Origin of the sequence: Citreicoccus inhibens (assembly GCF_019039035.1) — a bacterium.
GTDB lineage: Bacteria > Myxococcota > Myxococcia > Myxococcales > Myxococcaceae > Citreicoccus > Citreicoccus inhibens.
On sequence record NZ_JAHNZT010000013.1, the window covers coordinates 54795 to 111871 of the forward strand.

At 69.9% G+C, this 57077-nt stretch carries 48 protein-coding genes (2 of these 48 cut by a window edge); 30 read left to right on the plus strand and 18 right to left on the minus strand.

Features of this window, described 5'->3' with window-relative positions; genetic code table 11:
• From KRR26_RS17445 to KRR26_RS17460, 4 genes are all read right to left on the minus strand, one after another.
• On the minus strand, positions 1-441 hold the start of the coding sequence (locus KRR26_RS17445) for a DUF58 domain-containing protein (protein ID WP_217080353.1). 528 nt of this gene lie to the left of the window's left edge; the window shows 441 of its 969 coding nt (coding positions 1-441); it begins with the start codon at positions 439-441; its stop codon lies beyond the left edge, outside the window.
• Positions 438-1418 (minus strand): AAA family ATPase, encoded by a 981-nt coding sequence (locus KRR26_RS17450; protein WP_120209963.1) that lies wholly within the window; start codon positions 1416-1418, stop codon positions 438-440. The genes KRR26_RS17445 and KRR26_RS17450 overlap by 4 nt, the downstream gene beginning before the upstream one ends.
• Before the next feature lie 102 nt (positions 1419-1520).
• The gene (locus tag KRR26_RS17455) at positions 1521-1847 is read right to left on the minus strand and encodes an STAS domain-containing protein (protein ID WP_120209962.1); all 327 of its coding nucleotides are present in this window, start codon (positions 1845-1847) and stop codon (positions 1521-1523) included.
• Positions 1848-2006: 159 nt separating this feature from the next.
• The gene (locus tag KRR26_RS17460; RefSeq protein WP_120209961.1) at positions 2007-2744 is read right to left on the minus strand and encodes a transglycosylase SLT domain-containing protein; all 738 of its coding nucleotides are present in this window, start codon (positions 2742-2744) and stop codon (positions 2007-2009) included.
• Between the two features lie 287 nt (positions 2745-3031).
• Here KRR26_RS17460 and KRR26_RS17465 point away from each other — a divergent pair, with 287 nt between their 5' ends.
• The 14 genes from KRR26_RS17465 to cglE all read left to right on the plus strand — a co-directional run bounded on the left by KRR26_RS17465 (position 3032) and on the right by cglE (position 19335).
• Complete coding sequence (locus KRR26_RS17465) at positions 3032-3190, plus strand: lmo0937 family membrane protein (RefSeq protein WP_120209960.1); 159 nt, start codon at positions 3032-3034, stop codon at positions 3188-3190.
• Entirely contained in the window at positions 3187-3750 is a 564-nt protein-coding gene (locus KRR26_RS17470) for a hypothetical protein (protein WP_120210024.1), read from the plus strand. The genes KRR26_RS17465 and KRR26_RS17470 overlap by 4 nt, the downstream gene beginning before the upstream one ends.
• 36 nt (positions 3751-3786) lie before the next feature.
• A complete protein-coding gene (locus KRR26_RS17475) occupies positions 3787-4851 on the plus strand; it encodes a HupE/UreJ family protein (protein ID WP_120209959.1) in 1065 nt (354 codons plus the stop codon).
• A gap of 54 nt (positions 4852-4905) precedes the next feature.
• Positions 4906-5373 carry a hypothetical protein gene (locus tag KRR26_RS17480; RefSeq protein WP_120209958.1) on the plus strand — a complete coding sequence of 156 codons (468 nt, stop codon included), beginning with the start codon at positions 4906-4908 and terminating at the stop codon, positions 5371-5373.
• Between the two features lie 57 nt (positions 5374-5430).
• Positions 5431-6201, plus strand: coding sequence for a hypothetical protein (locus KRR26_RS17485; protein ID WP_120209957.1), 771 nt, complete (start codon positions 5431-5433; stop codon positions 6199-6201).
• 143 nt (positions 6202-6344) lie between these two features.
• Positions 6345-7016, plus strand: coding sequence for a 50S ribosomal protein L3 (gene rplC / locus KRR26_RS17490; protein WP_120209956.1), 672 nt, complete (start codon positions 6345-6347; stop codon positions 7014-7016).
• Positions 7017-7312: 296 nt separating this feature from the next.
• A complete protein-coding gene (locus tag KRR26_RS17495; RefSeq protein WP_217080354.1) occupies positions 7313-8131 on the plus strand; it encodes an outer membrane beta-barrel domain-containing protein in 819 nt (272 codons plus the stop codon).
• Between the two features lie 9 nt (positions 8132-8140).
• The gene (locus tag KRR26_RS17500) at positions 8141-9334 is read left to right on the plus strand and encodes an outer membrane beta-barrel domain-containing protein (RefSeq protein ID WP_120209954.1); all 1194 of its coding nucleotides are present in this window, start codon (positions 8141-8143) and stop codon (positions 9332-9334) included.
• 31 nt (positions 9335-9365) lie between these two features.
• A complete protein-coding gene (locus KRR26_RS17505) occupies positions 9366-10898 on the plus strand; it encodes a tetratricopeptide repeat protein (protein ID WP_120209953.1) in 1533 nt (510 codons plus the stop codon).
• A gap of 113 nt (positions 10899-11011) precedes the next feature.
• A complete protein-coding gene (locus KRR26_RS17510; RefSeq protein ID WP_217080355.1) occupies positions 11012-14668 on the plus strand; it encodes a tetratricopeptide repeat protein in 3657 nt (1218 codons plus the stop codon).
• Positions 14665-16044, plus strand: coding sequence for a tetratricopeptide repeat protein (locus KRR26_RS17515; RefSeq protein WP_217080356.1), 1380 nt, complete (start codon positions 14665-14667; stop codon positions 16042-16044). Before KRR26_RS17510 ends, KRR26_RS17515 begins: the two co-directional genes overlap by 4 nt.
• 162 nt (positions 16045-16206) lie before the next feature.
• Entirely contained in the window at positions 16207-16488 is a 282-nt protein-coding gene (locus tag KRR26_RS17520; RefSeq protein ID WP_120209950.1) for a hypothetical protein, read from the plus strand.
• Positions 16489-16544: 56 nt separating this feature from the next.
• Entirely contained in the window at positions 16545-18590 is a 2046-nt protein-coding gene (locus tag KRR26_RS17525) for a TonB family protein (RefSeq protein ID WP_120209949.1), read from the plus strand.
• A gap of 145 nt (positions 18591-18735) precedes the next feature.
• Positions 18736-19335, plus strand: a complete 600-nt coding sequence (gene cglE, locus KRR26_RS17530; protein WP_120209948.1) for an adventurous gliding motility protein CglE — start codon at positions 18736-18738, stop codon at positions 19333-19335.
• 12 nt (positions 19336-19347) lie between these two features.
• Here the strand turns inward: cglE and KRR26_RS17535 are convergent, their stop codons facing one another.
• Positions 19348-20328 (minus strand): NAD-dependent epimerase/dehydratase family protein, encoded by a 981-nt coding sequence (locus KRR26_RS17535; protein ID WP_120209947.1) that lies wholly within the window; start codon positions 20326-20328, stop codon positions 19348-19350.
• 273 nt (positions 20329-20601) lie between these two features.
• Here KRR26_RS17535 and KRR26_RS17540 point away from each other — a divergent pair, with 273 nt between their 5' ends.
• Positions 20602-21555 carry an AraC family transcriptional regulator gene (locus KRR26_RS17540; RefSeq protein WP_147423071.1) on the plus strand — a complete coding sequence of 318 codons (954 nt, stop codon included), beginning with the start codon at positions 20602-20604 and terminating at the stop codon, positions 21553-21555.
• A gap of 66 nt (positions 21556-21621) precedes the next feature.
• Here the strand turns inward: KRR26_RS17540 and typA are convergent, their stop codons facing one another.
• The 3 genes from typA to KRR26_RS17555 all read right to left on the minus strand — a co-directional run bounded on the left by typA (position 21622) and on the right by KRR26_RS17555 (position 26182).
• A complete protein-coding gene (gene typA, locus KRR26_RS17545) occupies positions 21622-23466 on the minus strand; it encodes a translational GTPase TypA (RefSeq protein WP_120209945.1) in 1845 nt (614 codons plus the stop codon).
• Positions 23467-23696: 230 nt separating this feature from the next.
• Entirely contained in the window at positions 23697-24635 is a 939-nt protein-coding gene (locus tag KRR26_RS17550) for an alpha/beta fold hydrolase (RefSeq protein WP_120209944.1), read from the minus strand.
• Entirely contained in the window at positions 24632-26182 is a 1551-nt protein-coding gene (locus KRR26_RS17555; protein WP_120209943.1) for a sigma 54-interacting transcriptional regulator, read from the minus strand. Before KRR26_RS17555 ends, KRR26_RS17550 begins: the two co-directional genes overlap by 4 nt.
• A gap of 197 nt (positions 26183-26379) precedes the next feature.
• Here KRR26_RS17555 and KRR26_RS17560 point away from each other — a divergent pair, with 197 nt between their 5' ends.
• The 5 genes from KRR26_RS17560 to KRR26_RS17580 all read left to right on the plus strand — a co-directional run bounded on the left by KRR26_RS17560 (position 26380) and on the right by KRR26_RS17580 (position 30757).
• Entirely contained in the window at positions 26380-27255 is an 876-nt protein-coding gene (locus KRR26_RS17560) for a cation diffusion facilitator family transporter (RefSeq protein ID WP_233577439.1), read from the plus strand.
• Positions 27256-27378: 123 nt separating this feature from the next.
• Positions 27379-28410, plus strand: a complete 1032-nt coding sequence (locus tag KRR26_RS17565; protein ID WP_120210022.1) for a hypothetical protein — start codon at positions 27379-27381, stop codon at positions 28408-28410.
• 14 nt (positions 28411-28424) lie between these two features.
• Positions 28425-29000, plus strand: a complete 576-nt coding sequence (rsmD, locus tag KRR26_RS17570; RefSeq protein ID WP_120209942.1) for a 16S rRNA (guanine(966)-N(2))-methyltransferase RsmD — start codon at positions 28425-28427, stop codon at positions 28998-29000.
• 34 nt (positions 29001-29034) lie between these two features.
• Positions 29035-29517, plus strand: a complete 483-nt coding sequence (gene coaD / locus KRR26_RS17575; RefSeq protein WP_120209941.1) for a pantetheine-phosphate adenylyltransferase — start codon at positions 29035-29037, stop codon at positions 29515-29517.
• Positions 29518-29566: 49 nt separating this feature from the next.
• On the plus strand, positions 29567-30757 hold the full coding sequence (locus tag KRR26_RS17580) for a pyridoxal phosphate-dependent aminotransferase (protein ID WP_120209940.1): 1191 nt from the start codon (positions 29567-29569) through the stop codon (positions 30755-30757).
• An 84-nt stretch (positions 30758-30841) separates the two neighbouring features.
• Here the strand turns inward: KRR26_RS17580 and KRR26_RS37455 are convergent, their stop codons facing one another.
• The gene (locus KRR26_RS37455) at positions 30842-31498 is read right to left on the minus strand and encodes an APA family fibronectin-binding glycoprotein (protein ID WP_120209939.1); all 657 of its coding nucleotides are present in this window, start codon (positions 31496-31498) and stop codon (positions 30842-30844) included.
• A 135-nt stretch (positions 31499-31633) separates the two neighbouring features.
• Here KRR26_RS37455 and carB point away from each other — a divergent pair, with 135 nt between their 5' ends.
• A complete protein-coding gene (gene carB, locus KRR26_RS17590) occupies positions 31634-34882 on the plus strand; it encodes a carbamoyl-phosphate synthase large subunit (RefSeq protein ID WP_217080358.1) in 3249 nt (1082 codons plus the stop codon).
• 187 nt (positions 34883-35069) lie between these two features.
• Here carB and infC read toward each other — a convergent pair whose 3' ends face one another.
• The gene (gene infC, locus KRR26_RS17595; RefSeq protein ID WP_217080398.1) at positions 35070-35765 is read right to left on the minus strand and encodes a translation initiation factor IF-3; all 696 of its coding nucleotides are present in this window, start codon (positions 35763-35765) and stop codon (positions 35070-35072) included.
• Between the two features lie 492 nt (positions 35766-36257).
• Between infC and KRR26_RS17600 the strand changes: the two genes are divergently transcribed.
• Positions 36258-38111 carry a DUF4091 domain-containing protein gene (locus tag KRR26_RS17600; RefSeq protein ID WP_120209936.1) on the plus strand — a complete coding sequence of 618 codons (1854 nt, stop codon included), beginning with the start codon at positions 36258-36260 and terminating at the stop codon, positions 38109-38111.
• Between the two features lie 14 nt (positions 38112-38125).
• Here KRR26_RS17600 and KRR26_RS17605 read toward each other — a convergent pair whose 3' ends face one another.
• Entirely contained in the window at positions 38126-39505 is a 1380-nt protein-coding gene (locus tag KRR26_RS17605) for a BamA/TamA family outer membrane protein (protein WP_120209935.1), read from the minus strand.
• A gap of 61 nt (positions 39506-39566) precedes the next feature.
• Entirely contained in the window at positions 39567-40364 is a 798-nt protein-coding gene (locus KRR26_RS17610) for a lysophospholipid acyltransferase family protein (RefSeq protein WP_120210021.1), read from the minus strand.
• A gap of 150 nt (positions 40365-40514) precedes the next feature.
• Here KRR26_RS17610 and KRR26_RS17615 point away from each other — a divergent pair, with 150 nt between their 5' ends.
• Positions 40515-41480: a lipase family protein gene (locus KRR26_RS17615; protein ID WP_217080359.1), complete on the plus strand. Its 966-nt coding sequence runs from the start codon at positions 40515-40517 to the stop codon at positions 41478-41480.
• 123 nt (positions 41481-41603) lie between these two features.
• Complete coding sequence (locus KRR26_RS17620; protein ID WP_120209933.1) at positions 41604-42731, plus strand: fatty acid desaturase family protein; 1128 nt, start codon at positions 41604-41606, stop codon at positions 42729-42731.
• A 7-nt stretch (positions 42732-42738) separates the two neighbouring features.
• Here the strand turns inward: KRR26_RS17620 and KRR26_RS17625 are convergent, their stop codons facing one another.
• Positions 42739-43242: a hypothetical protein gene (locus KRR26_RS17625; RefSeq protein WP_217080360.1), complete on the minus strand. Its 504-nt coding sequence runs from the start codon at positions 43240-43242 to the stop codon at positions 42739-42741.
• 38 nt (positions 43243-43280) lie between these two features.
• On the opposite strand from KRR26_RS17625, the gene def reads away from it, so the two are divergent.
• The 3 genes from def to KRR26_RS17640 all read left to right on the plus strand — a co-directional run bounded on the left by def (position 43281) and on the right by KRR26_RS17640 (position 45505).
• Entirely contained in the window at positions 43281-43892 is a 612-nt protein-coding gene (gene def / locus KRR26_RS17630) for a peptide deformylase (protein WP_120209931.1), read from the plus strand.
• 9 nt (positions 43893-43901) lie between these two features.
• On the plus strand, positions 43902-44969 hold the full coding sequence (locus tag KRR26_RS17635; protein WP_217080361.1) for an NADH:flavin oxidoreductase/NADH oxidase: 1068 nt from the start codon (positions 43902-43904) through the stop codon (positions 44967-44969).
• 149 nt (positions 44970-45118) lie between these two features.
• On the plus strand, positions 45119-45505 hold the full coding sequence (locus KRR26_RS17640; protein ID WP_120209929.1) for a hypothetical protein: 387 nt from the start codon (positions 45119-45121) through the stop codon (positions 45503-45505).
• Between the two features lie 6 nt (positions 45506-45511).
• On the opposite strand, the gene KRR26_RS17645 is transcribed toward KRR26_RS17640, so the two are convergent.
• The 4 genes from KRR26_RS17645 to KRR26_RS17660 all read right to left on the minus strand — a co-directional run bounded on the left by KRR26_RS17645 (position 45512) and on the right by KRR26_RS17660 (position 50433).
• Positions 45512-46123, minus strand: coding sequence for a hypothetical protein (locus KRR26_RS17645; protein ID WP_217080362.1), 612 nt, complete (start codon positions 46121-46123; stop codon positions 45512-45514).
• Between the two features lie 18 nt (positions 46124-46141).
• On the minus strand, positions 46142-47698 hold the full coding sequence (locus KRR26_RS17650; protein WP_217080363.1) for a mucoidy inhibitor MuiA family protein: 1557 nt from the start codon (positions 47696-47698) through the stop codon (positions 46142-46144).
• A complete protein-coding gene (locus tag KRR26_RS17655) occupies positions 47698-49929 on the minus strand; it encodes a DUF4139 domain-containing protein (RefSeq protein ID WP_217080364.1) in 2232 nt (743 codons plus the stop codon). The genes KRR26_RS17650 and KRR26_RS17655 overlap by 1 nt, the downstream gene beginning before the upstream one ends.
• Before the next feature lie 93 nt (positions 49930-50022).
• Positions 50023-50433: an MGMT family protein gene (locus tag KRR26_RS17660; RefSeq protein WP_120209925.1), complete on the minus strand. Its 411-nt coding sequence runs from the start codon at positions 50431-50433 to the stop codon at positions 50023-50025.
• A gap of 200 nt (positions 50434-50633) precedes the next feature.
• Here KRR26_RS17660 and KRR26_RS17665 point away from each other — a divergent pair, with 200 nt between their 5' ends.
• Positions 50634-51830, plus strand: a complete 1197-nt coding sequence (locus KRR26_RS17665; protein WP_217080365.1) for an SMI1/KNR4 family protein — start codon at positions 50634-50636, stop codon at positions 51828-51830.
• Positions 51831-51845: 15 nt separating this feature from the next.
• Here the strand turns inward: KRR26_RS17665 and KRR26_RS17670 are convergent, their stop codons facing one another.
• Positions 51846-52274: a hypothetical protein gene (locus KRR26_RS17670; RefSeq protein ID WP_120209923.1), complete on the minus strand. Its 429-nt coding sequence runs from the start codon at positions 52272-52274 to the stop codon at positions 51846-51848.
• Positions 52275-52480: 206 nt separating this feature from the next.
• Here KRR26_RS17670 and KRR26_RS17675 point away from each other — a divergent pair, with 206 nt between their 5' ends.
• Both KRR26_RS17675 and KRR26_RS17680 read left to right on the plus strand, forming a co-directional pair.
• A complete protein-coding gene (locus KRR26_RS17675) occupies positions 52481-53764 on the plus strand; it encodes a serine/threonine-protein kinase (RefSeq protein WP_217080366.1) in 1284 nt (427 codons plus the stop codon).
• A gap of 318 nt (positions 53765-54082) precedes the next feature.
• Positions 54083-57077 carry the 5' portion of an alpha-2-macroglobulin family protein gene (locus tag KRR26_RS17680; RefSeq protein ID WP_217080367.1) on the plus strand. 2777 nt of this gene lie beyond the right edge of the window, so the window shows 2995 of its 5772 coding nt (coding positions 1-2995); it begins with the start codon at positions 54083-54085; the stop codon falls past the right edge of the window.

Sequence of the window (57077 nt, forward strand, 5' to 3'; positions counted from 1 at the left end):
TCGCATGGGCCCGCGGCGCGACGCGCCCAGGTCCGCCCGCACGATGGCCTCGGTGCCGGGGGGCAGGTGTCCCACGCGCCCTTCGCCGGTGAGCGGGACGTCCGCCTCGGACAGCGTGAGCGCGAACCCATGGCCCTTCTTGCGCGACACCGCCCAGCGGAAGGCGAAGGGCTCGCCCGCGAACGCCGCGTCCGCGCCCACTCGCCGCACGCTCAGGTCTCCAATGCAGCGCTCGGAGAGCACGCCTGACACCACGACCATGCTCAGCAGCATCCCAAGCAGCAGGTAGAGCAGGTTGTTTCCGGTGTTGAGCGCGCCGAGCCCCACGCCGAACGTCACCACGAGGTACGTGCGGCCCGTCCGGGTAACCCGGAGCGTCCGAGGCGGTCTCAGCCACGCGCGCAGGCGGGCCCGGAAGGTGCGAGGGGCGGGCGCGTTCACCGGGGCGCCGGCACCTTGCGAGCAATCTCTTCCAGGAGGTGCGCCGCCTCGTCCCGAGCGGACACGCCCTGGACCGCGCTGCGCAAGAGGACGCGGTGGGCCCAGCACGGCACGAGCAGCGCCCGCACATCGCCGGGCGTGACGAAGTCCCGCGCCTCCCACGTCGCCCGCGCCCGCGCCGCCGCGCCAAGCGCCAGCACCGCGCGCGTGGAGGCACCTCGCTCGATGTCGCCGTGCTCCCGCGTCGCGACCGCCAGCCGCACCACGTACTCCGCCACCGCATCGTCCAGGCGCAGCCCCGCCGCGTGGGCTCTCAGCGCGGAGACCTCCTCGGGGCCGGAGACGGCCTCCACCGCGTCCAGGGGGGCATGGGCGCCCCGGGTGGACAAGAGCCGCGCCTCGACGTCCGGGGCGGGAGGCCCGAGCGACAGCCGCATGAGGAAGCGGTCGAGCTGGGAGTCCGGCAGCGGGTACGTGCCAGAGAAGTCCACCGGGTTCTGGGTGGCCACCACGGTGAAGGGCGCCGGGAGGGGCAGGGTGTTGCCGTCCATCGACACCTGCCCCTGCGCCATGGCCTCCAGCAGCGCGGACTGGGTGCGCGGCGGCGCGCGGTTGAGCTCATCGGCGAGGACGAGCTGCCGGAACAGGGGGCCGGGGCGGAAGGTGAAGGTGGCAGTCGGTGCGTGGAACACCTGGGCGCCGAGGATGTCGGCGGGGAGCAGGTCCGCGGTGAACTGGATGCGCGCGAAGGACAGCGCGCAGGCTCGGGCGAGCGCCTCGGCCAGCGTCGTCTTCCCCACGCCCGGCACGTCCTCCAGGAGCAGGTGCCCACCGGCGACCAGGCACGTCACCACATCCTGGACCTGGGTGGGCTTTCCTTGCACCGCCCGCCCGAGCTGGGCGGCGATCCGCTCCATCGCCGAGCGCGCGGATGTGGGAGTGAGAACAGGGGCGAGGACGCGTGCGGGCTGAGTCATCCGGCGGCGGACTCTAGCCCACTCGCTCCCGGGTCGGCATACCGGACGAGGCCGCCGTCCGCTGATGGACGCCCGCCCGCCGCCCGGGTCGGGCGGGGCGGCTCAGGCCTGAAGGACTTCCTCGGGCGTGTAGTAGGGCTGGCGGGCAGCGGACGACACGCTCACGCCAAAGTAGCGAAACATCCGCTCGTGGTGGGTGGCCAGCCCCCTCAGGCGCACTGGCCGCTCGGCCAGCCCGCACGTCAACACGCCCACCGCGCTGTCCTTGAACTCGCGCAGGTGTGCGAAGTCCAGCACGACCTCGCACTCCCGCAGGGCCTCCAGCGAACTGCGCAACTCGAGCGCGGTCCGCCCGTCGAGCGTCCCTTCCAGGCGCAGGGTGACACTCCCCCCCGCCTCCTCCTCCCGGTGAATCTGCAGCCCCGCCATGCTGTGCTCTCCCGTGGACCTCTTCACAACACCGTGCATCCGGCGACGCACCCGTCACCGGGCGCGAACTCTGCGCCCGGCCTCCGGCGAAGTTCAGTCCCAACCCGGCAAACTCGACGAGACTGTCGGCCAGCGGGCGGAGCACGTGTCACGCAGGCATCAACCCTCCCGGTCATCCGTCTGCTGTGTCGCGCGCAGCGTCAGCTCGCGGGCCTGTTTCGCCTTCAACTTCCGAAACTCCTTCACGACCTTGGCGGGATAGCCGGCCATGAACTTCACGCGCCGCTCCCGCCTGGCCAGGATGCGCTGGGCCAGCCCCGGCCCCGCGTTGTAGGCCACCAGGGCGCGCTCCAGCGTGCCGAAGCGTTGGATGAGGTCCGCCAGATACGCCGTGCCCAGCTCCACGTTGGTCTCCGCGTCGAACAGGTTCGTGCGCCGCCCCAGCCGGAAGCCCGCCTTGTTCGCCAGGTACGTGCCGGTGTTTGGCATCACCTGCATGAGGCCCATGGCCCCCACGTTGGACACTGCATAGTTGTTGAACGAACTCTCGCAGTGGATGAGCGCCACCACGAGCAGCGGATCCAAGTGGTTGCGATCCGCCTCGCGGATGATGGCCACGGACAGCCGCCGCTGCTGCCGTGCCGTCAGTCCAGAAGCCCGGACGGCCTCCACCACGCCCAGGCGCTCGGCGTCCGCATAGTGCGAGTCGTCCGAGGACTCCCGGAGCTTCTCCTGGATGGCCTTGAGCTCCGCCTCGCGCTGGGCCAACTGCTGGCGCAGCGCGATGACCGCGGGAGCTTCACCGAGTGCTTCCTCCGGAGGCATCACGGGAAAGGCCCTCGCCCCACTTCCCACGAGCAACGCCGCCGCCATGGCCACCCATCTCCAGCCCCGCATCACGCCCTCCCCGACACCCGACCCCATGTCGCTCGCGCCGCCCTCGTCACTTCAAAGGCTCGGCGCCAAGCAGGCGGTGTGCCAGGACGTGGGGCAGCAAGAGGGCCTCGTGCGGCGTCCGGTGCGCGACATCTCAAGGGAGTCGGGCGGGCCGTTTGCCCGCGAGGGGGCAGGGAAGTTCCCACCGTGGGGCATGGCCGTTCCCACCGTGTTGCCGGGCTCCACGGTGATTCCTAGCTTCGCGACCAGTCAATCCCGCGAGCGGGCGAGGGCAGGGGAGGCGAGGCGTGTACTGGACGATGGGCATCATCCTGATGGTGTTGTGGGTGCTGGGGATGATCAGCGGCTCGACGGAGGGGCACTGGGTGCATCTGTTGTTGTTGTTCTCGCTGGTTGCGCTGGTGTTGGGGGCGGCCAGCACGGGGCGCAGTCGGGGTTGGGCGTGAGCCGGGAGCTGGACGTGGCGCGGCTGGAGCTGCCGCGCGACGAGAAGGGCTTCGTGCGCCGCGAGTGTCCCGCCTGTGGCCGGACGTTCAAGACGCGGCCCAGCCGGCATGATGCCCACGCGGTGCACCGGCGGTTGACCTCGCTCTTCCCGTTCGAGAACGCGCACGAGAGCGGGGACTCCGAGGGCCCGCCGTGGTGCTGCCTGTACTGCGGCCACAAGGCGCCCACGGATTCGTGGTTGACCACCGAGCAGCACGTGCATGTCGAGCGCGTGGCCCGGGCCTGGGCCAATCACGTGCGCTACGAGCAGCTCGCGCACGTGACGCGGACGCTGTCGCAGAACCCTCGGCCCACCTTCGTGGTGGTGCCGCCCGAGGACCTGCCGGGGCCCATGCCGCCGGACTCCGAGTCCCTGCGCGTCATCCCCATGGTGTGCTGCGGCGAGGACGTGCAGGCCCTCTGGGAGTGGGACAGCGCGCTCTACTGCCCGCGATGCGGCGCGCACCACGGGGGGCTGAGCGGTCGGCAGCAGATCCACCTGCGCTTCATCCAGGAGTAGACGCTCCCGGGCGCGCCGGGCAGTCTCCCCGGCGCGATGAGGAACCTCTGCCTGGGGATGGTGGTGCTGGCCGCGCTGTGGGGGAGTCTCGCGCGCGCGCACGACGCGGACATCCTCTATGCCCAGGCCCGTCGCGAGGGACCGGATGCCTCACGGGTCCAAGAAACGGTGACGCTGACCGCGAACACGCTGGCGCTGCTCGTGCCCGTGGACGCGCACGGCTCGCTCACCCAGGCCGAGCTGAACGCGCGCGCCGACGCCCTCTCGGTGGGCGTGTGGGACGCGATGCCGATGACGGCCGGTGGCAAGGCCTGCGTTCGAAGTGGCCAGCGCGCGTGGCTGCGCGACGCCTATGTGGAGTTGAGCGCCACGTTCGAGTGTCCCCCGGGTCCGCTGCGGCAGACCTTCCGGCTGCTCGCGGTGTTGCCGGCCAACTACCGCGTCGTGGTGGGCAGCTTCCTCGAAGGCGATGGTCCGGGCGCGCTGTTCGCGGACGCGGCGCAGCCATCCGTGATGTTGCCTGGGCCCGGCGAGTCGGCCAGTCGCGTGTCGGGCCTGGGCGGGTGGATCTCCCTGGGCATCCACCACATCTTCAGCGGGGTGGATCACCTGGCCTTCCTGTTGGCGGTGCTGCTGGTGGGGGGCTCGTTCCGGCGCGTGTTGTTGCTGGTGACGTCGTTCACGGTGGCCCACTCCTTGACGCTGGGGGCTACGGCGCTGGGGTTCGTGGTGTTGGATGGCGCCCGGGCCCGCTGGGTGGAGGCGGCCATCGCGGCGTCGATCATCTATGTGGCCGTGGAGAACCTCGTGCTGCGGCGCCACGAGCACCGCGCGCTCGTCACGTTCCTGTTCGGCCTGGTGCACGGCTTTGGCTTCGCCAGCGCGCTGCGCGAGCAGGGGCTGGGGCAGGACGTGGTGTCGGGGCTGTTGGGTTTCAACCTCGGCGTGGAGGTGGGGCAGGCCGTGGTGGTGGCGGTGTTGCTGCCCGTCCTGCGCATGGTTCAGCGGCGCCCCACGCTGCATCGGCGCACCGTGCGATTCCTCTCGCTTGGCATCCTCGTCGCTGGTGGCTACTGGATGGTCCAGCGGGCCCTCGGTTGAATCCCCAGGAGGCCGTTCCTAGCTTCCCTCGGAAGAGGGTGGGGAGGGACGCTGATGGGTGCGAGGCATACGCGGTTGGCAGCGGCGCTGGCCGCCGCGTGGGAAGCAGAGGTCGTGTCCGCCCGACGCATGACGGCGTTGGCGGAGCGCATGGGGGACGCGCGCGTACGGGCACGGCTCATGGTGCTGGCGGCCTTCTGTCGGGCGCATGCCTCGCGCCTGCTGGCCCGACTGGCAGCGCTGGGCCGCGGCCCGCTCCCCGTTCCCCCCGAGGACATCGAGCTGGGTGCGGACACCGTGCTGGAGCTGCGCCGCGAGGGCGCCTTCGCCCGTGTCTCCGCCACCCGCTACGAGTCCACCGCCGAGCTGGCCCGGCAACAAGCGGACCTGTCCTCCGCTTGGGTCTGTGAGCTCAACCGCACCGAGGAGCAGGACCGCGCCCGGGAGCTCCTGGCCCTGGCGGAAGGGGCGCTCGCCGGAATTTCCATGGATGCCGCGGCCGCCGCGCCAGCGGATTCCTGAGTCTCGGGCGTGCACGGCCGGTGACAGTCCCGGCGCCTTGGGCGTATGAACCCGCCCATGGCGAAGGAGAGCTACAACGATCTCATCTTCCAGCTCGGTGACCTGGCGCGCGATCGATTGCCGGGCAAGCCGGGCTGCCCCCGTTCCATGGACCGCGTGTTCAAGGCCGAGGAGGCCGTGGTGGCGAGCCGCGATCAGCTCGCCGCCATGGAGCAGGAGATGAACGACGAGGACGCGGCGTTCCAGGACTTCCTCGCGCATCAGGAGGAAGAGCGGGGCGGCCACCAGGCGATTGTCACCAAGTGGAAGAAGGCCGTGGACTCCGTGGAGGGCAAGGTCCGGGGGCTGCGCAAGACGCTGACCAACAAGCGCGCCGACTACCGCTACGCCCAGTTCGGCTTGAAGCAGATGGAACAGAAGATGGAGGACCTGGAGCTCATCACCCAGGACGCGGGCCGGCTCGACCTGGCGCGCCAGAACCTCAAGAAGAACCGCATCACCCAGATGCGCCTCGCCCGTGAGATCGAGGACCTGGAGCACCAGGTCGCCACGGCGCTGACGCCCTTCCCGGGGCAGCCCGGCGCCGCCGGCATCCTGGCCCACAAGCGCCTGCTGGAGATGGAGGACGAGCAGGAGGCCCGCAAGCTCGCCCACGACGAGCGCATGGCCGAGTTGGATCAATCCATCGGCACCCAGGAGGAGGCGGTGAAGGCCTCGGAGGATTACCTCGATCAAGCCCTGTTCCTTCTGGGCGAAGAGGTGTATTCCCTGCGCGTCGCGGACGCGCAGCTTGCGCCGTTCTACCCTCGTCTGGATCGCGCACAGTGAGGGGGCTCCCCGCCCGTAGTGCTTGACGTGGGGGGCGTGTCTGCTATCTTGCGCCGCTTCCTGGCGCCCGTGGGATGCTGTGCGGGCCAGTTCATTGATTTTATTGGGTTTTCAGCGCCACGGGCGCTCGCTGTGAGGACGACGTGAAGGGTCTGATTGGCAAGAAGATCGGAATGACCCAGGTGTTCAACGACGAGGGCAACCTCGTTCCGGTGACGGTCATCGACGTCAACACCTGCCAGGTGATGGGCAAGCGCACCCCGGAGAAGGATCAGTACTCCGCGGTGACCCTCGGCTTCGGCGAGGTTCGCGAGAAGGTGCTGACCCAGCCGGTGCGTGGCTTCTTCAAGAAGAACAACGCCGCGCCGCGCCGCCACCTGAAGGAGTTCCGCGTGTCTCCTGAGGAGGCTGCGGGCTTCAACGTGGGCGACGCCGTGAAGGCGGACATGTTCGCGAAGGGCCAGCTCGTGGACATCACGGGCATCACCAAGGGTCGCGGCTTCTCCGGCGTCATGCGCCGCTGGAGCTTCAAGGGTTCGCAGACGAAGACGCACGGTACGCACGAGTACCAGCGTCACCCGGGCGCCATCGGTCAGCGTAAGACGCCGGGCCGTACGTACCCGAACAAGAAGATGCCCGGCCACTACGGCGTGGAGCAGGTCACCACCCAGAACCTGTCCGTCGTGGCGGTGGATGTGGAGAAGGGCCTCGTCCTGGTCAAGGGCGCCGTCCCGGGCCACAACGACGCCATCGTCTACGTTCGCCCCAGCATCAAGGTGGCGATGCGCGAGCAGCACAAGGCCGCGCGCGGCTGATTCACGCAGCGCGTCTGTTCCCGAGCGCGACCGACGCCCCGTCTCCGGGCCCTTCCAGGGTGCCGGGCGGGGCGTTCGTTTTTTCAGCCCTGGGGGACTCGGAAGCGTTCGGCAGTGGGCGGGAGGGGCGCGCGGGGTGGAAAGTCCTGCAACCCGGGGCGCCCTCACCTTGCCGCGAGGGGGCGGCGTGTGCACATCGCTGTGCCACGGAAGAGGCCTGATCGGTGACGCGGGCTTCGCGTTGGGGGAGGCTCGGCCTCTCGCACACGGCGGCCCCCCCGGGCCGGGCAGGAGCCATGAAAGCACGCTCGTTTCGCGTTCTCACTTCGCTGCTCGCCACGCTGACGGCGCTCGGGGCTGCCGCCCAGGAGGAGGGCGTCCTCGACTCGGCGGTCGTCCGCAATCGGCTGTATCGCCCGGCGGGGCATCCGGAGCTGTCGTTGTCGGTGGGACTGCCGGTGCAGACGCACCTGACCGCCCACTACTTCTTCGACGTGGGGTTGGCCTACAACCTCTTCGACACGCTCGCGGTGGAGGCCCGTGCGGGCTACGCGGCCAGTCGCCACACCGGGTTGGCGCGCTCCATCTCGGAGAGCTTCCTGGACCGGCAGGACAAGAAGATCACCGACGAGCTCGAAGACCTCTGGCAGATGAACTTCCATGGGGTCGCGGGTGTGCGTTGGGCGCCCGTCTACGGGAAGTTGAGCCTGGTGTCGGACATCCCGGCGCACTTCCAGGCCTACCTCTGGGCGGGAGGTGGGGTGGGCTCGTTCAAGCGCAAGTCCGTCATCCAGTGCTCACATGTGGTGGACCGCACGGCGGGCGTCTGCGACGACCGGACCTCGCTGGATGATCGCGGCACGGCGCGCGAGGACTTCTGGGTCCACGAGACGCGCGTGGCGCCGGTGGTGTCTGGGGCGCTGGGCTTCCGCTTCTTCATCCTCGACAAGCACGGCGTGAAGCTGGAGGTGCGCGATTGGATCTTCCGCGACAGCTACCGCGTGAACCTGCTGCGGGATGACTGGGAGGCCGGCCGCGAGACGGGGGAGAAAGCCCCCAGCCCTGGACTCACGCACCTGGTGCAGTTCGACCTTGGCTACACCTTCTCCTTCTAGGCCGGCCCCATGCGAACCTTCCCGCGCCTCGCGCTCCTGTTCACCGCGCTGCCCGCGCTCGCGCTCGCTCAGGTCTCGAGCGGCGAGCAGCCCGTGCCCGCGCCGGGCCCCGAGTCGGCGATCCCTCCGGAGCCCGTCAGCGCCAGCCCCCAGCCCGAGCCACCGCGCGCGCCTCGAGAGCGCCCGCCGCCCGTGACGCCGGCGATCCAACATGCGCCGGTGCGCGCCATCGAGGCCTCCGCGCCCGCGCCCGATGCGCCCGTGGCCATGCCCACCCCCGCGCCGCCACCGGCGAGCGCGGATGACACGCCCGACCTCTCCTCGGAGGGGCCTCGCACCACGGACGCCTCGCAGCAGCGCCTGGTGAACGGCGCGCCGCTCTACGACCCGAACGTCAACGTCCACATCGTGCAGAAGAAGCGCTTCGCCGACGAGGGCCACCACGAGGTGGTGCTGTACCCGGCGGTGGTGCAACTCAATGGCAAGTACACCAACCACGTGGGGACGGCGCTGCACTACGTCTACCACCTGCAAGAGAACTTCGGCGTCCAACTGGCGGGCCAGTACAACTGGTACTCGGACGAGAGCCACTTCAACCTGGAGTTGATCGACAAGGTCCGCGAGCAGGCGCAGGCGGCCTCGTCGCTCTTGCTGCAGTGGGGGGTGCAGGCTGGCGTGGAGGTGACGCCGCTGTACGGCAAGTTCGCCTTCCTCAACAACTCGTTGGCGCAGTTCAGCGTGGTGCTGAGCGGTGGTGCGGGCCTGGGGGCCACGCGGCACCTCATCCGCCCCGCGGTGGCCAACGAGGTGGATGGCCAGACGTTCCAGGTGCCCGCGCGCTACGGCGACACGGGCACCAAGTTCCTGGGCTCGGTGGGCGGCGGCTTCCGGCTCCAGTTCGGCGAGTCGTACTCCATCCGTCTGGAGGTCCGTGACCTGCTCTACACGGCGCGCGTGGACAAGGTGGATGGCTGCTCGCTGTCGGACTTCGAGGCGATGGAGACCGCGCGCGCGGGCAACCAGCCCTTCTCCGACTTGAAGCTGAGCGGTGGTTGCAAGGTGGAGAAGTTCGACGGCGTGGACCCGAAGACGAAGAAGAACTACCGCGAGGACATCATCCTGGGGCGCGACCTCGTCGCCGAGCCGTCCTCGGACGTCCTCAACAACGTCAGCTTCTATGCTGGCTTCTCCATCCTCTTCTGAGGACCGGCGCACGACCGAGGGAAAGAACGCCATGTCCCGACTGCTCCGCCTCCTGGTTGTCCTGGCGCCGCTCGCGGCCTCCGCGCAGCAGGACGTCTCCGGGTACAACCGCGCGCTCGCGGCCTTCAACGCGGGTGACCTGGACACCGCCGCGCCCCTCTTCCTCCGCCTGTCGGAAGGGGAGGTGCCCCCGGATGTGAAGGCCCGGTCCGAGTACTACCTGGCGCAGTCCTTCGCGAAGAAGGACCTGCCCGTAGCGGCCTTCATCACCTACGCGAACATCGTCAACGCTGGGCCCAAGCACCCCTCGTACCTCAAGGCCATCGAGGGGCTGGTGGACATGCAGCAGCGGTTGGATGAGCAGAACCTCATCCCGAGCATCCTCAACCAGGCCTACACCGACGAGGTGCGCGACCAATGGGTGACGCTGCCCAAGGAAGTGCTCGCGCGCATCAACTATCTGGTGGGCACCGTGAGCCAGCGGCGCATGCGCTTCGAGGAGGCGCGGGCGCTGCTCGAGGCGGTGCCTCGTGACAGCCGCGTCTACGCGAAGGCGCGCTATCTGCTCGGCATCGTGTTGGCGGATCCGCGCTTCCCGGGCCGTCCGGGCGAGGCCCAGTCGCTCGACCAGGAGGCCATCTCCTCGTTCAAGGATGTGCTGGCCGCCAAGGAGCCCCAGGTGGAGCTGCCCGAGACGCGGCAGCTCGCGATGCTGTCGCTCGGGCGGGTGCTGTACCGCCGCGGTGAGTATGCGCGCGCGGAGGAGGCCTACGAGATGGTCCCTCGCTACGCGCGCTTCTGGGATCAGGCCTTGTTCGAGAATGGCTTCGCGCGCTTCCAGAACGAGGACTTTGGTGGCGCGCTCGGCAGCCTCCAGGCCCTGCACGCGCCGCAGTTCGAGGGTGCCTTCCAGCCCGAGTCGTGGATCCTCAAGGCGACCGTCTATTACTACTCGTGCCTGTACGACGAGGTGAAGACGACGCTGGCCTCGTTCGACGCGCACTACGGCCCCATGGCCAAGCAGCTGGAGCCCTTCACGCGCGAGGACGTCACGCTGGTGCAGGCCTTCAACCTGGTGGCTTCGGAGAACCGCCGGCTGCCGCGCCCCGTCTACCTGTGGATCCGCAGCAACGAGCGGATCCGTGAAGTGCAGCGGATGCTCGCGCGCGTGGACGCGGAGAAGCGCGAGCTGACCGAAGGCCCGTGGCGAGGCACGCCGCTGGCGACGCAGACCGTGGCCTCGTTGGAGGACGTGCGCAGCACGTTGCTCCAGGTGGGAGGCACCCTGGCGCGCAGCCGACTGCACGAGGCCTACGACAACCTGCGCACCTTCTCCGACCAGGCGGAGATCATCCGCGTGCAGACAGCGCTGGATGAGAAGGACTTGTTCCAGGCGGGAGTGGACCAGCGGGCCCTGCTCGCGCGTCAGTCGCTGTACCGCCCGAAGATGCCGGGCGAGGCGTGGAACTACTGGAAGTTCCAGGGCGAGTTCTGGATCGACGAGATTGGCTACTACCAGTACACGCTCAAGCGAGGCTGTCCCGCGAAGAAAGCGGAGCGCTGAGCGGCGTGCCCGGGCCACTTCTCATTCGAGGGGGGCGCGTCTACTTTCTGTCGTCCCTGGCCCAGGGGGCCGCGCGGCCTTCGCGCCAGGGCAGGTGACTTGGCGGGGTTCGCATGAAGGTGGTGCTGCGTTTCGGTGCGCTGGCGGTGGGGGTCGCACTGGCGACAGGGGCGGGGGCGGAGGCTGCGCAGTCCCGGAAGGCCGCCACGAAGCCGGGGCGGGCGTCCGCGACGAAGCCTGAGGCGGCGTCCTCTCGCAAGGACAGCGCGGGCAAGGACGACGCGAAGAAGGCCGAGGCACCTCCGCCGGGCGTGGCGCCCGAGGACGTGCGCAGCGGTCCCGCGCGCGTGCGGCCCGCGACGGCGAAGTTCGCGGAAGTGCCGCGCATCGACGACGCGAAGAAGGACGCGCTGGCGGACAAGAAGCGCGACGAGGCCATCGAGGGCTTCAAGCGCCTCATTCCCAAGCTCCAGGATGGCAGCACGCAGAAGGCGGAGCTGCTGTATCGCCTGTCGGAGTTGTACTGGGAGAAGTCGAAGTACCTCTACCGGCTGGAGATGAACCAGTTCCTCTCCGCGGAGAAGTCCTACGACGCGGCCGTGGCGCGGGGCGAGAAGGTGGAGGCGCCTCGGCAGGACCATCGTGAGAGCGAGCGTTACCGCGCGGACACGATGCGCATCTACGAGGACATCCTCCGCGACTACCCGAACTATCCCCAGCGCGACGAGGTCCTCTTCTCCCTGGGCTACAACCTCTACGAGCTGGGCCGGCGCGACGAGGCCGTGGCCCGCTACGAGGAGCTCATCCGCGACTTCCCCAAGTCGCAGTTCGTGCCGGACACGTACATCCAGCTCGGCAATCACTACTTCGAGGCGAACAAGTTGGACCCCGCTCGGGCCAACTTCGAGAAGGCGCGCGCGTCCGGCGTTCCAAAAATCTTCGCCTACGCCATCTACAAGCTGGCGTGGTGTGACTACAACACGCCGGGCGGCTACGACGCGGGACTCAAGAAGCTCCACGACGTGGTGGACTACGCGCAGAAGCACGGCGCGGAGCTGAGCGACCTGCGCACCGAGGCGCTCAATGACCTGACGGTCTTCTACGTCCAGTTGGATCAGCCCGAGGCCGCGCTCGCTTACTTCAAGGCGAAGGCGCCCGTGCAGCGGCAGAGTCGGCTGCTCGCGAAGACCGCCGCGGGACTCGTGGACGCGGGCCACTTCGACAGCGCCATCACCATGTACCGCACGCTCATCGACGACGCGCCGATGGGTTCCAACGCTCCGGAGTATCAGCAGGCCATCGTCCGCGCCTTCGAAGGACTGCGGCAGCGCCAGCAGGTCCGCAAGGAGATGAAGCGGATGGTGGACCTGTACCGCCCCGGCGCGCCCTGGTGGAGCGCCAACGCGGGACAGACGCCGGTGCTGCGCAACGCCTTCAACGTCACCGAAGAAGCGATGCGGGTGATGGTGACGGAGTACCACCAGGAGGCGCAGAAGACGCGGCAGGTGGAGACGTACCGGCTCGCGCGCGACATCTACAAGCAATACGTGGACGCGTTCGCGTCGAATGACAACCCGGACTTCGTCGCGGACTCGGCGTTCAACCTGCGCTTCTTCTACGCGGAGATCCTCTGGGCCCTCGAAGAGTGGGAGGCCGCCGCCGCCGAGTACGACGCCGTGGTGGTGTTCAAGATTCCGGACCGCGACACCGCGCGCGAAGTCTCCAACGAGGCCTACCGAAAGAGCGCCGCGTACAACGCGGTGCTCGCCTACGACAAGCTGGTGAAGATCGAGCGCGGGCAGCTGTCTCGCAGCGACCTCAAGGACGGGCAGAAGGTCGACGAGAAGAAGGACAAGGGCGACGTCGCTCGGCAGAAATTGGTGAAGCGCGACGCGCGGGAGCAGCAGGAGGAGGACCTCACGCGGTTCGAGTCCCGACTCGTGGCTGCTTGCGACGTGTACAACAAGCTGTACCCAGACAACCCGGACGAGATTGACCTGCGCTATCAGGCCGCGGTGATTCTCTACGACCGCGCGCACTTCGTGGATGCCGCGCGGCGCTTTGGGGAGATCATCGACAAGTTCCCGGAGGAGCGGCGATCGCGTGACGCGGCCGACCTCACGATGTACGTGCTGGAGAGTCGGCAGGAGTGGTTCGAGCTGAACACGCTGTCGCGCAAGTTCCTGTCGAACAGGAAGTTGTCCAAGCCCGGCACGGACTTCACCGCGCGCGTCGCCCGCGTGGTGGAGGGCAGCCAGTACAAGTGGGTGGATGAGATCGTCTACAAGAAGGAGAAGAACCCGGCGAAGGCCGCCGAGGAGTTCCTTCGCTTCGTCTCCGAGTTCCCTCACTCGGAGAACGCCGACCGCGCGCTCACCTACGTGATGGTCATCGCGCAGGAAGCGGGCGAGATGGACAAGGGCATCACCGCCGGCGAGCGCTTCCTCAAGGAGTATCCCGGCAGTCCCTTCACCCTGAAGGCTCGTTACACGCTGTCCGGCCTCTACGAAAAGGTGGCCGAGTTCCGCAAGGCGGCGGTCATGTCCGAGGCCTTCGTCGCCGAGTACGACGCGGCCATGGCGGAGCGCGACTCGAGCCACAAGGCGAAGGAGTCCAAGCACAAGGGCAAGGCTCCTCCAGCGAAGAAAGAGGAGCCCGCGAGCCCCACGCCTCCAGAGTCCGCCGAGTCGCGCGCGCGCCATGCGTCGGAGCGCGCCACCTTGGTGGATGAAGCGGGGGCCTGGGTGGCCGATGCGCTGTTCAACACCGGGGTGTGGTGGGACGGCGTGGGCGATTCACAGAAGGCGGTGGCGGCCTGGTCCGCGTACATCCGCCGCTTTGGGGACCGCAAGGACGTGCCTCAGGTCGCGTTCGCCATCGGGCTCGTCTGGGAGAAGGAGAAGAAGTGGGCGGATGCGGCTCGCGCCTTCAACCTCTTCGTCGAGGACTATGGGCGGGATGCGCGCACGGCCTCGGGGCAGCCGTATCTGGCGCGCTACCGCGAGTTGCTCGCGTACCAGAAGCAGCGCGATTACCGCGGCATGGAGCGGGCCGAGGACGACCTGGTGCGGACGTGGGGCCGTCTGCCGGAGGCGCAGCACAAGAACACCGCGCTGCTCAACGCGTATGGCCATGCGCGGTTCCTCACGCTGGAGTCGCTGTGGCGGCGCTACACGGAGATCCGCTTCACGCGCGTGAGCACCATCCGCCGAGACCTCGCGGCCAAGCAGCGGGAGATGGCGCGCCTGGAGAAGGAGTACGCGGCGGTGCTCGCCACGGGCTCGGGCGAGTGGGGCATCGCGGCGCTCACCCGCATCGGGCTCGCATACGCGGACTTCGCGCGCAACATCATGGAGTCGCCGGATCCGCCGGGGCTCGATGAGGATCAGCTCTCCATGTACCGCGGTGAGTTGGAGAACCTGGCGCTGCCGCTGGAGGACAAGGCCTCCGAGGCTCTGGAGAAGGGCTTGGACAAGGCCTACGAGCTGGGGCTCTACAGCGAGTGGACGCTGGCGGCCCAGGAACAGCTCAATCGGTACAAGCCCGGGGTCTACGCCGCGGTGCGGCCGGTCACCTATCGCGGCAGCGGTGAGTCGTTCGCCAGCACGGATGTGGCGCGCGTGCTGACGGGCCCGGCCAGCGCAGCCACCGCGCCCGCCGAGCCTGCTCCGGCCACGCCGCCGCCGCAGGACCCTCCCGCGAAACCCCAGGCGCCCGAGGCGGGCAAGGCGCCCGCGCCCACCGCGTCGAATGAGGAGGTGCACCCGTGAGCGCCCCGTCGTCGTTCGTGGCCCCTCGCGCGTGGGGATGGCGCTCGCGCTGGTTCGTGTTGGGCCTGTCGTGTGGCGCGCTGGCGTGCGCCTCGGCGAAGCCCGCGGTGGTGACACCGCCCACGCCGCCCGTGGTCACCGCGCCTCCACCTCCGCCACCGGAGAAGACCGCGGACGCGCTGTTCGCCGAGGCGCTCGCGGCCTACGAAGCGGGCGACCTGGACACCGCGCGCGCGGGCTTCGAGAAGGCGCTGGCCAAGGCGCCTCAGGCGCTCAATGCCCAGTTCAACCTGGGCGTCATCGCGCAGCGCCAGGGGCGGATGGATGACGCGCGCGCGGCCTATGAGAAGGCACTGTTCCTGGACCCCGCGCACACGCCCTCGGTGCTCAACTTGGGTGGGCTGGAGCGTCAGCAGGGGCGGGCGGATGAGGCCATCGCGCTCTACGCGCGCGCGCTCAAGGCGCCGAAGCATGAGGATGACGTGGCGGTCCTCGACGCGCTCACCGCTGCGTACGCGCAGGCCAAGAAGTTCGACCTGGCGGAGTCCACCGCGCGCCGCGTCCTATCGCGACACAAGGACCATCCCGAGGCCTACAAGAACCTCGCGCTCATCGCCTACGAGCGTGGCCAGTTCCGCCTCGCGGAGCTGCTCCTGCTCGACGCGCGCAAGGGCGCGGACAAGGACCCGGCCATCGCGAACACCCTGGGCATGGTGTACCTGAAGCTCGATGACCGAGCCCGGGCGCTGGCGCAGTTCCAGCGAGCCGTCTCGCTCGATGCGAAGTTCGTCCCAGGCTTCCTCAACCTGGGCGCGCTGGCGCTCAGCTACCGCGACTATGCGGGCGCGGAGCGAGCCTTCTCTCGGGCGCTGGAGCTGGAGCCGGGCGCGCAGGAGGCCCAGCTCTATCTGGCGTATGCGTTGGATGGTCAGAAGGGCCGGGAGCCGAAGAAGGGAATCGCGGCGGGCGAGGCCTTCGAGCGGGTGCTGGCGCAGCGCCCGGATCAACCCGAGGCCCTGTGTGGCGCGGGCTGGGCCTACGCGGCCGAGCGCACCGGCTGGCAGAAGGCCATCGCGTTCCTGGAGCGTTGCAGGGGGTTGCCGTCCACGTCCGCGCAGGATCAGCAGCTCATCCAGGCGAAGACGCAGGGCTTGCGCAACATGATGAAGTCCACCGCACAGGCCACTCCCGCGCCCGAGGGGGGGCATCCGGACAAGAAGCCAGGACCTCCGGCCGCGGGTGGGGGCGGCTCGGTGTTGGAGCACCTGCCACAGGACCCGGCCGCGGAGCCTGCTCCCACTGGGACTGGGGGGCCAGCGGGTGATGCGCCCGAGACGCCTCCCGCTCCCTCCCCGGCGCCAACTCCGGGGAAGTGACGGTGGGGGGAAGTTTTTTCCTTCCTCCAGGCCCGCCCGTGGAAGCTGGCGAGCGGCGGCCTTAGATTCAGGGGGCTTGGAGCTGGTGCGAGCCCTGCAAGGAGCGGCGGGGGCCTCGGGCCCGACCCGCTGTCTCAGGCAATGGAGTGACTGGAGGCTGCAATGAAGCGACTGGCAGCGGGAGTGTTGGGGACCGTGCTGTTCGCTCTTCCCGTGGCCGCGCAGGAGCGCGGCAAGGATGAGGTGAAGGTCATCCAGGAGGAGGACCGGACGGTCTACCGGAAGAAGACGGTCATCGACTTCACGGATGTCGCGGTGGAGGGGGAGCTCACCAAGCCGGAGGGCTCCTATCTGCTCAATCGCAAGCAGACCGACTTCCAAAGCCTCATCAAGGTCCGGGAGAACTTCGATCCAGAGATGCAGAAGTCCGCGGACAACCTCTAGCGGGTGACGCGACGGGCGGGCGTTTTTCGGGCGGAAGGGAAGAAGGAAGATTCCTCATGGCGGCGGCGAAGAAGAACGGCGTGACGCTTCGAATCACCGGACCGGACGGCTCCATCCAGGAGGCCGTTGTGGATGCGGACAGCGTCATCGTGGGGTCGGGCGCCCAGGCGGCGGTGAAGATTCAGGACCCGCGGGTCTCCAACCTGCACGTGATGCTCAAGGTCGATGCCGACGGCTCGGTGGTCGCCATCGACCTGGGCAGCGAGAGCGGCACGCAGGTGCGCGGCGAGCGCCTCCTCATCCCCACGCCCCTCAAACCCGGTGACGTGCTGGCCCTGGGGGGCTCGCGCGTCGAGGTCTTCTTCGGTGAGCCCGCGCGGGCCATGCCTCCCGCGGGCGCGCAGGTGGCGGGCGCCGCGTTCCAAGGGTCGGTGACGCAGCGCCCGGCGTCTCCCTCCATGGCCGAGGTGGTGACACCCGCGCGAGTGCAGGCCGTGGGCGCGCAGGTCACGAGCGCCGGGGGCGCGAATCGCGCGACGGTGAGCGCGGGGTTGGGCGGAGCCGGGGCCGTGTCTCGCTCCACGCCGCCCGCGCCCATGTTCGATGCGCCGCCGCCCGCGGCCCGGACTCGCCCCGAGCCCCACGCGGTTCGCCGCGATGCGCCGCTTTCCGCGGCCCGTCCTCCCGCGCATCTTCAGGAGCCGCTGCCCGCCGAGGCCCAGCCCACGGCCGATGCGCACCTGCTCCAGGTCGCGCTTCTGTGGGGCGACACGCTGCTCGAGGTCCGGCACTTCCGAGACGGCGTGCCCGTCACGGTGGGCGAAGGCTCACGCAACGCGTTCCTGGCTCCAGTGCCCGGGGTGGGCGCTCGCCATGTCCTCGCGGTGGGGCGCGGGGGCACGTTGGAGCTGCGGACTCCCGCGGGGGCGGGCGTCATCGTCACCCACATGGGGGACGTGCGGACCAAGGATGCGCTGCGTGCGGCGGGACAGCTCGCGAGCGCGGCGGCGGACGCGGAGCAGGTGTACACGCTCGGCCTGCATGACCGGGCGGAGGTGGCGCTGGGCGCGCTGACGTTCGTGCTCCGGCAGGTCCGGCCCTCGGCGGCCATCGAAGCGCCCGCGCTGTCCGAGCGCGACTTCGCCTTCTTCAAGATCACCGTGATGTGCCTGATGGTCGCGGCGGCGCTGCTGGCCGCGCTGACGCTGACGCCGCGCACGGAGTCGCGCTCGGCCGATGACATCTTCGAGTCCCAGCAGCGGGTGGCGAAGTTCCTCATCGCGCCGGAGAAGAAGGTGGAGATGAAGAAGCTCCAGCTTCAGGGCGTGGAGGAGGGCGCGAAGGCGAAGGACGAGGAGGGCAAGTTCGGCAAGGAGGAGGCCAAGAAGGCCGAGGCCGATCCCTCGAGGCCCGGGACGCCCGTGGTGGATCGCACCAAGAAGGAGAAGGACCGGCAGGTGGTGGGAAAGGTCGGCCTGTTGGGTGCGTTCAAGGGCTTGAAGGGCGGCGCGTCGGACGTGTTCGGGCCGGGCGGTCTGGGCACGGGCATCAACAACGCGCTGGGTGGGCTCAAGGGCGGCGCGGGCATGGGGGATGCGCAGGGCGTGGGCGGCATGGGCACGCGCGGCACGGGCAAGGGCGGCGGCGGCACGGCGCTGGGCATCGGGGGCGTGGGGACGCAGGGCGATGGGCGCGGCGCGGGTGGCTCGGGGGGCATCGACCTGGGCGGGCGCGGCAAGAGCCTCACCAAGGTCATCCCGGGCAAGACGACGGTGGTGGGCGGCCTGGACAAGGACGTCATCGCCAAGGTCATCCGGCGCCACCAGGGTGAGATCAAGTACTGCTACGAGTCCGAGCTGAACAAGAACCCGAGCCTCGCGGGCAAGGTGGCGGTGGCGTTCACGATCGACCCGACGGGCGCGGTGGCGGACGCGTCCGTCTCCGAGTCGACGCTCGGCAGCACCTCGGCGGAGAACTGCATGCTGGCTCGCATCCGTCGCTGGAAGTTCCCCGAGCCCAAGGGGGGTGGCGTGGTGTCGGTGACGTATCCCTGGCTGTTCTCGCCCGCGGGCGCGGATGTCGGCGGCGGGGGCGAGGGCTGAACAGCTCCGGCGGTCGCGAGTGGCGGGGACGCAACGGACCCCGCCGGTTTCGCTCCGGACCGACATTGCCGAGTGGCCCGGGGCATCACTAACGTCTCGCGCCGCTTCCGGTGGGTTCGGGAGGGCTCGTTCGACGGGAGGCCCTGTGAAGAAGTCCGTGCTGTTGGCCGCGCTCGCGCTGTCCGTCCCCGCCCTGGCGGAAACGCCTCCCGAGGGTGTGGAGTTCACGCCGCGCCGTGGCTTCTTCACCGAAACGGATATCGGCGTCTTCTTCACCGTGGGCGGCGAGAACTCCTATTCGAACGCGCAGTCGTACCTGCAGCTCGGCATCGGCTACGACCTGACCGAGCGCCTGTCGTTGGGCGCGCACTTCGGCTTGGGCTCGTCCGCGGCGAACTGCTTCGCCGGCTTCTTGCCGAACTCCGACATCTGCTCGCTGTCGGACAACTTCACCGTGGCGTTCGGTGACCTGACGGCCGCGTATCACCTGCGGCTGGCGAATCGCTTCTATCTGACGCCGAAGATCGCCGCGGGTTACACGCGGTTGGATCCGTCTCCCGTGGACTCGGAGGGGGGAGACCCCGGTCGCGCGACGAATGCCTTCAACGCGGGGGCCGGGGTGGGGCTGGAGTACGCGACGTCGCTCGATCACTTCTCCGTGGGGGCGGACTTGATGGGCCGCTACATCTTCGGGCCCAGCATCATGACGTTCGCCGTGTTTCCTCGCGTGAAGTACACGTTCTGAGGGCCGCGCGGCTCACGCCCGCGAGGCGTGGTGGCGGTAGCTCTCCAGCGTCTCGCGGAGGGCTTGCTCCAGGGGGGTGTACGTGAAGTCCGGGACGCGCCGCCGCAGCGTCGCGTCATCGAGCAGCAGGGTGTTCTCGTAGAGGTAGCGCATCTCCACCACCTCGCGAGCCATGCCATTGAAGAGTCCACCCACGCGGATGAGCCACCACGGCAGCCGGCGCACGCGCGCGGGGGCTCCGGCGGCTCGTGCGACGGCCTCCAGGAAGTCTCGGGAGGTGGGCGTGACGAAGCCGCGCACGTGCACCACGTCGAACGCCGGGCCATCCGCGAGGCCCATCAGCGCAACGGTGGCTCGGGCCACGTCGGGCACATAGGCCATCTCGTGCGCGCGAGTTGGATCCGTGAGCGTGAGCAGCGCCTTGCCGGCCAGCGCATTGAGGAACATTGGATCCACGCCACCGTTGCGCACGGTGGGGCCGAAGTAGTCATTGGCCCGGACGACCAGGACGCGCACGTCGCCAGCCTGCGTGGCGTCGCGCAGCGCGTGCTCCATGCGCATTCGCAGCGTTCCCTTGTGCGTGATGGGGCCCTCGGGATGGGACTCCGTCAGCGGGACGTCGTAGCGCGGGGCGAGGTTGTACACGTTGCCCGCGAAGACGATGGTCGCGCCCTGCGCTCGCGCGGCGGCGATGACGTTGGTGGTGACGCGCTCCATGACGGTGTCCCACTCGGGATAGGGCACGTTGATGGCGTGGACGAGGTGACTGCAGCCCTCGGCGGCGCGTGAGACCGCCTCGGCCTGTAGGGCGTCACCGACTCGCAGCGCCACGCGTGAGGCGTCCTCGCCCAACGCTCGGCGGGCCCGGGCCTCATCGCGTACGAGCGCTCGCACCCTTGCCCCCGCGGCGAGGAGCGCTCGCGTCACGGCGAGGCCAAAGCCTCCCGTGGCACCAAGGACGAGGATGGGACGCGTGAACGAGGGGGCGGGCATGGGAGGCTCCAGGAGCAAGGAAGACCGATGCCCGAAACCTACGAAGCGGGCGGCTCCGGGGCAGTGATGGCACCGGACAAAGGATTGACCCGCGCGGCCACGGCCCGTGTCACGACGCGCCACGCCCCCCCGCGCGAGCACAGGGCTCGGCCAGTCTCCCCTTGCGATGGGCTCCCGGAGAGCGCGGGTGGGGCGCGGGGCGATATAACCGGGGATGTGAGTCACCTCGTCTCCCTTCGCGTCCTGCGTCCCGTGTTGGAGGCCTCGCGTGCCGTGGGACTCGCTCCCGCGGAGCTTGCGCTCATCGAGGGTCCCCCCGTGGATTCCCCGGATGCGGTGCACGTGGCGGTGGAGCGCTACCTGGAGCTGTGGGACGAGGTGTCGCGCCGGGCGCCTCGTCCGCTGTTCCACCTGGACGTCGCCCGCATGGGGGGACGCGAGCACTTCGGCGCGCTGGGTTTCGCGTGCGCGGTGAGTCCGGATCTGGACGAGGCGTTCGCCCGCCTGGGGCGCTTCTGTCGGCTGTGCACGAGCGCGTGGACGTGGGAGCGCGGGCAGGTGGAGGACCTCGCGGCGTTGGTGCTCGCGTGGCACACGGCGCCGCAGGCCGGCGACTCCGTGGCGGCGGAGCACCTGCTCATGGAGTGCCTGCACACGGGCCAGCTCATCGCGGGACAGCCGTGGCGGCCCGTGGAGGTTCACTTCACGCACGCTGGGCCCTCGGACACGTCGGCGCACCAGGCCGCGTTCGGCGCGCCGGTGCACTTCGGCCGCGAGCGCAACGCGCTGCTCGTTCGCCCCGAGGTGACGCAGTGGAAGCTCGCGCAGGCGGACCCGTACTTCCTCGCCTTCTTCGAGCGGCAGGCCGAGGCCCTGCTCGCGAAGGCGCCTCGCCCCGAGTCGCTGAGCGCGCACGTGCGGCGCCTGCTCGTGGAGGACTTCCGAGGCGGACTTCCGAGCCTGGGCAGCGTGGCGACGCGGCTGGCCTTGTCCGAGCGCACGCTGCGCCGGAGGCTTCAGGACGAAGGCACCCAGTTCCAGCAGCTCGTGGAAGAGGTCCGAGAGGCGCTGGCGCGCCGCTACCTGGGGGAAGCCCGCTTGTCCGTGGGCGAGGTCGCCTTCCTGCTGGGTTTCAGCGAGCCGAGCGCCTTCCACCGCGCCTTCAAGCGATGGACCGGGGAGACGCCGGTGAGCTTCCGGCGGCGGCAGGACGTCTCGCACGCCTGAGGAAACACGAAGGGCCGCCCCCGATGAGAGGAGCGGCCCTGGGGACGTCACAACGAGGGTGAGTGACTACCCGTTCTCGTTGCGCTCCTCGCGCTTGCGGTCGCGCTCGGCACGGTAGCGCTCACCGTTGGCGAGGGCCTTCTTGCGCATGCGGACGGACTTGGGCGTCACCTCGACGAGCTCGTCGTCGGCGATCCACTCCAGGGCCTTCTCTAGCCCCATCTCGCGGGGCGGGACGAGGATGACGTTCTCGTCGCGGCCAGCGGCGCGGATGTTGGTGAGCTTCTTCTCGCGGCACGCGTTGACGTTGAGCTCGGACGGGTGCGAGTGCTCGCCGATGATCATGCCCTCGTAGACGGTGGTGCCCTCGGCGACGAAGAGCTGGCCGCGCTCCTGGATGCTGAACAGGGCGTAGGGCACGGTGTCGCCCAGGCGGTCCGAGACGATGGCGCCGTTGGCGCGCTTGGGGATGTGGCCGAACCACGGCTCGAAGCCGTCGAACTGGCTGCTCATGATGCCCTCGCCACGGGTGATGGTGAGGAACTCAGAGCGGAACCCGATGAGGCCGCGCGCGGGGATGCGGAACTGGAGGCGGGTGCGGCCCGAGCCCAGCTGCGCCATGTCCGTCATGCGGCCCTTGCGGGGCCCCAGGCGCTCCGTCACGGAGCCGACGCTGTTCTCCGGCACGTCGCAGAAGAGCAGCTCCATCGGCTCGTGGAGCACGCCGTCGATGGTCTTGGTGATGGGCTCGGGGTTGGACGCCGTCAGCTCGTACCCCTCGCGGCGCATGTTCTCGATGATGACGGCGAGCGCGAGTTCGCCACGGCCCACGACCTTGAACGCGTCCGGCGTCGCGGTGTCCTCCACGCGCACGGCCACGTTGCGGTAGGCCTCGCGGTAGAGGCGCTCACGCAGGTTGCGCGAGGTGACGAACTTGCCTTCCTTGCCGGCCAGCGGTCCGTCGTTGACCTTGAAGATCATCATCATCGTGGGCTCATCCACGGTGATGCGGGGCAGGGCCACCGGCTTCTCGGCGTCCGCGATGGTGTCACCAATGGACACCGCCTCGATGCCGGCGATGGAGACGATCTCACCCGGACCCGCGTCCGGAATCTCCACGCGCTTCAGGCCGGAGAAGCCGTACAGCTTGACGATCTTCCCCTGCTCGACCTTGCCGCCCTCGCGCATGACGGAGACGGGCATGTTGGCCGCGAGCCGGCCGGCCTGAACGCGGCCCACCGCGAGGCGGCCCACGTAGTCGTCGTAGTCCAGGTTGGCCACGAGCAGCTGCAGCGACGGCTCGCTGGACATCGGTGGAGGCGGGATGTGGCGGATGATGGCGTCGTAGAGCGGCTCCAGCGTCTTGCCGGGGACCTCGAGCTCCGTGGACGCCTGACCCTGGCGCGCGACCGTGTAGAGGACGGGCATCTCCAACTGCTGCTCGTCCGCGCCCAGGTCGATGTAGAGCGAGTAGACGAGGTCGAGCACGTCCTTGGCGCGCGCGTCCTGCCGGTCAATCTTGTTGATGACCAGCACCGTCTTGAGGCCCATGGCCAGGGCCTTGCTCAGCACGAAGCGCGTCTGGGGCAGGGGACCTTCGGCCGCGTCCACCAGCAGGATGACGCCATCGACCAGGCGCAGACCGCGCTCCACCTCGCCACCGAAGTCGGCGTGGCCTGGGGTGTCGATGATGTTGATCTGCATCCCCTTGTAGGAGACCGCGGTGTTCTTCGCGAGGATGGTGATGCCCTTCTCGCGCTCGAGGTCGTTCGAGTCCATCACCCGTTCGGCGACGACCTCGTTGCTACGGAAGGTGCCCGCCTGGCGAAGCAGGTGGTCGACGAGCGTGGTCTTGCCATGGTCGACGTGGGCGACGATGGCGACATTGCGGATGTTTTCGCGAGGAATCATACGAACCGAACTGGAAGATGGAGGTGCGATGGGGCCACCCAGGACGGGTGCTCCCGAACCTCACCGGAACCCGGAAGGCCGGCGCTTATATGCCGCGAGGGACTCCCCTGCAATGAACGCGGGTGCTTGCCGCGTGACTGACCGGGACAGGGGCTGGCATTCCAGTGAGAACGGTACGGGCGCGCCCGATGTTCCCCGCTCGGCGAATCCTCCCCGGCGGGTGGCCCCTGTCACCGTCCCGGCACAGTCCCGGTGGCCCGGCCGTCGACCGGAGGACAGGCCGCCCCGAGCGACAGGCGCTCCCGGAGGAAGCGCTCGATGCGCTGCTCGACCCGGCTGGGGGCCTCCAAGGGGGTGGTGTGGGTGCCCTCGGGGATGAGCATCAGCTCGGCATCCGGCACCCGGGCGGCCAGCCGCCGGGACAGCCACCCGGGGGTGAAGCGGTCCCGCTCCCCGGCGATGACCAGGGTGGGGACGTCCACGTGGGGCAGGTGATCCCACGCGCTGTGGGCGGCCAGCGAGTCCAGCGTCCGGACGAAGACGACCGGATCCATGTTCGCCAGGTGGGCGAAGTAGGGCGACAGGTCATTGCGTGAGATGAGGTCGCGGTTCATCTCCAACTGGATGGCGACCTGTACGGCCACCTCGGTGCTGAGCACCCCGCGCACGAGCTGGGCGGCGCGCCGGGGGAAGCGCTCCACCACGCGCCGCAGGGTGGGGAAGGCGCGCTTGAGCAGGGTGGAGTCGTGGAAGGTGTCCAGCGGGTTGCCGTAGCTGCCGCACAACAGGGCGAGTCCTCCCACGCGGTCGGCGTGGCGCCGGTGGAACTCCAGCGCCACCTGGACGCCCATGGAGTGGCCGAAGACGACGGCGCGCTCCAAGCCCGCCGCGTCCATCACCCGCGCGAGGTCGTCGCACGTGTACAGCATGCCGATGCGGCCGCGGTCAGACGGCAGGCCGGAGCGGCCATGGCCTCGGTAGTGCCAGCGGACCACGCGGTGCCTGCGCGCCAGGTATGGCAGCAGGTACTTCCACGCGAAGCCGTCGCAGCCCAGGCCGTCGCACAGCACCATGCCCGGCTCGCCCTCGCCCATCACCTGGAAGTACAGGTCCGCGCCGTCGGGAACGCGGAGGAAGTCCTGATGGAAGTAGGGCGGCGTGGCGCTCATTCCTCGTCCGGGTCGTCCAGGTCATCCGGCAGGCCCTTGTTGAGGCCGTAGCGGGCGATCTTCAGGATGAGGTTGGAGCGGCTAATGCCCAGCTCTCGCGCCAGGCGACTCTTGTTGTTGCGCGTGCGCACGAGCCCCTGGTGGATCATCTCGCGCTCCAGGGCCTCCACCGCCTCGTGCAGCTTGCCGTGCGCGCGGGGGGCCACGAAGGGGCCTCCGCCCGGGACGACCGCGTCGCGGATCCGACTGGAGAGCAGGTCGCCGGGGATGGTGTCCTGATCGCCGCCCAGGACGAGCAGCCGTTCAATCTCGTTCTCCAACTCGCGGATGTTCCCGGGCCAGGTGTACGCGCCGAGGATGCCCAGCGCGTCCGGGGCCAGCCCGCGCGCCTGCTGTCCCGGGCGGTGATGCTTGCGCAGGAAGTGGTCGATGAGGACCGGCAGGTCGTCGCGGCGCTCGCGCAGCGGGGGGAGCTGAAGCCGGATGACGTTGATGCGGTAGAAGAGGTCCTCGCGGAACTCGCCGCGTTTGACCAGCTCGCCCAGGTCCTTGTGCGTGGCGGCGATGACGCGCACGTCGACTTCCTTGAGCTGGGTGCCTCCCACGGGCAGGAAGGTACCTTCTTGGAGCACGCGGAGGAGCTTGACCTGGAGGGCGGGGGACATGTCGCCCACTTCATCCAGGAAGAAAGTGCCGCCGTCGGCCACCTCGAAGAGGCCCTTCTTCTCCCGCAGCGCGCCGGTGAAGGCCCCGCGCGTGTGGCCGAACAGGGCGCTCTCCAGCAGGTTGTCGTTGAACGCGGAGCAGTTCTGCACGACGAACGGTTTGTCCTGCCGCGGCCCGTTGTGGTGGATGGCTCGGGCCACCAGCTCCTTGCCCGTGCCGGACTCGCCGTTGATGAGGACGGTGGAGTCCGAGTGGGCCACCTTCTCCATCAGCCGGAAGACCTCCATCATCGGCCCCGAGCGCCCGATGATCTGCTCGAAGCGGAAGCGGTCGCTCAGCTCCGAGGAGAGCGACGGGAGGGTCTGCTCCTGCCGGGCCAGCTCGTTCACCACGAACTCGAGCAGGTCGGCCAGCTTGCTCTGCTCCGAGGCGTCCAGCACCGGAACGCGTGGCTCGGCGCCCGTGCGCTCCGGGGGCATGCCCAGCCGTGCGCGGGTGGCCTCGGCGTCCGATGGGCCCAGCGGTTGGCGCGCGAAGCCCTCCACGAAGAGGAAGCCCTCGTAGTCCTGCCCGATGTAGAGCGGCGCTCCTACGATGCAGAAGTTGAGGTGACAGTCGTGGAAGAGGGCGCGGCGGTGCGTCTTGCTGGCCTTGAACTTCTCGTGGAGCACCCGCACCGACTGGCCACAGCGCCGCAGCCCCTCCTTCGAGGAGAGCGAGTGGCGACAGAAGTCATTGGGCGGCGCGACCCCTTCCGCGCGCTGCCAGTCCTGCACGCCGCCATGCTTGTCCGCGAAGGTGAGCTCGAGCCGCCACCACTTGCGGATGACATCCCTCAGCATGACAATGGTGTGCAGGTTCTGGTGCTTCTCGAAGTCCATTCGGGCCGCACGTATCCCACGACCGCGCGCTGTCCGCACCCCTCTGCCCCTTGAGCACACCACCCCACATTCCCGGTCATGCAGGGAAGGCTCCCGAGGGCTCCGGGCACGAGCACGAGCACGGCCACTCCCATCATGGGCACGACCATTCGCACGGGCACAGCCACGGGCCTGCTCGCGGTCCGCGCCGTGGGGGCATGGCGGAGGAGCGGCGCAGGGATCGCCGCCGGCTCGTGTTCGCGCTGGTGCTGACGGCGACCATCATGGTGGCCGAGGCGGTGGGCGGCTACCTGACGCACTCGCTGGCGCTGATGTCCGATGCCGGCCACATGCTGACGGACGTGTCCGCGCTGGTGTTGAGCCTGCTGGCGCTGTGGTTCGCGGGCCGGCCGGCGGACGTGAAGAAGACCTACGGCTACTACCGGATGGAGATCCTCAGTGCGCTGCTCAACGGCGTGCTGCTCCTGGGCATCACGGTGGTCATCGTCAAGGAAGCGTGGGAGCGGTTCAACACCCCCACGCCGGTGACGCTCGGGCCCATGGCGATCGTGGCGGGGGTGGGCCTGGTGGCCAACCTCGCGGCGCTCGGCTTCCTGCACCAGACGCACTCGATGAATGTGCGCGGCGCGTTCCTCCACGTGCTCGGGGACACGCTGTCCTCGGTGGGCGTGTTGATGGGCGCCGGCATCATGGCGCTCACCGGCTGGTACGCGGTGGATCCGCTCATCTCCGTCGTCATCTCGCTCGTCATCGTCGTGGGCGCGGTTCGGCTGGTGAAGGACGCGGTGGACGTGCTGCTGGAGGCCGTGCCGTCGCACGTGGACCTGTCACAGATTCGGGAGCTGATGCTCAAGGTCAACGGCGTGCAGGCGGTGCATGACCTGCACGTGTGGACCATCTCCAGCGGGATGTACGCGCTGTCGGCGCACCTGGTCGTGCTGGACCCCATGGTCTGCAACAACGACGAGATTCTCTCGGCGGTGAAGCACGACCTGTTTGACCGCTTCGGCATCGACCACACCACCATCCAGATCGAGAGCGAGACCTACGCCCACCTGGGCGAGGTCCACTGACGCCGTCACCCCGTGGCCCCCGCTCGGGGCTGCCCTTCTGGCCGGGGAGGGCGTGGGGGAGGTGACGCTCTTGGACGCTTCGCCTTGCACAAGGCGCTGCGGGCGGATGATTCTCGGCGCTCCATGAGCGTGCTGGACAAGGTGCTGTCGTTGCGTCCGGGAAACGCGGTGGCGCGGGTGGGCTCCGGCTCGCGCGTGCCGCTGCTCAACCCGCGCGAGTTGATCCGAGCGTTGGCGTCCGTTCCGGTCGCGCTGCCGTGCATTCCGGTGCAGTCCAAGGGCGCGTTGCCGGGCCTGTTGGCTGCGGCCCGCGCCGAGGACTCCGTGCTGGGGCTGGCCTGTCCGCATCCGCTCGCGGACCGAGGCGCGGCCGACCGCTTCGTGTCCGCGGTGCACGAGGCCGCCTCCGAGGCGGGCCACGCCCGACCGCTCTTCCTCCAGGCGGGCCCCGTCCGCGTCACGGCGACGGACGCCGTCGCGCTGTCGAGTCTCCAGGAGGGCCTGTTCCGCGTCGTGGACGCCGGCTTCGCGCTGGTGTCGTTGGACGTGTCGCGGCTCGACTCCTACGCGGCCATCGAGGCGGTGAACGCGCTGGCGGGCCCGCTGCTGGAGCGGGAGCTGTCCCTCGAGCTGACGCCGCCGGCCGGCGCGGAGGCCTTGGCGGGCTGCCAGACCCTGCTGGAAGGACTGCGGCAGTGGAAGGTCCCGGTGCGCTTCGTGCGGCTCCCCGAGTCCGAGCTGGGCGGCGCCGAGCCGGACGTGGCGATGCTGCGGCGACTGGTGGAGCTGGCCGCGAGCCACGATGCGCGCGTGACGGTGGGCGAGGTCTCCGCCGGCCTTCCTCGCGCGCTGCCGACGTATGTCGCGGCGGGGGTGGCCAAGGTGGACTGCGTGGGCCCCTTTCCCCGGCTGGCGCTTGGGGCGTGGCCTCCTGAAGTCCGTGGCGGCGTGGAGGCGAAGGCTCGCGCGGCCGGACTGCCGGCGGGCGAGCTGCTCAGCGTGGTGGAGGAGCAGCTGCCGGCGCTGGAGCCCGCGGCCCGCGAGAAGCTGGAGGCGCTTTCCTTCGCGGAGGCGACCGAGGCGATGGCCGCGCTTGGCGCGACGCGCAGCGGTGGGCTGTCGATGACGTTCCTGGCGAACGACCGCGGCGACTGAGCTAGAAGGGCGCCATGCGCATCGTGGCGGGCACGGCCCGGGGACGCTCGTTGGCGGGCCCCAAGGCGACATCACAGCACATCCGCCCCACGGCGGACCGGGTCCGGGAGACCCTCTTCAACATGTTGGGGCAGTTCCTGGACGGCCAGCGCGTGCTGGACCTGTACGCGGGGACGGGCGCGCTCGGACTGGAGGCGCTCTCGCGGGGGGCGGGACACCTGGTGATGGTGGACCAGGACCGCGAGGCCCAGTCGCTGTGCCGCCAGAACGCGGAGCACCTGGGCTTCACCGCCCAGTCGACGCTGCTGGCGCAGCCGGTGAATCGGGCGCTGGAGCTCTTGGCGCGGCAGGGCGAGCGCTTCGAGATTGTCTTCGCGGACCCGCCCTATGCGGCGCGGGTGGTGGAGTCCGTGCTGGAGAGCGTGGCGAAGGTGGTGGCGCCCGGCGGCACGGTCGTGGTGGAGCACGACAAGCGCGAGCCGGCGCCCGAGGCCCACGCGGGCCTCACGCAAGAGGATCAGCGGCGATTCGGGGACACGCTGGTGACCTTCTACCGCGCACCCGCCGAGTCACCCGAGACCATTGCTTGACCGACTTCCGGGGGCGTCCGAGACTCCTGGCCACATGCCGGTCGCCATCTATCCTGGTTCGTTCGATCCGCTCACCAACGGGCACCTGAGCCTCATTCAGCGCAGCCTGAAGATGTTCGATCGGCTCATCGTGGCCATCGCGGTGAACCCGAAGAAGACGCCGCTGTTCTCGCAGGAGGAGCGGCGCGAGCTCATCCACGACGCGGTCAAGGACAGCCGGGTGGAAGTGGACTCGTTCCACGGGCTGCTCGTGGACTACGTGCGCAGCCGCAACGTTGGCGTCATCGTGCGCGGCCTGCGGGCAGTGTCCGACTTCGAATACGAGTTCCAACTGGCGAACATGAACCGCAAGCTGGCGCCCAACGTGGAGACCGTCTTCATGATGACGGGCGAGGACTACTTCTACATCTCCTCGCAGCTCGTGCGCGAAGTGGCGTCCTTCGGCGGAGACGTGTCCGGACTGGTTCCCGACAACGTGAATGCACGCCTGAAGGCGAAGTTTGCCGGCAAGACGTAACGCGCCACGAACGCTTGTCCGGCCCATCGCTCCGCGCTAGGCACGGGGCATGAAACTCGCTCGCCGGCTCCAGGCCATCAAGCCGTCCGCCACCCTCGCGCTGAATGCCCGTGCCAAGGCCCTGGCGGCCCAAGGCGTGGACGTCGTGGTGCTGGCGGCGGGTGAGCCGGACTTCGACACGCCGGACTTCGTGAAGCAGGCCGCCATCGACGCGATGAAGGGCGGCTTCACCAAGTACACCGCCACGTCCGGCATCCCCGAGCTGCGCGAGGCCATCCGCCAGAAGCTGGAGAAGGACAACGCGCTGAAGTTCGCGGCGGATCAGATCCTGGTGACCGCGGGCGGCAAGCAGGGCCTCTACAACACGTTCCAGGCGCTGCTGGACGAGGGGGACGAGGTCATCGTCTTCGCTCCCTACTGGGTGAGCTACCCGGACATGGTGCACCTGGCGGGCGGACGTCCCGTCATCATCCCCACGCGCGAGGAGGACGGCTTCGCGCCGGACCCCGAGGCCATCCGCCGCGCGCTCACGCCGCGCACGCGCGCCATCATCCTCAACAGCCCGGCGAACCCCACCGGCGCCGTCTACTCGCGCGCCACGCTGGAGCGCATCGCGGACGCCGTGCGCGGCCATGACTGCCTCATCGTCAGCGACGACATGTACGAGAAGCTCTTGTACGAGGGCCAGTTCCTCAACCTCGGCAACGTGGCGCCGGACCTCATCCCGCGTCTGGTGGTGTCCAACGGGCTGAGCAAGTCGTACGCGATGACGGGCTGGCGCATCGGCTACGTGGCGGGGCCCAAGCCGCTCATCGCCGCCATGACGATGGTGCAGGACCAGTCCACTTCCAACGCTTCGTCCATCGCGCAGAAGGCGGCGGTGGCCGCGTTGCAGGGGCCCTCGGACACCATCTCGGCCATGGTGGCCGAGTACAAGGCCCGGCGCGACCTGTTCGTCAACGGGCTCAATGCGCTCGAGGGCGTGCGGTGCCGGATGCCCGAGGGCGCCTTCTACGCCCTGGCGGATGTGCGCGGTCTGGCCCAGCGCCGTTACAAGGGCGCGCCCGTGGGCGACTCGATGCGCATCTCGGAGATCCTCCTCGATGACTTCCGCGTCGCGGCCGTGCCGGGGGATCCGTTCGGCGCGCCGGGCTACGTGCGCATGAGCTTCGTCACCTCGCGGGAGGTGCTGCGCAAGGGGCTCGCGCGGCTGGGCGAGTTCGTCGCCGCGTTGAGCTGAGCGCTCGGGCTCGCAGCCGCGCGCTCGGGCCTGATGCGGAGCGCTCCTGCTCTCGGCAGGGCGCTCACGCTCGGGGTTGGTTGCTCAGTCGGTGTACGCGAAGGCGCGCCACTGATCGCCGCCGTCACGGAACAGGAAGATGGCGGCGTGGCCGGAAAGGTTGCCCACCGCCACCCAGACGTCCTTGGTGTTGCGCAGGTCCAGCCCGAGCCGCGCAGGCGCCTTGCCGTGCTTCTTCTCCATGTCGGCCAGCGGCATCACCTCGATGTCATAGAGGGTGACGAGGTCCGTGCGCTTCAAGCGGATCTGCTTCACCCACGCCTGCACCAGCTCCTCGGGCGTGCCGATGTGCTTGTCCTCGAGCTGGAACGGGTACATCAGCTCGGCGGCGGCGTTGCGGACATCGCCGCTCAAGAGGCTCTGGAAGAGAAAGCGCGCCTCCTGGCGAATCTCCGTCTGCGCGTCGTCCGGCTCCGGGGTCTCTCCCGCGGGCGGGGCCGGGACAGGTGGCGGGGGCGGTGGCTCCTTCGCCGTCGCGGTGGGCGCGGCCTTCGGCGTGGCTTCCTTCGGCGCGGCGGGCGCCTTGCGCGGAGTCGGCGCGGGGCGGGGCGGGGCGGGGGATTCGCCAGCGGGACTCGACGCGGGCTCGGCGGGCGCGGGCGCGGTGGGCGCGGCCTCGGGCGCCTGCGCGAAGGCGGGGGAAGCAAGAGAGACGAGCAGGGCCAGGGACCAGCGACGCATGGGACCTCCGAGAGGCGCGGGAGCGTACCAGAGCCCGCCGCGCTCCGGTCCCCGAGCGGGCGGACGACCGGTTCTGACGCGCCGTTGCACGCGCCGCGTGCATGTGGCGGCGGACGTTGGTATGGGGGGCGCCCGATGCCAAAGCGTACCGATATCCGCAAGGTTCTTGTGATTGGCTCGGGCCCGATCGTCATCGGGCAGGCCGTCGAGTTCGACTATTCCGGTACCCAGGCCATCAAGGCACTGAGGGACGAAGGCGTCGAGGTGGTGTTGCTCAACAGCAACCCAGCCACCGTGATGACGGACCCCGAGTTCGCGCACCGAACGTACATCGAGCCCATCACCGTGGAGGCGGCCGAGCGAATCCTGGCCGCCGAGCGCCCCGACTCCCTCTTGCCCACCATGGGTGGCCAGACGGCCTTGAATCTCGCCAAGGCCCTGGCCGAGCAGGGAATCCTGGAGAAGTACGGCGTGCGCCTCATCGGCGCATCGCTGGAGGCCATCAACAAGGCGGAGGACCGCCAGCTCTTCAAGGCCGCGATGCAGAAGATTGGCGTGTCGCTCCCCAAGAGCGGCTACGCCACCACGCTCGCTGACGCGCTGGCGCTGACGGAGGAGATTGGCTTCCCGGCCATCATCCGCCCGTCCTTCACGCTGGGCGGCACGGGCGGCGGCATCGCGTACAACCGCGAGGAGTTCGAGACCATCTGCCGCTCCGGCCTCAAGGCCAGCCCCACCTCCACCATCCTCGTGGAGGAGAGCGTGCTCGGCTGGAAGGAGTACGAACTGGAGGTGGTGCGCGACTCGGCGGACAACGTCATCATCGTCTGCTCCATCGAGAACCTGGACCCCATGGGCGTCCACACCGGTGACTCCATCACGGTGGCGCCCGCGCAGACGCTGACGGACCGCGAGTACCAGCGCATGCGCCAGGCCTCGCTGGCCATCATCCGAGAGATTGGCGTCGACACGGGCGGCTCGAACATCCAGTTCGGCATCCACCCGCGCGATGGCCGCATGGTCGTCATCGAGATGAACCCGCGCGTGTCGCGCTCCAGCGCGCTCGCCTCGAAGGCCACGGGCTACCCCATCGCGAAGATCGCCGCGAAGCTGGCGCTGGGCTACACGCTGGACGAGCTGCGCAACGACATCACCCGCGAGACGCCGGCCTCGTTCGAGCCGACCATCGACTACGTGGTGGTGAAGGTCCCCCGCTTCAACTTCGAGAAGTTCCCGCACGCGGACCGCACGCTCACCACCAGCATGCGCTCGGTGGGCGAGGTGATGGCCATTGGCCGCACCTTCCCCGAGGCGTACATGAAGGCGCTGCGCTCCATGGAGCTGGGCCGCGTGGGCCTGGAGTCCCCCGAGCTGCCCGCGGAGAAGGAAGAGCGCGAGAAGGTGCTGCACGAGGCGCTGCGCGTGCCGCGCCCCGAGCGACCCTGGTTCGTGGCCCAGGCGTTCCGCGAGGGCATGACGGTGGACCAGGTGCATGCCCTGTCCGCCATCGACCCGTGGTTCCTGCGGCACATCGAGGCGCTGGTCCGTGAGGCGCAGACGCTGGCGGACTACGGCCGGGTGGATCAGCTCCCGGATGACGTGCTGCGGCTGGCGAAGTCGCACGGGTTCTCGGACAAGTACCTGGGCCGGCTCCTGGGCTATCCCGAGTCCGAGGTCCGTTCGCACCGGCAGGCCCGTGGCATCCGTCCGGTGTACAAGCGGGTGGACACCTGCGCCGCCGAGTTCGAGGCGTACACGCCCTACCTGTACTCGACCTACGAGGAGGAGGACGAGTCGCCTCCCACGGACAGGCAGAAGGTGCTCATCCTGGGCAGCGGTCCCATCCGGATTGGCCAGGGCATCGAGTTTGATTACGCGTGCGTGCACGCGGCCTTCGCGCTGCGCGAGGCCGGGTATGAGACCGTGATGGTCAACTGCAACCCGGAGACGGTGTCCACCGACTACGACACGTCGGACCGCCTGTACTTCGAGCCGCTGACCATCGAGGACGTGCTGGAGGTGTCCCAGCGCGAGAAGCCGGTGGGCGCCATCGTGCAGTTCGGTGGGCAGACGCCGCTGCGCCTGAGCGTTCCGCTGGAGCAGGCGGGCCTGCCCATCCTGGGCACGTCGCCGGACGCCATCGATCGGGCCGAGGACCGCGAGAAGTTCTCCGCCCTCATCGAGAAGCTCGGGCTCACGCAGCCGGAGAACGGCGTCGCGCGCAGCCACGCCGAGGCCTTCAAGGTCGCCGAGCGCATCGGCTACCCGGTGATGGTGCGCCCCTCGTACGTGCTGGGCGGCCGTGCGATGGAGACCGTGTACGACGCGGCCAGCCTGGAGCGGTACATGCGCGAGGCGGTCAGCGCGTCGCCGGAGCACCCGGTGCTCATCGACCGCTTCCTCAAGGACGCCATCGAGGTGGACCTGGACCTGGTGGCGGACCGCACCGGCGCGACGCTCATCGGCGGCGTGCTGGAGCACATCCAGGAGGCCGGCGTGCACTCGGGTGACGCGGCCGCCACGCTGCCGCCGCACTCGCTGTCGCCGGACCTGGTGGAGCGCATGAAGGATCAGGCCAACGCGCTGGCTCGCGAGCTGGGAGTGGTGGGCCTGATGAACGTGCAGTTCGCCATCCAGGGCAAGACCATCTACATCCTGGAAGTGAACCCACGCGCGAGCCGCACGGTGCCCTTCATCTCCAAGGCGACGGGCGTGCCGATGGCGAAGATCGCCGCGCTCTGCATGGTGGGCAAGACGCTCAAGGAGCTGGGCCACACGTCCGAGCCCGAGTTCCGCCACGTCGCGGTGAAGGAGAGCGTGTTCCCGTTCGCGCGCTTCGCGGGCGTGGACGTCATCCTGGGCCCGGAGATGAAGTCCACGGGCGAGGTGATGGGACTGGCGGAGGACTACCCCACCGCGTTCGCCAAGAGCCAGCTCGCCGCGGGCGTGAAGCTGCCCAAGTCCGGCCGCGTGTTCATCTCCGTGAAGGACGATGACAAGCCGGCCGTGGTGGACCTGGGCCGCCGCCTGCGCGCCATGGGCTACACGCTGGCCACCACGCGCGGCACGCACGAGTACCTGAAGACGAAGGGCATCGAGACGCAGATGGTGCAGAAGGTGAAGGAGGGCCGGCCGAACATCGTCGACAAGATCGTCGACGGGGAGATCGTCCTGGTCATCAACACCACCTTCGGCAAGCAGGAGATCTCCGACAGCTTCTCGCTGCGCCGCGAGTCCCTGATGCACTCGGTGCCGTACTACACGACGGTGCAGGCGGCCCGCATGGCGGTGGGCGCGCTCGAGTCGATGAAGCGCTCCGAGCTGTCCGTGAAGTCGCTCCAGGAGTACCTGGGCGTGAAGCCGCAGCTTCCGGCGCGGCGGTAGGCCTCACTCCGCGCGGACGCGGGGGCCGGTCACTCCGGCCTCCTTCGTCCGCGGGAGGTCGCCGCCGGGTACGGCTCCGGTGGAGTCCTGGGGGGAAGTGCTGCGGCGGCGGGGAGGGGCGTGCCCGTCTTCGGGCTCCCGTCTTCAGGCTCCTGAACGGAGCCTCCCCGCCGCGCTGCGGCTCCGGTTACGGGGCCGGGCTCGGCGTCGCCTCGGGGGCGTCGTCGTTCTCGGCGGTGCTCGTGGACTCACGAGCCGGGGCGCCACCCGGTGCCGCAGGAGCCGGAGCTCGGCGGGCGCTCGCCGCCGCCTGACGCACGGCCTCGCGGGCACGCTGGGCGACCTTCGGCGTCGGGCCCAGGATCATGTACATCTGCCGGCCTTCCATGCGCGGCATCTGCTCCGCGATGGCGACGTCCTTCAGGTCCTTCATGACGTCGTCGAGGATGGCGCTGCCCAATTCCTTGTGCGTGATCTCACGACCGCGGAACTGGATGACGACCTTGGCCTTGTTCCCGTCCTCGATGAACCGGCGGACGTTGCGGACCTTGAACTCGTAGTCGTGCTCCTCGGTCTTCGGCCGCAGCTTGACTTCCTTCAGCTGCACCGTGACCTGAGCCCGCTTGGCGTCCGAGGCCTTCTTCTTCTCCTCGTACTTGAACTTGCCGTAGTCCATGATCTTGCAGACCGGCGGCGTCGCCATGGGGCTGATCTCGACGAGGTCGAGGCCTTCCGAGCGAGCCCGCTCCAGCGCTGCTTCGAGCGGCATGACGCCAAGCTGCGCGCCATCCGGTCCCACGACCCGGACTTCACGAGCACGGATACGACGGTTGGTTCTCTGGTCGCGGCTCCCGCCGCGGCTGCTTCGTTGTTCGCGAATGATGTGACCATCCTCCGAAATGGGTTTCGGGCCTGCGCTTCAAAGGTGTGACAGGCCCACGCGCTACGACAGGGAGTCCGCCGTGAAAGTGGGGCGACCCTCCCGTCAGCCGCTCCGCCTGGCAGGACGCTGTCGCCTTTTCGAGTGGACTCGAATGCCCCGCTCGCTCACCTGGCGGGACGAGGGGCATACCACCGACTTCGGTTCGTGGGGGAACCGTGCGTCGGAAAGTAATGCACTCGTCGGGTTCTCGCCACGGAACCACCGAGCGAGCAGACGGCCCGTGTGGGGCGGCATCCGAGCGGCCGGGCCCTGTCTCCCAGGCGACAAGGCCCGGGGGGGCCCTGCGTCGCGAGGGAGGCGGTGTGGGTTCTTGGACGCCGGGAGGGCGGTGGCGCGTCGCGGAGCGGACACCCCAGGGGGAGGTTTCGGGGGACCACTGGGGCCGGCGGGTGAGGCGCCGCATGTCTTCCCAGGGGTCGGAGCGGGGCGGGGATGCGCGCAACGGTGCTGGGCGTGGTCGTACTGCTGGCGGGACTGGTCGCGCGCGCGGAGCCCCAGGTCTATGCCGAGAGCCTGATGGTGAAGGTCCGTCCCGACACCGCGCCCCATGCGGGGAGCGCGGTGCAGCTCATGGCGGCGCGCAACGAGGCCGTGAGCTTCCAGGTCATCGTGCACGGCGGGGACACGGGCGCGAGCGCGGTCACCGCCCGTTGCGCGGGGCTGGACGGCCCGACACACCTGGGAGGTCGGCAGCTCACGCTCTACCGGGAGGGGTATCTGGAGGTGACGGCGCCGTCGGGGGGGCCGGGTGGGGTGGGCTCGTGGCCGGATGCGCTGGTCCCCGACGTGGACGAAGTCTCCGGTGAGCCTCGGCGGGCGTTTCCGTTCGACGTGCCTCGGGGCGAGGCGCGGGGCATCTGGGTGGACCTGCTCGTGCCGGAGGATGCGCCGCCCGGGAGCTATCAGGGCACCGTGGAGGTGCGGGACGCGGAGCGGGCGCTGGGCTCGGTCTCCGTGGCGCTCACGGTGGTGGACGTGGTGCTGCCCAGCACGCCCCAGTACGCCACGGCCTTCGGGATGGAGCCGGACCTCGTCTGCGAGGCGCACACGGGGCGCAAGGACTGTGGCAGCGATGACGCTCGCGCCAACCTGGTGGGCCTCTATGCGCGGCTGGCGTTGGATCATCGCCTCACGCTGTCGGACGTGTTCGTCATCCAGCCCGCGGGCGGGTGGTGGGATCGGTTCGATGCGGTGTACGGGCCGCTGCTCGATGGCACCGCGGCCACCCGCTTGAAGGGCGCGCGGATGACGAGCGCCCAGTACATGGGGCCCCTGGAGGACAGCGCGCTGGCCGCGTTCGTGGAGCACTTCACCGCGCGGGGATGGATTGATCGCGCGTACGACTACACGGCGGACGAGCCGCCGCTGTTCAGCACCTACGATGCGCTGCGCGCTCGCGCGGCCGTGCTCCAGCGTTCCGCGCCGGGGCTGGTGCGCATGGTCACCACCAGTCTGCCGAAGGCCCAGGCGAACGGGGTCGAGGACTTGATCGGGCGCATCTCGGTGCTGATCCAACTCATGTCCTCGAATGCCCCCGCCGACGCGGGCGTCGAGCGGCCGGCCTATGACACGTTCCTCACGCGGCCCGGCACGTCCCTGTGGCTGTACCAGAGCTGCTCCAGCCATGGCTGCGTGGGCGGGATGCCGGCGGACAAGCACTGGCCCTCGTACATGGTGGACCACCCGGCGGCGCTCAACCGCGCCATGCCATGGGTGGTGTTCCTCCAGCATGCCTCGGGCGAGTCGTACTACGAGACGACGGCGCGCCTGGTCAACGCGTGGACCGACCAGAGCTTCTATGGCGGGAATGGAGACGGGACGCTGTTCTATCCCGGGACGCCTGAGCGCATCGGCGGCACCACCCACGTGCCCTTGCCGAGCCTCCGCCTCAAGCTGCTGCGCGCGGGCGTGCAGGACTACGAGTGGCTGATGCGCGTGGCGGAGGCGGGAGACCCGGACTTCGCGGCGCAGGTGGCGCGCGAGCTGGTACCCGCCGCGGATCAGATCACGTTGGATGGCGATGCCTTCGAGCGCGCCCGCGAGCGCCTCATCGCGCGCTCGCTGGAGCTGGGGCCTGGAGGACCGAGGCAGGAGTCCATCTGGTCCACCGACCGAGGCTTCTCGGAGACCACGGGCTGCGGCTGCGGGGAGACGTCACCGGGCACCGCGCTGACGGCCTGTGGCGCGGGGCTCGTCTGGGCGCTGCTGCGTCGTCGCCGGCGGCTCCAGCGCAGCCTCCAGAGCGAGCTGTCGAAGCGCGCCCGAGGGGCGCCGCGTCGTCCGTGAGCCTCCGCGGGGGGCTACGAAGAGGTGACGCCCGCGACCAGATAGAACCGCAGCTCGCCGGAGTTGACGCCGTAGGCCACGTCCACGCCCACGAGGGGCAGCACCACGTTGCGCAGATACAGACGCAGGCCCGCGCCCACGCCCTGCGCGAGCGTGGCTCCGTCGAGCCCCGCCTTCGCGTCCGGCAGGTACCCGCGCACCACGCGCCCCGTGACGTCGCGCAGCTGGCGATCCTCGGGAATCGAGCGCCAGAGCATCAAGCCCGTGTCCGAGAACCCCACGCCGCGGAACGCCAGCGAGCGGATGGTGAAGAGGGGGAAGTGGTACTCGGCGGTGAAGGACAGGCGGGTGTCGCCTCGGAACTGTCGATGCAGGAAGCCCCGCAGCGAGTTGCCTCCCAGCACCAGCTCCTGCTGGAAGGGCAGGTCCGTGCCCAGCGCCGCCTCCGCGCGCAGCACGAGGTTGTGCTCCTCGAAGAACCGCAGGCCGTGTCGGTACAGCAAACCGAACTTCCGATACTGGAACTCGCTCCACACGCTGGGGCTCGACAGCTCGTAGGAGGCCTCCAGGTTCAGGCCCTCCATCACCGCGTGCAGGGTCTGCCGGGTGTCGATTCCCACCATCAGCCGCAGTGACGTGTCCCGCTGGGAGGGGCCGGGCTCGAAGGCGGGCTCGGTCACGGGCGTGTCCTGGCTCGGCGGTCGCGCGTCGATCAACATCAGCCGGTACTTCGCCGCCGCTCGCACGCGCTCGAACAGCATCACGCCCAGCTCCCCCGCGATGGAGGCCGAGTTGAGTCGCGTGCGGCGCGCCACCTCGGGCGAGGACTGGGTCGCGCCCGGGCGGTACTCCTCCACGCGGTCGCTGCGAAGTTGTCCTTCCAGGCTCAACTTGAGCTGCGGCAGGCCGAACAGGTTGGGATCCAGATAGCCCATGAACAGGCCGCTCTCGGCCGTGCTCACCTGCGCCGCCACCGCGAACTTCTTGCTGCGCCCCCACAGGTTGTTCTCCGCGTAGAGCACGCCGCCGCCCACGTTGGAGGAGGACAGCGCGAAGGTGGGCGCGATGACCCACGAGGCCTTGTCCTCCACCTCCAGCACCAGCCGGACGCGGCCATCGGCCATGGGCTCGGTGCGCACGCGCACGTCCTGGAACAGGCCCGTGGCGGTGAGCCTTCGCTCGACCTTGAGGAGGTCCGCCTGGGTGAGCGCGTCGCCCTCGTCCACGCGCGCATAGCCTTGGATGGTCGCGGCCGTCGTGCGGCCCGTCTCGTTCACGACGACCTCGCCCACCACTTGGGTGGGTTCGGGGTCGACCTCTTGTGCTCGCGCGGCCTGGCCCCACAGCAGGGCCATGGCTCCGACGAACACGGCTGCCACGACGCTTCGGCTCATCACACCTCGCACGCGCGCGCAGTCATAGCGCAATCCTGGCTGCGCGCGATGGGGCAGGGACTCAGTGGGGGGGCTCGGTCTCCACCATCCGCGCTTTCTCCGCGATGATTCGCTCACGGACCGCGTCCCGCAGCGCGTGGACGTCTCCCTGGAAGGCCGCGGGGTCCACCGGGGACAGGACGCGCACCTGACAGCGGGCCGGGGTGCGCATCACCAGCCCGTGCTTCGGCAAGGTGCGCGCGGTGCCCGTCACGACGATGGGGATGACGGGGCAGCCTTGCTGCACCGCGAGCGTGAACGCGCCATCCTTGAAGGCCTTCACGTTTCCATCCGCGGAGCGCGTGCCCTCGGGGAACATGAGGATGGGGACGCCGCGCAGAAGCCACGCCTCGCACTGCGCCATCATGCGCCCGATGCTCTCCTTGTCGCCTCGCACGAGCGGCACGTAGCGGTTGAGGCGCATGTTCCAACCGATGAACGGCAGCTTGAAGTTCTCCGCCTTGGAGACCCACTTGAAGGGGCGATAGAGGCCGAAGAGCACCAGCACGTCCCCGAGGGACTCGTGGTTGGCCACGAGCACCGCGGCGCCGCGCCAGGGCAGGTGCTCGCGCCCCTCGATGCGCAGGCGCCAGAGCGGGTTTACGTACACGTAGAGCTGCGCCCAGAAGCACGAGTACAGGTGCAGCACCCGCCCGTTCCGGTCGAACGGCAGCGTGACGAGCCACACCAGCACGGCGCCCAGGAAGAGCACGGCGCTGGAGAGCCCGAAGAAGGCCCAGAAGGCGATGGAGAAGAGGAGTCCGATGGCGCCGCGCACTGTGTCACAGCTCGGCGGATCCGGACCGTAGACGCGCGACATGTCGACCGACACGTCGAAAATGCGTCGAATCCCCGGCGTGCCGCCCGGTTCGCGTGCCCGCCCGAGGGACGTGGCTGGGCGCGGGGATGGGCACGCGGGGTGCAATCCCGCCCGGCGAACCCTCCCGAACCTTCAAGGAAGGACGCACCCATGGCCTCCTCATTCTCGCCGTCGCAGAGCGCCGCCACGCTGTCGGCCATCGCCTATCTCGGACAGTACGAATTCAACTCCTGGCGCTTCGCCACCATGAACAAGGCGATGGCGGGGACGCTGGGGGGCTCGTGGAGCATCGTCTGGGGCCCCGCGACCGCCGGCCAGGACCTGGCCTACGTGGCCTATGACGGTGACAGCACCTACGCGGTGGTGGTGCGTGGCACGCTCGTCACGCGCGTGGAGGATCTCCTCCAGGACAAGACCATTGGGACCCAGGTGGCGCTGCCGTTCAGCGCGCCGTCCTTCCCCAACGCGCAGATTTCACAGGGCGCCGCCGAGGTCTGGACGAACATCAACAGCATGGACTCGTCGGTGCCGGGCTCGGGGGCGGGCGGGTTGCTCGCGTTCCTCCAGGGGCTCTCAGGCTCACCCACCGTCCTGGTCACGGGGCACAGCCTGGGGGGGCAGACGGCCTCGGTGCTCGCCGCCTGGTTCGCGAGCACCTTGAGCGGCGCCACCGTCGTTCCCATCACCGTGGCCGCGCCCACGGCGGGCAACGCCGCCTTCGCCTCCGCGTACGACTCCGTGTTCGCGTCGAGCGCGCAGCGGCTCTTCAACACGCTCGACGTGGTGCCGATGCTCTGGACGGTGGCGGGGTTGGACACCCTCCTCACGCTCTACTCGGGCGGCCCCCAGTGCGGCCCCACGTGCTCCGCCGCGGTCAACAGCGCGCTCAACACGCTGCAGAAGGGCGGGGTGACGTACGTGCAGCCGAGCGCCAGCACGAGCCTGACGGGGTCGCTCTACAGCGAGAGCGGCATCCTCGCCTTCGAGGACGAGGTCCTCGCTCAGCACAGCGCCCTCTACTACATGAGTCTCCTGGGCATTCCGACCAGCACCATCCAGGTCCTCAACAAGGACTGGGCCCCTCCGAGCACGGCGGCGGTTCGCTCGGTGGCGTGAGTCGAGCGGGCGAGGCTTCCCGTTCCACCCGACGGGAGGCTACCGTGCGCGCACCGAGTGCGCCCGGTGGAGGTGGGGCGCGGCTCGAGCCACCCGCGTCCCACTGCTTCGAGGAGTCCCCGCATGTCTCGCGCCGCACCCGCCTTCGATCTCGCCTCCGTGGACGTGGAGGGCTTTCACCGCGAGGTGAAGGCGCTGCGCGCGGAGATGGAGGCGAACCTGGGCGAGCCGGATGCGGCGCACCTGCGGAAGATCGAGCGCTGGGGCCGCGCGGCGACGCTCGTGGGACTGGCCACCTGCTGGGTGATGCCCAATCCGCTCAGCGCCTTCGCGCTCGGGCTGGGGCGCTCCACGCGGTGGCTGCTCATGCACCACGTGGGGCACCGTGGCTATGACCGCGTGCCTGGCGTGGGCACGGCCCGCACGAGCAAGGGGTTCGCGCGGGGCGTGCGGCGGTATGTCGACTGGCTCGACTGGATGTTGCCGGACGCGTGGGTCTACGAGCACAACGTCCTGCACCACTCGTTCACGGGTGAAGAGGCCGACCCCGACCTGCTGGAGCGCAACGCCGAGGGCACGCTGCGCAACGCGGAGCGGCCGTTGTGGCTGCGCTACACCCAGCTCGCGCTGCTCGCCCTGACGTGGCGTGCCAGCTACTACGCCCCCGAGACGCTCGGGTCGCTGCGCCGCAAGGGCCGGCGTGAAGGCGGCGCGCTCACGGGCGCGGAGCTGCGCGAGCTGTTCACGCGCTGCTACCTGCCATATGCCGCCGTGAACTTCGTGCTGTTGCCGGCGCTGTTCCTGCTGGTGAGCCCCTGGGCCGCGTTCAGCGTGCTGTGCAACTCGGTGCTCGCGGACATCTTCACCAACCTGCACACCTTCCTCGTGGTGGGGCCCAACCACACGGGCGAGGACCTGTACCGCTTCGACTCGTCGCCCGCGAACAAGGGTGAGCGCTTCGTGCAGCAGGTGGTCGGCAGCGCGAACTACCGGACGGGCGGGGACCTGAACGACTTCGCCCACCTGTGGCTGAACTATCAGATCGAGCACCACCTCTGGCCGGACATGCCCATGCTCAAGTATCGCGAGGTGCAGCCCAGGGTGCGCGCCCTCTGCGAGAAATACGGCATCCCGTACGTGCAAGAGAGCGTGTGGACGCGCGCGAAGAAGATGGTGGCCGTGGTCGTGGGGCAGCGCTCCATGCGGCGCATGGCACCCCCGCTGGCGCGCGCGGACATCACGGCGGCGTGACGCTCGCTCAGGTCGCCACGGCGCCGCGCTTGCGAGCCGGGGCGGCGCGCGCGAGGGTCGCGGGCGGTTGCGTCGCGGGGTCCTCGTCGTGGCGCACCGCCTGCCCGTCCACCACCTGCACGCCATCCGGGCGGGCGGGGGGCCCCAGGGTCGCGCGCAGCACGCGGTAGCTCTCCTCCAGCCGCCGATAGAGCGAGTTGAAGGTAATCTGCGCGGTGCCCGGCATGTCCTCGGTATAGGTGAAGTACCAGCGCAGCTCGTCCAGGCGCGAGTAGAAGTGATCCACCACCGCTGACTCCTGCTCGGTGAGGTGGACGAGCTGGGCGAAGGCGCCATCCGCGTAGCGCGAGGCGATGGTGCCCAGGAGCGGCTCGCGGCTGCGCAAGCGCGAGAAGAGGAGGAACATCTCATCGCGCCGCGCGTCCAGCCGCCGCATGATGCCAGCGGCATCCATGGCGAGCAGGTTGCGCACGCGCGCGGTCATCTCATCGGCCTTCCGGCGGCGAGCCATGGACGCGCAGCCTACCGCGCCTGCTACGGTTCGGCGCCATGGTGCTCAAGATTGTGCAAGCAGGGGAGCCGGTCCTCCGGCAGCCAGCGCGCGACCTGACGGTGGAGGAGATCCGCGGGCCAGACATCCAGCGGCTCATCGCGCTCATGCGGGACACGATGCGCGACGCGCCCGGCGTGGGGTTGGCCGCGCCTCAGGTGGGCGTGGGCGTGCGGCTGGTGGTCGTGGAGGATCGGGCCGAATACCAGGCGGGCCTGTCCCCCGCTGAACTGTCCACGCGCGAGCGCACGCCCGTGGGCTTTCACGTGCTCGCCAACCCCCGGCTGTTCGTGGAGGATGCCTCGCCGGTCGAGTTCCACGAGGGCTGCTTGAGCGTGGCGGGCTTCGCGGCGCTGGTGCCTCGGGCGCGAGGGGTGCGGGTGGAGGCGCTCAACGAACTGGGTGAGCCGGTGACGGTGTGGGCGCGGGGCTGGTACGCGCGCATCCTTCAGCACGAGTTGGATCACCTGGACGGCACGCTCTACGTGGACCGGATGGAGTCGCGCAGCCTCACCACGCAGGAGAACCACCGCCGACACTGGGCGGGCCGCACGACCGCCGAGGTCCGCGCGGCGCTGAAGCTGAGCGAGCGGCCACCCTCCACTCGCTAGGAGAACCGCATGGGCAGCCTCCTGTTCACGCCGCTCACCTTGCGTGGCCTCACGCTGCGCAATCGCATCGTCGTCTCGCCCATGTGCCAGTACTCCAGCGAGGACGGCTTCGCGAACGACTGGCACCAGGTGCACCTGGGGAGCCGCGCCGTGGGGGGCGCGGGCCTCGTGCTCACCGAGGCCACCGCGGTGGAGGCCCTCGGGCGCATCTCTCCGAAGGACCTGGGCTTGTGGAAGGACGCGCAGGTGGAGCGGCTCGCGCGCATCAACGCGTTCGTGCTCGCGCAGGGCGCCGCGGTGGGCGTGCAGCTCGCGCACGCGGGGCGCAAGGCCTCCACCGCGCCGCCATGGGAAGGGCAGGGCGCGGTCCCTCCCGAGGCAGGGGGCTGGCGTCCCGTGGGCGCCTCCGGGGAGCCGTTCGATACGGGCTCGCCCGTGCCGGAGGCGCTCGACGCGGTGGGGATCGCGCGCGTGGTGCACGCGTTCGCGGCGGCGGCGGGCCGAGCGCTGGAGGCGGGCTTCCAGGTCGCCGAGGTGCATGCCGCGCACGGGTATCTGCTGCACGAGTTCCTCTCGCCTCGGACCAACACGCGCACGGATCGCTACGGAGGTTCGTTCGAGAACCGCACGCGCCTCCTGTTGGACGTGGTGCGCGCCGTGCGTGGCCGTTGGCCAGAGTCGATGCCCGTCTTCGTCCGGTTGTCCGCCATCGACTGGGTGGAGAATGGATGGACCGTGGAGGACTCCGTCGCGTTGGCGAAGAAGCTGGCGCCGGAGGGCGTGGACCTCATCGACTGTTCCTCGGGGGGCCTCATCCCGGGCGTGAAGATTCCCGTCGGGCCCGGCTACCAGACGCCGCTGGCCGAGCGCGTGCGTCGTGAGGCGGGTGTGCTCACGGGCGCGGTGGGGATGATCCGCTCGGCGATGCAGGCCGAGCACGTGCTGCGGACCGGTCAGGCGGATGTCGTCATCCTCGCGCGCGAGCTGCTGAGAGACCCCTACTGGCCGCTGCGCGCCGCGCGGCAGCTGAAGGAAGACGTGGCGTGGCCGCCGCAGTACGCGCGCGCCAAGGACTGAGGCGAGGTCGGGGCTCGCCCAGTGCCCCGGTTCCTTGCCAGTCGTTCCGGCTGTCCGCGCGGGCTGGGAAGCTTCCGCGTCGCTTGCGCCGGGCACCATCCTGACGGGTCGACCCATGGCCCGGGCCTCGGGCCAGGAGGGAGTGCCCCATGTCCTCTTCGAGACGCCGCAGTCAGGGCCTCACCGCCGGCCTGTTGCTGTGGGGCTTGTTCGCCTTCCCGGTGCCGGGGGGCGCGGCGTCCGATGCGCCGCGGCCTTCGTCGAGCGGGCAGGCCTGCGGTGGGTTCGCCGGCGCGCCGTGCCCTCAGGGCTACCACTGCGCGGACGCTCCCAGCGATGACTGCGACCCCGCGCGAGGTGGCGCGGACTGCGCTGGAGTCTGCGCGCCCGGCGGAGCTCCCGCGAAGAAGCCTGCCTGCGAGGGCGCGAAGTCTTCCGGGAAGGAGGCGACCGGGGGCTCCGGAGCCGCGACCGCGGCGTGCCCCCAGGGCTGTCCCCATTGCCGCGCCCGAGACAGCGCGCCCCCGAACCCGTAGACCGGGCTACAGCGAGAACCGGACGCCCACGCGCTCCTGGAACATGTGCACGTTGGTGTGGACGAGCCGGGCGAACGTGTACGAGCCCTGAAAGGTGAGCCCGAACCAGCGATTGGGATGCCACTCCACTCCCGCCCAGACCTCGGGGAACGTACCGAACCGCGTCTCCGTATCCGGGTCCGCGTCGTGGTGATCGAAGTCGTCCCAGTCGAAGTCCATCGCGGTGACGGCAGCGGCCTCGAGGCCCAACAGCCCCCGGCTGGCTCCCACGCCGCCGAACTTCAGGCCCGCGCCCGCGTAGGGCACCCAGCGCTGCTCCGCGCTGTCTCGCCAGCGGTACAGGAAGCCGGGCGCCAGGCCGAACTCCGCGAAGTTCACGTCCGTGCCCGCCGCGCCCGAGCCCTCCAGGTGGATGCGCAGCGCCCAGCGCGTGCCCAGGTCAATCTGGACGCCCGTGGACAGGCTGGCGCCCTGAACGCTGCCGTGCCGCGTGAAGGCCTGCATGGGCCCGATCGACACGGGCTCCATGTTGAAGCCCGCGCCGAACAGGCCCGCCCGAGGCAGGTCCTCGGTCACGGGAGCCTGCGCGAGCACCATCATCAAGGGGACCAGCAGCATGTCTTCTCCGAAGCGACGCTAGAGCCCAGCGACCTTGGCCGAGCTGGACACGGTGTAGCTGAACGACAGGGTCTGTTGCGAGCGGGGCTCCGCCTTCAGCTCGAAGCGCACGATGCCCTCGGCACTCACGCGCGTGGGAGCGGTCTGCGCCGAGTCCTTCACGAGCGCGACCTCCACGGCCGCGACCTCGGACACGGGGATGCGCTCCTCCAGGGCCAGGGCTTCCGGACGCGCGCCCATGTTGGACACAAAGAGCTTCACCTTGTGGGTCCGCGTGCGGCGGCTGGTGAGCATCCGCGTCTCCTCGGTCTCCTCCACCTGCCGGGCGATGCGCAGCGCGTCCTCGCTGCCGAAGCCCAGCTTCACGTGCTCGTTGCGTCCGGTGAACTTCAGCTGCGCGCGCCCCACGTAGCCGCTGGAGCGCACCAGGTCCACCGGGCCCGCGAGCAGGACCGAGGGCCCCACGTTCTCGAAGCGGGCCACGCGGTGCACCAGGGGGGACTGCTCGGGACACGCCACCAGCTCCGAGCGAGCCGGCGCCGTGAAGAGCATCAAGGGGATCCGGTGCGGCTCACCGTTCGAGAGCACCTGGGCCGGATGCGGCGCGGCCAGCGTGAGCGCCTCGCCGCCGTCGTCCATCCCGGGCAGCGTGTCGGGCTTTCTCGAGTGCGTCGCCTCGCCCGTCGTCTGGATGACTTCCTCGCGCACGGACACGTCCACCACGCGCTTCTCGCGCTCGGACTTGTCGCGCAGCCAGAGCCAATCCTCGGCGAGCCGGGGAGGTGTCGCGCCGAGCGTGGGACGCGCGGTGGAGAACGTGAGGCCAACGTCCTTCCAGTCTTCTCCGGTGTGCTGCCACACCACGGCCTCGCACTCCACCGTCACCTGCTCGCCGTTCTCCGTGGAGCGCAGCGTGGCGCGGTACGCCGGGCGCCAGGCCGCGCAGGGCACCAGATAGCTGAGCGTCACCGTGGTGGCTCCACCGGTGGGGTGGTTCACCTCCAGCTCGGCCAGGGTGTCCATCTTCGGCTCGGGCTGGAGGGCCTGCGCCGCGGCGTTCTGGGCCTGATTGAGTTCGTGGGTCGCGGCCTCTTCGCGTTGCCGCGCCTCGCGCAGCTGGGCCTCCACCGCGTCGAGCTGCTCGCGGGCCAGACCCAGCTGTTCGCGCCATGTGACGGGATGGGCGTCGCCCACGCCGGTCTGCTCCGCGATGGCGCGGTACACATCCGCGCGAGCGCTCTGCAGGAGGCCCTGCTTGACGACGAGCCGCTGCACGTCCGCCGCGCGTCGCGCCTGCTCCTCCCTCAGCGTGGCCACGCGCCGCTCCACCTCCGTGCGCAGCGCCCGCTCGGCCTCGGGAGGTTGCGGGCGCGTCACCCGTCGCAGTCGGGCCTGGGAGACGACTCCACCGGACAGCCTGGCTTGGAGCGAGCGGTCCACCGCCACGCGAGGAAGTCCCTCGATGACGAGCCGCTGGGCGCCAGGGGCGAGGGTGACCTCGCCACGGCGCTCCACGAGCGCGCGGTCCTCCAGCAGGGTCACCTGGCTCACGGGCAAAGAGAGGGGCGCGTGCATCAGGTCCTCCGGTTGCCGCCGTCGAGCATCTTCGCGGCGGGGATCTTGATGGTCCATGTGGCCTTCAGCGTCTGCGACTCACCGGGCTGTAGCGCCACGCGCCATGCCCGCTCTCCTTCCACAACCGTCTCACCCGGCAGCAGCGCACGCTTCTGCCAGCCGGGCGCGACCTCGGCCTCGTCGACCTTGATGTCCTTCTCCGAGGGGGGAACGACGGGCAGCCGCTCCTGCACCTCCAGCGTCACCCGATGGCCGAGCCGATTGGCCACGTCGATGAGGACCTGATGCGTGAGCAGCGTGTTGCCGCCGAACATGCCGCCCGAGGCTTCATCGAAGCGGGTGTTGCGAGCGACCTTGATGGCCTCCTCGACGCCCAGGCCCAAGCGCTGCGTGGCGCCTGGCGCCAGGGTGGGCAGGGGAGACGTCATGAGGAACTCCTCGCCGAGCGTCACGTCCACTGGCCCCGCGAGGAGCGGGTGCGCGGTCCGGTTCTCGATGCGCAGGGTGCGGAACGCGCGGGGCTCCACCGAGGGCACGCAGAGGTACTCGGCGACGAGGCCCACGGGGACGGCGAGCAGGGGCACCGTGTGCCACGCCCCATCCGAGGGAACCTCCGCGCGCGCCTCCACCTCGAAGCGCGCGTCGAAGTGCTGCGCGGACTCGCGCGGGGGGACGGTCCAGGTGGGCGCCGGCACGTTGTGGATGCCTCGGGCCCGTTGCTCTTGCGTGGCGAGCAACGTGACGACATCGACCTGGACACGAACGGCCGTGAGCGCGAGCAGCTCTCGCGAGGCGTCCGTGGGGCGTGGGCGCAGGCGACCGCGTGCCCCGGGGACCTCGGCCGACATCAGCGTGAGTTGCTGATAGTCGAGCAGCGACTCAGAGACCTCCAGCCGCGGCTCCGAGACGTCCTGGCTCGGCGAGGGGGCTCCGCCCTCGTCGTCGAGAGCCATCTCGGGCTCTCCGCCAAAGCTCGGCTCGTCCGCTTCCATGAGCAGCTCTTTGGGCGCGGGCTCCGCGCTGCGCTTCTTGCTCTTCTCCTGGTTGCGCATCATCCCGCCGCCGCGAGAGGACGCGGGCGCGATGGCCTGCGCCGGAGCGGCGGGGCGCGAAGGGGAGGGCAGGCCGCCCCCGGGCGCTGGGGCACGCGGGGGCGGCGGGGGGACGGGCATCGCGCCGTCCATCGCCCCGTAAGTGGCGATGTTCGCGACCGCGTCGCGCGGCGCCGAGCCTCCACCGACGCGAAGGTCTGGCATGTTCTTGGGCGCCGCGGCGGGGGGCGACATCGGCTTTCGCGGGCGCACCGGCGGGGGCGCGCTGTCGTAGCCCGCGAACAGCTCATCCAGTCCCGCGGCCGGTTCGCGCCAGCCCGAGCGGGGAGGAGGAGGTTGGCTGCGGCCGATACGCAGCGCCTTCAGCTCGGGCACCTCCGCGCGTCGCTCCAGGTCCGCCGTGGACACCGACAGGCGCACGCCGCTCCAGTCCTCGCCCGTAAGCTGGAGCACCGAGGCGCGCATGCGCAGCGTGCCGTCCTGCAACGAGCGCGGCAGCCGCAGGTCATACGTGGGCACCCAGCGCGCCCCGGTGACGGCGTACTCCAGCGCGATGCGAGCGGGGCCCTCCGAGGTCAACGGCCCCGCCAATGACAGCACCGCCGCGCGATACAGCTGCGCGCGCTGGCCTCGCGCCGCGCCGGACTGCTCGCGGATCCGCGCGCGGCGAAGGTCCAGCTCGGCCTGGGCATCGCGCTCCTCGCGTTCCAACTCCAGCCGCCGCGAGCTCAGCGCGGACAGCTCCGCGTCCACGAACTCCGCCAGCGCGAGCGTCGCGGACAGCGGCGTCTGTCGCGGTGGCTCGCCCTTGCGGTTCGGGAGCGCGGTGGGCTTCAGCTCCATCAGTTCCTGGATGTCGCGCCGCGTCTGCTCCAGCCGGGCGCTCACGTCGGCGCGGGCTCGCTCGGCGCGCTCCAGGGCGTGGCGCTCAGCGGGCAGATCCGCTTCGGTGGGGAGCCGCACGTCGAAGAGTGGCTGGATGCCACGCACGACCAGGCCCGCGGGCCCTTCCACCACGCGGGCGCGAAGCGAGCCCACGCGCAGCGACAGGGGCAATCCTTCGATCCTCACCTCCGCGGGGAAGCGGCCTCCCTCGCTGGGCACGGAGAGGAGGCGGGTGCACAGCGCTCCCTCCGCGTGAACGGTGACCGCATCCAAGACGGACGGAACAACTGGCATCGAGCCCCCTCGTCGCGAAGAGGACGACACGCTATCCGAGGAGCCCCGACACAGGCCATCACCTCGGCCATTCGCGCCGGGCGAGGGGGTGGGTCAGAACAGCGACAGCTGCGTGCTCGCCCCGCCCTGTGGCGTCTTGGGCGGCAAGGGATGGAAGCCGCGCGCGCGGGCCCACTCCTCGGTGGGGCCTGCCCACTGGTGCACGCTCATGAGCACGTGGCCCTTCTCATCAAAGCCCACGCCTTCCTCCTCGAGCCGCTCCTTCTGGCCGTGGCCCGAGGTGCTGATGCCCCCGGTGCGATTGATGATCCGCTGCCAGGGGCAGGTCGCCGCGCGAGCGCCCAGCGCGGCCATGGCATGCCCCACGATTCGCGCATCGCAGCCGTCCCCGACAATGGTCGCGATGTCGCCGTAGGTGGACACCTGTCCGCGAGGGACCTCCTCGCAGACCCTAAAGATGCGCTCGTAATAGTCGCGCTCGTCGCGTGCGGTGGGGGTGCTCATGAAGCCTCCGGGGTGGGGGCGCCTAGATGGCCGCTCGCCCGGGTTGAGTCAAGCGGGGGGGGCGCGCGTGCAAAGCGCGCGGAGGCCGGATGTGCTCGGACCGACAGCGACCGAGCAGCGCTTCGTCTCGGGGCCCCATTGGAGGTGCCGAAGCCGCGTGTTGTAGGTTTCCGCCCATGGCCGAGCCGCGCACGGAAAGCGTGAAGTGGGTCGAAAAGGTCATCGAGGTCGTGCGGGCCCGCGGTTGGAAGGCGCTCGACACCTTGGACCGCTACCGACCCGAAGCTCCGCTGTTCCGTCCTCTCTCGCCCGACGTGCTCGCGTCGCTCACGTTGCCCCACGGCGCGCCCTTGCCACCCTCGCTGCGGAGCTGGCTTGGCTTCGATGCGGGCTTCCTGGCGCACTGGGGCTGGTTCGAACTGGAGCCCACCTTTCGTTGGACGCCGCGCTCGCTCCAGGAGATCGCCCGCGCCGAGTACGACGGCGAGCCCTCGCCGGAGATGGAAGCCCAGGTCACTCCGGAGCCTGACGACCCTGAGGCCTCGGGTCCGCGCGAAGTGGCGTGGTCGCAGTCCTTCGCGGTGCCGTCCATGGCGCACGCGTTCCTGTTGCCGGGAGGCTCCGACACGCGGCGGGTCTACGTGCTCACCTCCGCGCCCGACGCGGCCGGCGACTACCCGGTGCTGTACACGGACATCGATGATCAGCCGCTCCTGGCCGTGCTGTACCCAGGGCTGGACCTGTATCTGGCGGAGACCGCGGGCCTGCTGAAGCCCGAGGGCGTGGACTTCAACACGGTGCGCGAGGACCGGCGCTTCCGCGCGCGCTTCCGTCATCACGAGCGGGTGGCGCTGGCCGGGCGCCGCGAGGTCGAGTGGCCCGCGGAGGTGCTCGCACCGCCGCGCGCCGAGGTGGCGGACGTCATCAACCCGTTCACCGGCATCCCCGTGCAGGTGTTCTCGCTGGCGCGCGAGGACTGGACGCAGCTGCTCACGCAGCTCCACCCCCCGAGCGCGCGCACGGCGCTCAAGGGCGCGAGCGAGGCGAACCTCGCCCGCATCGAGGCGCGCTGGGGCTGGCCGCTGCCGCCCGCTCTGCGCCGCTTCCTGGCGGGGGTGGATGGCCTGCGCCTGGGGCGCTACCACTTCCTGGAGAGTGCCGAGCTGTTGGCGGAGGTGCCGCAACGCGCGCTCGCGACGCGCGCCGCGGGGCAGCTCCCGCCTCCGGAGGGCCCACGGCTCTTCTGGGCCGAGTCGAAGGCGGATGACGTGCTCGCCTATCTGGAGGTCCAGGACGGCGAGGTCATCTGCTTCGTGGCCGACGAAGGACTGGTCCGCGAGGAGCCGTGCCTGGAGACGCTGGAGGCGCTGGTGGAGCGCGCGCGCGTGCAGGACTGAGGGCCGCGCCGCGACTCACGGGTCGACGGTGAGGATGTCGGTGGAGATGCGGATGGGCGAGCCCCAGTCAATCTTCACTCGGAACTCCACGCGGCCTTCCTTCACCACGATGTTCTGGACCGTGTAGGCCGCGACGCCATTGAAGCGATTGCCCGCGTTGTCGACCTCGCTGGCGGACACGTAGACGTGCGAGCCCGCGTGGATGGCGCCCCAATTGAATCCGAAGTTCACCGTGCCGTTCACGCTGGGCCAGCCGTCGTACCGCAGCGCCGCGCCGGTGAGGGTGCCGCTGATGTTGCGAGGCGTCTGACGTGCATCCACGGTCATCTCAAAGTCGGGCTTCTGGGCGGGGGAGCGGCCCGTCGACTCGGAGCTGGTGGCGTGGGATTGCAACAGGGCGAGGGACGACACCGCGACGACGACGGCGAGGGGACGGGGGTTCATGGAAGGACTCCTGGGGAAGGGCGCGGATGCGCGAGGGAGGGGGAGGATCCCGTGGCGTGGCCCGCGCGTTCCACGCGACCCGAGCGCCTGTCCCTTGTTCTGTGCCCAGCGGAGGTCCTGCGCTCTCGTCTCGGGCGCGCCCTGGCCTGCCGTTCGCATCGCGGCGCGAAGACTCGTTACAGTGGATTCTTCGAGTGGAGGCATGCGTGGAGCGCCAGCGAAGCATGGGGGGACATGCGGCGGAGATGGAGGCCGCGCGGAGCTGTGTGGCGTGCGGCGCGGTCCGGGAGGCGCTTCGCTGCGGGCACTGCGGCGCGGCCGATGCCCCGGGGGGCTATTGTGTCCAGCGCGTCCTCTCCCAGTCGGCGCATGGTCGCGTGTATCTGGCGCTGGATGCCTCGGGCCGACGCGTCGCGCTCAAGGAGCTGCTCTTCGCCCTGGTCCCTGGCCCCGAGCAGCTGGATGCCTTCGAGCGGGAAGCCGCGGTGCTGCGCTCGCTGTCGCATCCGGACATCCCCCGGTTCCTCGCCAGCTTCCAAGAGGGGACCGGGGTGGGGACGCGGCTCTATCTGGCGCAGGAGTACCTGGAGGGAGAGTCGCTGCTCCAGCGCCTCGAACGCGAGCCGCTGCGCGAGGACGAAGCCTGGAGTCTCGCGGAGCAGGTGCTGGAGACCCTCGACTCGCTGCACCAGCGGCGGCCTGCGCTACTGCACCGCGATGTGAAGCCCGCCAACCTCATCCTGCGGCCCGGGGGCCGCGTGGCCCTGGTGGACTTCGGCTCGGCGCGGCATCTGGCCCGCGAGGTGACCCATGGCTCCACGTTGGTGGGGACCTTCGGGTACATGCCCCCCGAGCAGCTGGGGGGCACCGTGGAGCCCTCCAGCGACCTCTATGCCCTGGGCGCAACACTCGTCCACGCGCTGAGCGGACGCTCACCGGCGGACCTCCTCGATGAGCGCCTGAGGCTCGCGTTCGACGCCGACGTCCGGGTGTCTGCGTCGCTTCGGACCTTCCTCCATACGTTGGTGGCGCCGCGCCGCTCGGAGCGCTTCGGCTCGGCCGCCACCGCGCTCGAACGCCTCCGCTCACTGCGCGCTCCGCCGGGGCCTGCGCCTGTCGGAGCCGTCGTCGCGCTTCAGCCCGCGCCGGTCGCGCCGCTCCCTGTCGAGCCCGTCGCCTCCCTCGCCGCCGAGCCCGAGGGGGGCCTCCATGCGGCGTCGGCCCAGGCGACCCAGGAGGCCGTGCCGCCCGTTCGACGAAACGCGCTGCGGTGGGTCCTCCTAGGGGCCGCCACGGTGGTGGGGTTGGGCGTGGCGCTGACCACGGGCTACCTCGTGCTCAGGCCTCGCGCGGAATCTCCTCTTCCTGCGCCGCCGGCGGTCGCGCCCTCGCATGGGGGCCGGCCGGTGGCGCCCCTCCCCGCGGACGATCCGGGCGGCGAGCATCGCCACTTCCGCACGCCCTGGCAGCCCGGTGCGGGCTCGCGGTAGGCTCGCGAGCGGCTGGAAGACCACGCGAGGAGGGGGGACCTCGCGGCCCGGAGCGCACGCGCCCGTGGCTGACCGGCCACATCCCTCCGGCCTCGGGCGGCCTCCCGAGCCTAGGACCCTGACCGTGAGGCTGGCCTCTCGCTTGCTCTTCTCGCGGACCCGTACCCCCGCGTTGGATCCCACCCCATGTCCTCGAACGAATCAGAACCCGCGCCGCGACGGCCGCGACTGCTCTCCCGCCTGGTGGGAGAGCTGAGTTGGAACCCACCTCCTTGGGCCTCAGGGCTCGGTCGAGGCGTGGTGTCGGCAGCGGGGTGGATGCGCCGCAATCCCAAGCGCCTAGTGCTCGGGCTCGGGGTCCTGGTGGCGCTGCTCGTCGCGGGCAACGCCGGGTACACGTGGTACCAGAATCGGCCCAAGCCGGTGACCTACTCGGTGTCGTGCACCAGCCCGTCGCCCACGCCCATCGAGGAGCGCGCGCAGCCGGCCGCCATCTCCATCCAGTTCGGTGGCTCGGTGGCGCGGCTGGAGCAGGTGGGCAAGGTCGTCACGGCGGGCATCCGCATGACGCCCGAGACGCCGGGTGAGTGGCGCTGGGCGAATGATCAAATCCTCACCTTCACGCCTTCGTCGGACTGGGCGGTGGGGCAGGCCTACAAGGTCGTGCTCGACAAGTCGCTCTTCCCTGACCACGTGCGGCTGGAGACGTACGAGACGGGGTTCGCGTCCGCGCCGTTCACCGCGTCCATCTCCGAGCTGCGCTTCTACGAGGACCCGCGCAACCCGGCGGACAAACACGTGGTGGCGACGATCGCGTTCAGCCATCCGGTGGACCCGGCGACGCTGGTGCGCAACCTCTCGCTGCGCCCGAAGGATCAGAAGCGCGGGCTCCTCGGCTGGGGCAGCCTGGGCGTTCCGTTCCAGGTGACGTACGACAAGTTGAAGGGGCAGGCCTATGTGCACTCGGAGCCCATGCCCATCCCGGAGAACACCACCGTCCTGACGCTGACGATGGACGTGGGCGTTCGCGCCGCGCGCGGTGGCCCCGCGACGACCGAGGCGCAGACGCAGGATGTCTCCATCCCCGGCATGTTCACGTACTTCCACGTGAACGACGCCAGCGTGACGCTGGTGCGCAACGACCGCTTCGAGCCTGAGCAGGTGATGGTGCTCAACCTCACCACGGGCGTCACCGAGCCGGAGCTGCGCAAGAACCTCTCCGTGTGGGTGCTGCCGAAGGATCTCCCGGCCAAGGACGGGCAGAAGGCCGTGCGCAATTACACGTGGAGCAGCCCCAGCCTCATCGGGCAGGAGTGGCTCACGCCCGATGCGCTGCTCAAGTTGGATCCGGTGCCCACGGATCGTGAGCAGGCCACGCTGCACAGCTTCCGCGTGCAGGCGGACGTGGGGCGCTACGTGTACGTGCGCGTGAAGAAGGGGACCCGGTCCGCGGGCGGCTATGTGCTGGCCGAGGACTTCAACACGGTGATTCGCGTGCCGGCGTTCCCGCAGGAGGTGAGCATCCTGCACGACGGCGCGTTGCTCAGCCTCGCGGGTGAGAAGAAGCTGACGGTGTTGGCGCGCGATGTGCCGGCCCTGCGCTTCGAGGTGGGCCGGGTGCTGCCCGGGCAGATCAACCACCTGGTGAGCCAGTCCTACGGCCAGTTCGCCCACCCGATGTTCTCGTCCTATAGCTTCGGCGAGGACAACATGACGGAGCGCTTCTCGGAGGTGCGTCCGCTGGAGGGCGTGGGCCGAGGCAAGGCGCAGTACGCGGCGTTCGACCTGGCGCCCTACCTGAGCGCGGCGAACGATTCGTCCGCGCGCCGCGGCCTCTTCTTCTTCCGCGTGGAGAGCTGGGACCCCGAGGCGAAGCGCGCCATGGGGCGGCAGGACAACCGGCTGGTGCTGGTGACGAACCTGGGGCTGGTGGTGAAGGACAACGCGGATGGCTCGCATGACGTGTTCGTGCAGGGCCTGGACGCGGGGGCTCCCGTCGAGGGCGTCACGGTCAGCGTGCTGGGCCGCAACGGCATCGCCGTGGTGAACGGCACCACGGACGCGCAGGGCCACGCCGCGCTGCCTCGCCTGAACGACTTCCGGCGCGAGCAGCAGCCCACGGTGTACCTGGCGCGCAAGGGGGACGACTTCGCCTTCCTGCCGTATGATCGCGGGGACCGGCAGCTCAACTTCAGCCGCTTCGACATTGGCGGGCTCGTGAGCGGCGGCACTCCGGACCGCCTGACCGCGTTCATGTTCTCGGACCGAGGGCTGTACCGTCCGGGCGACACGTTCCACGTCGGCATGATGGTGAAGTCCTCGGACTGGAACAGTCCGCCGGTGGGCGTGCCGTTGGAGGTCGCGGTGCTCGACCCGCGCGGCCTGGAGGTGCACAAGCAGAAGGTCGTGGTGTCCGCGGCCGGGCTCGACACGCTCGACTACTCGACCGAGGAGACGTCGCCCACGGGCAACTACCAGGTGAACCTGTACGTCGTGAAGGACCACCAGCGCGGCAGCCTGCTGGGGAGCACGTCGGTGCGCGTGGAGGAGTTCCTCCCGGACCGCATGCGCATCACCACGCGCTTCAGCGCCGAGCGCGCCGATGGCTGGGTGTCACCCAAGGACCTCAAGGGCCGCGTGACGCTGAAGAACCTCTTCGGCATCGCGGCCGCGGGTCGCCGCGTCGCGTCCGAGCTGGTGCTCAGCCCCACGTACCCCAGCTTCCGCGCGTTCCCCGGCTACCAGTTCCGGGATCCGCTCCAGGCGAAGGAGCAGTTCAACGAGCGCCTGGCGGACGCCACCACCAATGACGAGGGCGAGGTGGAGGTGGACCTGGGCCTGGAGAAGTACGCGAAGGCGACGTGGCGCCTGTCGTTCCTGGCCGAAGGCTACGAGGCGGAGGGCGGGCGGGGCGTGTCGTCGGAGGCGTCGGTGCTGGTGTCGCCGCTGCCATACCTGGTGGGCTTCAAGCCGGATGGGAACCTGCGCTTCCTGAGCCAGGGCTCGGACCGGACGGTGGACTTCATCGCGGTGGACCCCGCGCTGAAGAAGCTGGCGGTGAAGGGGCTCAAGGCGCAGCTCGTCGAGCAGCGCTGGGTCTCGGTGCTCACGCAGCAGTCCAACGGCACGTATCAGTATCAGTCCGCGCGCCGCGACTCGGTGGTGCGCACCACGGACCTGAACCTGAGCGAGGCCGGGCTCAAGTTCTCGCTGCCCACCGAGCAGCCGGGGGACTTCGTGGTGGTGGTGAAGAACGCGGAGGACCTGGAGCTGAGCCGCGTGGAGTACAGCGTGGCGGGCCACGGCAACCTCA

Coding starts and splice junctions, on each gene's coding strand:
- rsmD (WP_120209942.1), top strand. CDS start 28,425: ATGCGCATCGTGGCGGGCACGGCCCGGGGACGCTCGTTGGCGGGCCCC.
- def (WP_120209931.1), top strand. CDS start 43,281: ATGGTGCTCAAGATTGTGCAAGCAGGGGAGCCGGTCCTCCGGCAGCCA.
- KRR26_RS17450 (WP_120209963.1), bottom strand. CDS start 1,418: ATGACTCAGCCCGCACGCGTCCTCGCCCCTGTTCTCACTCCCACATCC.
- KRR26_RS17620 (WP_120209933.1), top strand. CDS start 41,604: ATGTCTCGCGCCGCACCCGCCTTCGATCTCGCCTCCGTGGACGTGGAG.
- KRR26_RS17605 (WP_120209935.1), bottom strand. CDS start 39,505: ATGAGCCGAAGCGTCGTGGCAGCCGTGTTCGTCGGAGCCATGGCCCTG.
- KRR26_RS17520 (WP_120209950.1), top strand. CDS start 16,207: ATGAAGCGACTGGCAGCGGGAGTGTTGGGGACCGTGCTGTTCGCTCTT.
- KRR26_RS17670 (WP_120209923.1), bottom strand. CDS start 52,274: ATGAACCCCCGTCCCCTCGCCGTCGTCGTCGCGGTGTCGTCCCTCGCC.
- KRR26_RS17480 (WP_120209958.1), top strand. CDS start 4,906: ATGGGTGCGAGGCATACGCGGTTGGCAGCGGCGCTGGCCGCCGCGTGG.
- KRR26_RS17555 (WP_120209943.1), bottom strand. CDS start 26,182: ATGGACTTCGAGAAGCACCAGAACCTGCACACCATTGTCATGCTGAGG.
- KRR26_RS17455 (WP_120209962.1), bottom strand. CDS start 1,847: ATGGCGGGGCTGCAGATTCACCGGGAGGAGGAGGCGGGGGGGAGTGTC.
- KRR26_RS17505 (WP_120209953.1), top strand. CDS start 9,366: ATGTCCCGACTGCTCCGCCTCCTGGTTGTCCTGGCGCCGCTCGCGGCC.
- KRR26_RS17635 (WP_217080361.1), top strand. CDS start 43,902: ATGGGCAGCCTCCTGTTCACGCCGCTCACCTTGCGTGGCCTCACGCTG.
- KRR26_RS17600 (WP_120209936.1), top strand. CDS start 36,258: ATGCGCGCAACGGTGCTGGGCGTGGTCGTACTGCTGGCGGGACTGGTC.
- KRR26_RS17660 (WP_120209925.1), bottom strand. CDS start 50,433: ATGAGCACCCCCACCGCACGCGACGAGCGCGACTATTACGAGCGCATC.
- KRR26_RS17485 (WP_120209957.1), top strand. CDS start 5,431: ATGGCGAAGGAGAGCTACAACGATCTCATCTTCCAGCTCGGTGACCTG.
- KRR26_RS17615 (WP_217080359.1), top strand. CDS start 40,515: ATGGCCTCCTCATTCTCGCCGTCGCAGAGCGCCGCCACGCTGTCGGCC.
- KRR26_RS17550 (WP_120209944.1), bottom strand. CDS start 24,635: ATGAGCGCCACGCCGCCCTACTTCCATCAGGACTTCCTCCGCGTTCCC.
- KRR26_RS17645 (WP_217080362.1), bottom strand. CDS start 46,123: ATGCTGCTGGTCCCCTTGATGATGGTGCTCGCGCAGGCTCCCGTGACC.
- KRR26_RS17460 (WP_120209961.1), bottom strand. CDS start 2,744: ATGCGGGGCTGGAGATGGGTGGCCATGGCGGCGGCGTTGCTCGTGGGA.
- KRR26_RS17495 (WP_217080354.1), top strand. CDS start 7,313: ATGAAAGCACGCTCGTTTCGCGTTCTCACTTCGCTGCTCGCCACGCTG.
- KRR26_RS17560 (WP_233577439.1), top strand. CDS start 26,380: ATGGCGGAGGAGCGGCGCAGGGATCGCCGCCGGCTCGTGTTCGCGCTG.
- KRR26_RS17535 (WP_120209947.1), bottom strand. CDS start 20,328: ATGCCCGCCCCCTCGTTCACGCGTCCCATCCTCGTCCTTGGTGCCACG.
- KRR26_RS17655 (WP_217080364.1), bottom strand. CDS start 49,929: ATGCCAGTTGTTCCGTCCGTCTTGGATGCGGTCACCGTTCACGCGGAG.
- KRR26_RS17500 (WP_120209954.1), top strand. CDS start 8,141: ATGCGAACCTTCCCGCGCCTCGCGCTCCTGTTCACCGCGCTGCCCGCG.
- coaD (WP_120209941.1), top strand. CDS start 29,035: ATGCCGGTCGCCATCTATCCTGGTTCGTTCGATCCGCTCACCAACGGG.
- KRR26_RS17640 (WP_120209929.1), top strand. CDS start 45,119: ATGTCCTCTTCGAGACGCCGCAGTCAGGGCCTCACCGCCGGCCTGTTG.
- carB (WP_217080358.1), top strand. CDS start 31,634: ATGCCAAAGCGTACCGATATCCGCAAGGTTCTTGTGATTGGCTCGGGC.
- typA (WP_120209945.1), bottom strand. CDS start 23,466: ATGATTCCTCGCGAAAACATCCGCAATGTCGCCATCGTCGCCCACGTC.
- KRR26_RS17625 (WP_217080360.1), bottom strand. CDS start 43,242: ATGGCTCGCCGCCGGAAGGCCGATGAGATGACCGCGCGCGTGCGCAAC.
- KRR26_RS17610 (WP_120210021.1), bottom strand. CDS start 40,364: ATGTCGCGCGTCTACGGTCCGGATCCGCCGAGCTGTGACACAGTGCGC.
- KRR26_RS37455 (WP_120209939.1), bottom strand. CDS start 31,498: ATGCGTCGCTGGTCCCTGGCCCTGCTCGTCTCTCTTGCTTCCCCCGCC.
- KRR26_RS17510 (WP_217080355.1), top strand. CDS start 11,012: ATGAAGGTGGTGCTGCGTTTCGGTGCGCTGGCGGTGGGGGTCGCACTG.
- KRR26_RS17650 (WP_217080363.1), bottom strand. CDS start 47,698: ATGCACGCGCCCCTCTCTTTGCCCGTGAGCCAGGTGACCCTGCTGGAG.
- KRR26_RS17475 (WP_120209959.1), top strand. CDS start 3,787: ATGAGGAACCTCTGCCTGGGGATGGTGGTGCTGGCCGCGCTGTGGGGG.
- KRR26_RS17565 (WP_120210022.1), top strand. CDS start 27,379: ATGAGCGTGCTGGACAAGGTGCTGTCGTTGCGTCCGGGAAACGCGGTG.
- KRR26_RS17580 (WP_120209940.1), top strand. CDS start 29,567: ATGAAACTCGCTCGCCGGCTCCAGGCCATCAAGCCGTCCGCCACCCTC.
- KRR26_RS17525 (WP_120209949.1), top strand. CDS start 16,545: ATGGCGGCGGCGAAGAAGAACGGCGTGACGCTTCGAATCACCGGACCG.